Source organism: Peribacillus sp. NPDC096448 (genome assembly GCF_044762675.1).
Lineage (GTDB): Bacteria > Bacillota > Bacilli > Bacillales > DSM-1321 > Peribacillus > Peribacillus frigoritolerans_B.
In genome coordinates this window covers 218,210-275,880 of sequence record NZ_JBIWEU010000001.1, presented here as the reverse complement: position 1 = coordinate 275,880, position 57,671 = coordinate 218,210, and the positions used below count along the sequence as shown (strand labels likewise).

At 41.2% G+C, this 57,671-nt stretch carries 52 protein-coding genes, 1 other RNA gene, 2 pseudogenes and 1 other annotated feature (1 of these 56 cut by a window edge); of the genes and pseudogenes, 12 read left to right on the top strand and 43 right to left on the bottom strand.

Annotation, left to right across the window (positions count from 1 at the left end; translation table 11 throughout):
- A protein-coding gene (locus tag ACIQ0C_RS01335; RefSeq protein ID WP_403056194.1) for a YveK family protein crosses the window boundary here: on the bottom strand, window positions 1-526 show its 5' portion. The gene continues 164 nt to the left of window position 1, outside the view; the window shows 526 of its 690 coding nt (coding positions 1-526); its start codon is at window positions 524-526; its stop codon lies beyond the left edge, outside the window.
- 441 nt (window positions 527-967) lie between these two features.
- On the opposite strand from ACIQ0C_RS01335, the gene ACIQ0C_RS01330 reads away from it, so the two are divergent.
- The 5 genes from ACIQ0C_RS01330 to ACIQ0C_RS01310 all read left to right on the top strand — a co-directional run bounded on the left by ACIQ0C_RS01330 (window position 968) and on the right by ACIQ0C_RS01310 (window position 6,789).
- The gene (locus ACIQ0C_RS01330; protein WP_403056191.1) at window positions 968-1,279 is read left to right on the top strand and encodes a helix-turn-helix domain-containing protein; all 312 of its coding nucleotides are present in this window, start codon (window positions 968-970) and stop codon (window positions 1,277-1,279) included.
- 701 nt (window positions 1,280-1,980) lie between these two features.
- Complete coding sequence (locus ACIQ0C_RS01325; RefSeq protein WP_403056188.1) at window positions 1,981-3,246, top strand: right-handed parallel beta-helix repeat-containing protein; 1,266 nt, start codon at window positions 1,981-1,983, stop codon at window positions 3,244-3,246.
- A gap of 709 nt (window positions 3,247-3,955) precedes the next feature.
- Window positions 3,956-4,249: a hypothetical protein gene (locus ACIQ0C_RS27240; protein ID WP_483878356.1), complete on the top strand. Its 294-nt coding sequence runs from the start codon at window positions 3,956-3,958 to the stop codon at window positions 4,247-4,249.
- Window positions 4,250-5,003: 754 nt separating this feature from the next.
- Complete coding sequence (locus tag ACIQ0C_RS01315; protein ID WP_403056185.1) at window positions 5,004-6,182, top strand: MFS transporter; 1,179 nt, start codon at window positions 5,004-5,006, stop codon at window positions 6,180-6,182.
- A gap of 415 nt (window positions 6,183-6,597) precedes the next feature.
- Window positions 6,598-6,789 carry a hypothetical protein gene (locus ACIQ0C_RS01310; RefSeq protein WP_048681418.1) on the top strand — a complete coding sequence of 64 codons (192 nt, stop codon included), beginning with the start codon at window positions 6,598-6,600 and terminating at the stop codon, window positions 6,787-6,789.
- A gap of 208 nt (window positions 6,790-6,997) precedes the next feature.
- Here ACIQ0C_RS01310 and ACIQ0C_RS01305 read toward each other — a convergent pair whose 3' ends face one another.
- Both ACIQ0C_RS01305 and ACIQ0C_RS01300 read right to left on the bottom strand, forming a co-directional pair.
- Window positions 6,998-8,995, bottom strand: a complete 1,998-nt coding sequence (locus ACIQ0C_RS01305) for a CDP-glycerol glycerophosphotransferase family protein (protein WP_403056182.1) — start codon at window positions 8,993-8,995, stop codon at window positions 6,998-7,000.
- Between the two features lie 250 nt (window positions 8,996-9,245).
- Window positions 9,246-11,129 (bottom strand): S8 family serine peptidase, encoded by a 1,884-nt coding sequence (locus tag ACIQ0C_RS01300; RefSeq protein WP_403056179.1) that lies wholly within the window; start codon window positions 11,127-11,129, stop codon window positions 9,246-9,248.
- A 447-nt stretch (window positions 11,130-11,576) separates the two neighbouring features.
- Here ACIQ0C_RS01300 and ACIQ0C_RS01295 point away from each other — a divergent pair, with 447 nt between their 5' ends.
- A complete protein-coding gene (locus ACIQ0C_RS01295; RefSeq protein ID WP_403056176.1) occupies window positions 11,577-11,714 on the top strand; it encodes a hypothetical protein in 138 nt (45 codons plus the stop codon).
- A 152-nt stretch (window positions 11,715-11,866) separates the two neighbouring features.
- Here ACIQ0C_RS01295 and ACIQ0C_RS01290 read toward each other — a convergent pair whose 3' ends face one another.
- Complete coding sequence (locus tag ACIQ0C_RS01290) at window positions 11,867-12,361, bottom strand: DinB family protein (RefSeq protein ID WP_403056173.1); 495 nt, start codon at window positions 12,359-12,361, stop codon at window positions 11,867-11,869.
- Window positions 12,362-12,511: 150 nt separating this feature from the next.
- Window positions 12,512-12,709 (bottom strand): annotated as a pseudogene (locus tag ACIQ0C_RS01285) (IS1595 family transposase); the annotation flags it as partial.
- 284 nt (window positions 12,710-12,993) lie between these two features.
- Between ACIQ0C_RS01285 and ACIQ0C_RS01280 the strand changes: the two are divergent.
- Entirely contained in the window at window positions 12,994-14,001 is a 1,008-nt protein-coding gene (locus ACIQ0C_RS01280; RefSeq protein WP_403056170.1) for an IS1595 family transposase, read from the top strand.
- A 552-nt stretch (window positions 14,002-14,553) separates the two neighbouring features.
- Here the strand turns inward: ACIQ0C_RS01280 and ACIQ0C_RS01275 are convergent.
- The 16 genes from ACIQ0C_RS01275 to ACIQ0C_RS01200 form a co-directional block, all read right to left on the bottom strand.
- Window positions 14,554-14,799, bottom strand: a complete 246-nt coding sequence (locus ACIQ0C_RS01275; RefSeq protein ID WP_403056167.1) for a hypothetical protein — start codon at window positions 14,797-14,799, stop codon at window positions 14,554-14,556.
- A gap of 155 nt (window positions 14,800-14,954) precedes the next feature.
- Window positions 14,955-15,125 (bottom strand): hypothetical protein, encoded by a 171-nt coding sequence (locus tag ACIQ0C_RS01270; protein ID WP_403056164.1) that lies wholly within the window; start codon window positions 15,123-15,125, stop codon window positions 14,955-14,957.
- 136 nt (window positions 15,126-15,261) lie between these two features.
- Window positions 15,262-16,203, bottom strand: a complete 942-nt coding sequence (locus ACIQ0C_RS01265; protein ID WP_403056161.1) for a hypothetical protein — start codon at window positions 16,201-16,203, stop codon at window positions 15,262-15,264.
- A gap of 79 nt (window positions 16,204-16,282) precedes the next feature.
- Complete coding sequence (locus tag ACIQ0C_RS01260) at window positions 16,283-16,825, bottom strand: hypothetical protein (protein ID WP_403056158.1); 543 nt, start codon at window positions 16,823-16,825, stop codon at window positions 16,283-16,285.
- A gap of 1,899 nt (window positions 16,826-18,724) precedes the next feature.
- Window positions 18,725-19,432 (bottom strand): ABC transporter ATP-binding protein, encoded by a 708-nt coding sequence (locus ACIQ0C_RS01255; RefSeq protein ID WP_402835178.1) that lies wholly within the window; start codon window positions 19,430-19,432, stop codon window positions 18,725-18,727.
- A complete protein-coding gene (locus ACIQ0C_RS01250) occupies window positions 19,432-20,214 on the bottom strand; it encodes an ABC transporter ATP-binding protein (RefSeq protein ID WP_034308746.1) in 783 nt (260 codons plus the stop codon). The genes ACIQ0C_RS01255 and ACIQ0C_RS01250 overlap by 1 nt, the downstream gene beginning before the upstream one ends.
- Window positions 20,186-21,151, bottom strand: a complete 966-nt coding sequence (locus ACIQ0C_RS01245; protein WP_034308749.1) for a branched-chain amino acid ABC transporter permease — start codon at window positions 21,149-21,151, stop codon at window positions 20,186-20,188. The genes ACIQ0C_RS01250 and ACIQ0C_RS01245 overlap by 29 nt, the downstream gene beginning before the upstream one ends.
- Window positions 21,152-21,164: 13 nt before the next feature.
- Entirely contained in the window at window positions 21,165-22,043 is an 879-nt protein-coding gene (locus ACIQ0C_RS01240) for a branched-chain amino acid ABC transporter permease (RefSeq protein WP_063232912.1), read from the bottom strand.
- A gap of 139 nt (window positions 22,044-22,182) precedes the next feature.
- Window positions 22,183-23,361, bottom strand: coding sequence for an ABC transporter substrate-binding protein (locus ACIQ0C_RS01235; protein ID WP_402835179.1), 1,179 nt, complete (start codon window positions 23,359-23,361; stop codon window positions 22,183-22,185).
- A gap of 547 nt (window positions 23,362-23,908) precedes the next feature.
- Window positions 23,909-24,616, bottom strand: a complete 708-nt coding sequence (locus tag ACIQ0C_RS01230; protein WP_403056155.1) for an ABC transporter ATP-binding protein — start codon at window positions 24,614-24,616, stop codon at window positions 23,909-23,911.
- Window positions 24,616-25,395 carry an ABC transporter ATP-binding protein gene (locus ACIQ0C_RS01225; protein ID WP_403056152.1) on the bottom strand — a complete coding sequence of 260 codons (780 nt, stop codon included), beginning with the start codon at window positions 25,393-25,395 and terminating at the stop codon, window positions 24,616-24,618. Before ACIQ0C_RS01225 ends, ACIQ0C_RS01230 begins: the two co-directional genes overlap by 1 nt.
- Complete coding sequence (locus ACIQ0C_RS01220; protein WP_403056149.1) at window positions 25,370-26,341, bottom strand: branched-chain amino acid ABC transporter permease; 972 nt, start codon at window positions 26,339-26,341, stop codon at window positions 25,370-25,372. The genes ACIQ0C_RS01225 and ACIQ0C_RS01220 overlap by 26 nt, the downstream gene beginning before the upstream one ends.
- 13 nt (window positions 26,342-26,354) lie before the next feature.
- Window positions 26,355-27,233 carry a branched-chain amino acid ABC transporter permease gene (locus ACIQ0C_RS01215; RefSeq protein WP_403056146.1) on the bottom strand — a complete coding sequence of 293 codons (879 nt, stop codon included), beginning with the start codon at window positions 27,231-27,233 and terminating at the stop codon, window positions 26,355-26,357.
- Between the two features lie 75 nt (window positions 27,234-27,308).
- Window positions 27,309-28,496 (bottom strand): ABC transporter substrate-binding protein, encoded by a 1,188-nt coding sequence (locus ACIQ0C_RS01210; RefSeq protein WP_402835184.1) that lies wholly within the window; start codon window positions 28,494-28,496, stop codon window positions 27,309-27,311.
- 188 nt (window positions 28,497-28,684) lie between these two features.
- Window positions 28,685-29,446 (bottom strand): tRNA threonylcarbamoyladenosine dehydratase, encoded by a 762-nt coding sequence (locus tag ACIQ0C_RS01205; protein WP_403056143.1) that lies wholly within the window; start codon window positions 29,444-29,446, stop codon window positions 28,685-28,687.
- Window positions 29,447-29,557: 111 nt separating this feature from the next.
- Entirely contained in the window at window positions 29,558-30,706 is a 1,149-nt protein-coding gene (locus ACIQ0C_RS01200) for a M20 family metallopeptidase (protein ID WP_402835185.1), read from the bottom strand.
- A gap of 139 nt (window positions 30,707-30,845) precedes the next feature.
- Here ACIQ0C_RS01200 and ACIQ0C_RS01195 point away from each other — a divergent pair, with 139 nt between their 5' ends.
- Window positions 30,846-30,980: a hypothetical protein gene (locus tag ACIQ0C_RS01195; protein WP_403056140.1), complete on the top strand. Its 135-nt coding sequence runs from the start codon at window positions 30,846-30,848 to the stop codon at window positions 30,978-30,980.
- Here the strand turns inward: ACIQ0C_RS01195 and ACIQ0C_RS01190 are convergent.
- A complete protein-coding gene (locus tag ACIQ0C_RS01190) occupies window positions 30,966-31,937 on the bottom strand; it encodes a nuclease-related domain-containing protein (RefSeq protein ID WP_403056137.1) in 972 nt (323 codons plus the stop codon). The genes ACIQ0C_RS01195 and ACIQ0C_RS01190 overlap by 15 nt on opposite strands.
- A gap of 122 nt (window positions 31,938-32,059) precedes the next feature.
- On the opposite strand from ACIQ0C_RS01190, the gene ACIQ0C_RS01185 reads away from it, so the two are divergent.
- Window positions 32,060-32,467: a hypothetical protein gene (locus tag ACIQ0C_RS01185; RefSeq protein ID WP_403056134.1), complete on the top strand. Its 408-nt coding sequence runs from the start codon at window positions 32,060-32,062 to the stop codon at window positions 32,465-32,467.
- Between the two features lie 56 nt (window positions 32,468-32,523).
- Here ACIQ0C_RS01185 and ssrS read toward each other — a convergent pair.
- The 4 genes from ssrS to ACIQ0C_RS01165 form a co-directional block, all read right to left on the bottom strand.
- Window positions 32,524-32,709, bottom strand: a non-coding RNA gene (ssrS, locus tag ACIQ0C_RS01180) — 6S RNA.
- 86 nt (window positions 32,710-32,795) lie between these two features.
- A complete protein-coding gene (aspS, locus tag ACIQ0C_RS01175) occupies window positions 32,796-34,565 on the bottom strand; it encodes an aspartate--tRNA ligase (RefSeq protein WP_403056131.1) in 1,770 nt (589 codons plus the stop codon).
- A 12-nt stretch (window positions 34,566-34,577) separates the two neighbouring features.
- Window positions 34,578-35,849, bottom strand: a complete 1,272-nt coding sequence (gene hisS, locus ACIQ0C_RS01170) for a histidine--tRNA ligase (RefSeq protein WP_034308774.1) — start codon at window positions 35,847-35,849, stop codon at window positions 34,578-34,580.
- Between the two features lie 100 nt (window positions 35,850-35,949).
- Window positions 35,950-36,186, bottom strand: a binding site (T-box leader).
- A gap of 78 nt (window positions 36,187-36,264) precedes the next feature.
- A complete protein-coding gene (locus ACIQ0C_RS01165) occupies window positions 36,265-36,438 on the bottom strand; it encodes a hypothetical protein (RefSeq protein WP_251428958.1) in 174 nt (57 codons plus the stop codon).
- Between the two features lie 129 nt (window positions 36,439-36,567).
- Between ACIQ0C_RS01165 and ACIQ0C_RS01160 the strand changes: the two genes are divergently transcribed.
- Window positions 36,568-38,337 (top strand): N-acetylmuramoyl-L-alanine amidase family protein, encoded by a 1,770-nt coding sequence (locus ACIQ0C_RS01160; protein ID WP_403056128.1) that lies wholly within the window; start codon window positions 36,568-36,570, stop codon window positions 38,335-38,337.
- 64 nt (window positions 38,338-38,401) lie between these two features.
- Here the strand turns inward: ACIQ0C_RS01160 and dtd are convergent, their stop codons facing one another.
- From dtd to ACIQ0C_RS01130, 6 genes are all read right to left on the bottom strand, one after another.
- A complete protein-coding gene (dtd, locus tag ACIQ0C_RS01155) occupies window positions 38,402-38,845 on the bottom strand; it encodes a D-aminoacyl-tRNA deacylase (RefSeq protein WP_403056125.1) in 444 nt (147 codons plus the stop codon).
- A gap of 15 nt (window positions 38,846-38,860) precedes the next feature.
- The gene (locus ACIQ0C_RS01150) at window positions 38,861-41,059 is read right to left on the bottom strand and encodes a RelA/SpoT family protein (RefSeq protein WP_402835190.1); all 2,199 of its coding nucleotides are present in this window, start codon (window positions 41,057-41,059) and stop codon (window positions 38,861-38,863) included.
- Between the two features lie 318 nt (window positions 41,060-41,377).
- Complete coding sequence (locus ACIQ0C_RS01145) at window positions 41,378-41,890, bottom strand: adenine phosphoribosyltransferase (RefSeq protein WP_034308789.1); 513 nt, start codon at window positions 41,888-41,890, stop codon at window positions 41,378-41,380.
- Window positions 41,881-44,256: a single-stranded-DNA-specific exonuclease RecJ gene (gene recJ, locus ACIQ0C_RS01140; RefSeq protein WP_403056122.1), complete on the bottom strand. Its 2,376-nt coding sequence runs from the start codon at window positions 44,254-44,256 to the stop codon at window positions 41,881-41,883. The genes ACIQ0C_RS01145 and recJ overlap by 10 nt, the downstream gene beginning before the upstream one ends.
- 148 nt (window positions 44,257-44,404) lie before the next feature.
- Window positions 44,405-46,666: a protein translocase subunit SecDF gene (secDF, locus tag ACIQ0C_RS01135; protein ID WP_403056119.1), complete on the bottom strand. Its 2,262-nt coding sequence runs from the start codon at window positions 46,664-46,666 to the stop codon at window positions 44,405-44,407.
- A 197-nt stretch (window positions 46,667-46,863) separates the two neighbouring features.
- A complete protein-coding gene (locus ACIQ0C_RS01130) occupies window positions 46,864-47,169 on the bottom strand; it encodes a post-transcriptional regulator (protein ID WP_034308797.1) in 306 nt (101 codons plus the stop codon).
- Between the two features lie 170 nt (window positions 47,170-47,339).
- On the opposite strand from ACIQ0C_RS01130, the gene spoVB reads away from it, so the two are divergent.
- Window positions 47,340-48,902, top strand: a complete 1,563-nt coding sequence (spoVB, locus tag ACIQ0C_RS01125; protein ID WP_403056116.1) for a stage V sporulation protein B — start codon at window positions 47,340-47,342, stop codon at window positions 48,900-48,902.
- Window positions 48,903-48,930: 28 nt separating this feature from the next.
- Here the strand turns inward: spoVB and ACIQ0C_RS01120 are convergent, their stop codons facing one another.
- The gene (locus tag ACIQ0C_RS01120) at window positions 48,931-49,611 is read right to left on the bottom strand and encodes a DUF421 domain-containing protein (protein ID WP_483878357.1); all 681 of its coding nucleotides are present in this window, start codon (window positions 49,609-49,611) and stop codon (window positions 48,931-48,933) included.
- A 162-nt stretch (window positions 49,612-49,773) separates the two neighbouring features.
- Between ACIQ0C_RS01120 and ACIQ0C_RS01115 the strand changes: the two genes are divergently transcribed.
- Window positions 49,774-50,145: a TIGR04086 family membrane protein gene (locus ACIQ0C_RS01115; RefSeq protein ID WP_096337820.1), complete on the top strand. Its 372-nt coding sequence runs from the start codon at window positions 49,774-49,776 to the stop codon at window positions 50,143-50,145.
- Window positions 50,146-50,190: 45 nt separating this feature from the next.
- Here the strand turns inward: ACIQ0C_RS01115 and yajC are convergent, their stop codons facing one another.
- From yajC to ACIQ0C_RS01065, 10 genes and pseudogenes are all read right to left on the bottom strand, one after another.
- The gene (yajC, locus tag ACIQ0C_RS01110; RefSeq protein ID WP_402835195.1) at window positions 50,191-50,475 is read right to left on the bottom strand and encodes a preprotein translocase subunit YajC; all 285 of its coding nucleotides are present in this window, start codon (window positions 50,473-50,475) and stop codon (window positions 50,191-50,193) included.
- Between the two features lie 43 nt (window positions 50,476-50,518).
- Window positions 50,519-51,658, bottom strand: coding sequence for a tRNA guanosine(34) transglycosylase Tgt (gene tgt, locus ACIQ0C_RS01105; protein WP_403056110.1), 1,140 nt, complete (start codon window positions 51,656-51,658; stop codon window positions 50,519-50,521).
- 36 nt (window positions 51,659-51,694) lie between these two features.
- Entirely contained in the window at window positions 51,695-52,723 is a 1,029-nt protein-coding gene (gene queA / locus ACIQ0C_RS01100) for a tRNA preQ1(34) S-adenosylmethionine ribosyltransferase-isomerase QueA (protein ID WP_402835196.1), read from the bottom strand.
- 38 nt (window positions 52,724-52,761) lie between these two features.
- Entirely contained in the window at window positions 52,762-52,968 is a 207-nt protein-coding gene (locus ACIQ0C_RS01095) for a DUF2905 domain-containing protein (protein ID WP_034308809.1), read from the bottom strand.
- Window positions 52,965-53,963, bottom strand: a complete 999-nt coding sequence (gene ruvB / locus ACIQ0C_RS01090) for a Holliday junction branch migration DNA helicase RuvB (RefSeq protein WP_403056106.1) — start codon at window positions 53,961-53,963, stop codon at window positions 52,965-52,967. Before ruvB ends, ACIQ0C_RS01095 begins: the two co-directional genes overlap by 4 nt.
- 11 nt (window positions 53,964-53,974) lie before the next feature.
- Window positions 53,975-54,589, bottom strand: a complete 615-nt coding sequence (gene ruvA / locus ACIQ0C_RS01085) for a Holliday junction branch migration protein RuvA (RefSeq protein WP_402835197.1) — start codon at window positions 54,587-54,589, stop codon at window positions 53,975-53,977.
- Window positions 54,590-54,933: 344 nt separating this feature from the next.
- Entirely contained in the window at window positions 54,934-55,443 is a 510-nt protein-coding gene (locus ACIQ0C_RS01080) for a BofC C-terminal domain-containing protein (RefSeq protein WP_402835198.1), read from the bottom strand.
- Between the two features lie 100 nt (window positions 55,444-55,543).
- On the bottom strand, window positions 55,544-56,143 hold the full coding sequence (locus ACIQ0C_RS01075) for a YhcN/YlaJ family sporulation lipoprotein (protein ID WP_403056103.1): 600 nt from the start codon (window positions 56,141-56,143) through the stop codon (window positions 55,544-55,546).
- 102 nt (window positions 56,144-56,245) lie between these two features.
- Window positions 56,246-57,193 carry a phosphotransferase gene (locus ACIQ0C_RS01070; protein WP_403056100.1) on the bottom strand — a complete coding sequence of 316 codons (948 nt, stop codon included), beginning with the start codon at window positions 57,191-57,193 and terminating at the stop codon, window positions 56,246-56,248.
- Window positions 57,183-57,671, bottom strand: a pseudogene (locus tag ACIQ0C_RS01065) (translation initiation factor IF-2); the annotation flags it as partial. The pseudogene ACIQ0C_RS01065 and the gene ACIQ0C_RS01070, both read right to left, overlap by 11 nt.

Here is a 57,671-nt window from a genome sequence, read left to right as displayed (position 1 = left end):
TATTTAATAATGGAGATGGTTTAATGGGTGTAGGATTTTCCTTTACTTCTGCCTCAGCAAGTATGCTAACATTGTCGACATTCATTATATCTTTGATTTCCTTTTGGAATGTTCCAGACACTGCGTTTGCAATTTCGACTGCCTTCGAGGGATTACTATCTTGTACCGTTAAAGAGAAGACTTGAGAATTTTCTTGGCTATTAATAGTAATTTTTTGACTAAGTTGATCCAAGCTTTGTTCTAGTTCAAGATCATCAATGACCTTCTCTAATATAGCAGGACTTTTTATGATCACACTGTATGTATTGATCATGTCAATATTAGATCGTATTTGAGTAGAGTCCAATTGGTTCTCCGATTGTTTCTGATTAACCAGGATCTGTGTTGAAGATTGGTACACGGGTGTTAAAAAGAAATAAGAAATTAATCCACTAATCAAAGCAGCAATTAATGTCAGTAGCATGATTAGCTTCCAACGTTTCTTTAATGTTTTAAAAATATCTTTAATACTAATAGTTTCTTCCATTTTATCCTCCTGATATGTTAAAAATGACCTATTGCATTATACCATAATATTACCTATATTTATGTATTTTCAAGGAAATTTACATGAAACTTACAATGAAAGAATACTTTTCAAATGCCAAAGTAAATTTACAAAAAAGAAAATGGCAATACAAAGGAAATAATTTCTAATTTTTAAATATATATAAATAACGCATATTCCAGAATATTTCTGACTTACACACCATTCCTAATTTTGTTAGGTTGTTGATGGATTTTATAATATTTTCCAGAATAAACCTAACTAAATGCCTAACAAAACAGAAAAGTCCGATTATACATAAAATTACGTTAAGTTTTTTAGTGCCTAGTTATCATTAAAAATAACAGGAAAATGTGTAAACTGAAAGTGATAGATTAAATCACTATATAATTTTCATATTAATGGTTAGGTGTGGTCAAAATGATAGGTTACCGAGTTAAGTCGCTTAGAGAAGAAAGGAAAATGTCAATTAGTGAACTCTCCGCAAAATCCGGCGTTGCCAAATCCTATATAAGCTCACTGGAAAGAAACCTTCAAAAAAACCCTACTATTTTAGTTTTAGAAAAGATTTCCAGAATCCTGTGTATTAAGGTCGATGCTCTGTTGAAAGAACAACCAGACAAGGTCATGGATGAAGAATGGATGGAAATCATGCAGGATGTTATGGGATCTGGAATATCGAAAGAGGAAATGAGGGAATATATTCTAGATAGAAAAAATCACTCTTTTTAAGTTAACTTAGTATTGATTTTTTTGCTTATATTATTACTATGCTTATTTTTAGATTACTAATGTAAGCATAAAACCCAAAACACATCTTCAGGAACATTTTTCCTATTTTCCCGAAGTACTTCAACTGTTCTCTTATCTTTTATCACCAAAATGGCAATAAAAATACACACTATTTCTTAGTTAAGGTAAAAACAAAGACAGGGTCAAAAGCGCTTTTTTGTATATCTTTCATAATATTCTTAGAAATCCATTGTTTCCCTGCAACTCGAACCCACTCCTTTATCTTCTTCTTTTTTAAATCTGTTTGTCTATGTTCCTATACTTTCATAAGGTAATTTACAGGAACAAATCACCTTGGCTAGACTTGTCATAGAAAAAGTTGCAATAAATTGATTCATTACGTTTTTCTTTTTGGAATAGATTTATTTTAAAAAAAGTGTGGCATAGGTTCAGATTAGAAACCACGTCACTATAAATATATCTTTTATAACTCAATTTGAAATTAATCCCCATATTAATCACTTTTTTGCCTGAAACCAAAATATAGGTAATTGCACGTTTGATCTCATTCCGTCATATACTATAAGTATAGAAATGGAATCACTTAATAAATCTCCTCAATAACCTAGAATGTTAATGTCTTTCAGCATTTAAACATTAACATTTATTAAGGGGAAAATACTTTATAGGTAGGGATCGAAATGGGACAAGGTTGGTATGATTTAGAGATGGATTTCGGGGCAAAAAAAGATAATACCATTAACGATTTACAGTTATTTTTCAATTCTTTGCAAGATGAAGATACAGTTTTTATACCAAGAGGTGTATTTACTCTAAAGCCATTCAGTTTAAAAAACAAAAGGAACATACGATTCGAGGGGAACGGCACATTAAAAAGAAGTGTTTTAACATCAGGGAATTTCATATCTATAGATGGATGTGAAGGAATAACTCTAGGAATAAATATTGATAATTCAGATATGAATAACGCAGCTATTTACATGAAGGACTGTGCCAATTTCTCATTCAAAAAAACGAAAATAAAAAACCTTTATTCAAAAGATGCTATAAATGTGTATGCAGTTCAAATTACAAGGGGATGCTCATTTGGTAAATTTGAAGATTGTGAATTTGAAAATATCCGCTGTCAAAATGAAAGCAAGGCTTCTGCCAGAGCTATATTTATATCAAATTATAATGTAACTGAAAATCACACAATTGGAATAGAAGTAGATAATTGTAAATTTATTAATATGATAAGTGGGTCTGATACAGATGCCATTGTAATAGACCAACTTAATTTTTATGGATATCATCGTATTGCTAGAAATCATTTTATTGACATAGTGAAAAGACCAATAAAATTATTGGGGCACGGAAATATAGTAAAAGAGAATCGAATCTTTCACAGTGGTATGATAGGTACAAGTTTTGCTGGATTTTCTTCCTATGGAAATGATAATTTAATTGAGGGTAATGAAATTTACGGTATCGGTAAAAATGGAATTTGGGCTAACTTTGTAGATTGTAAAGGCGCAACTACTATCAGACGAAACAAATTTTACAATTCAGATTTAGCAGATACGAGTCTAACAAATGGAATTTATGTATATGATAATAATAATGGTATATATAACATTGAGGTTGAAGGAAACGAATTTAGGAATATTCGGCACGGACTATATTTAAATATAGGTACCCCTGTAGATAACCTGAAAATTAACAATAATAAATTTAGTGGGACTTTAAGTAAACATATCATTTATTTACGAAGTTTGGTTACTAAATTGGAGATTAATCAAAATAGTAGTACTACAAGTCCACAATTTTTTTTAACGTATGATATAAATCCCATTTTAATAACTATGAACGATAATAACATTAACGCATCTTGGGGTATTGTTTCTCCTACTACACATTCAAACTTAAATGCTAATAGAAATATTAATAATGGCATAGTTTTTTAAGCCATGGTAAACCGATAAAATCAGAATACTAACTTAGTTCCAAATTAATCAAATCACATCCTCATTAATACACATTTTGATGTAACTGCACTATTAATCTCCAACAATAACCGTCTTCAGGTGCCTTCAGTTAATATAAACCTTCCTCCCTTATAAGAGTATATTATTATCAGTCGTGATACACATGACAGCGATTAATAGTGGACTAACTTAACTAATTTGGAGGCTGCAATTAGTTATACAAGTTGGTATTAGAATTCAAATTATTGGCGGTTCCCTTTTCGCTTGTAGCAAGTATCTTTATGGATGTTCTTTTTTATGAAGAGAAATGAGCTTGTAGTACTGAGTAGTTAACGCATCAAGGAATATACTCACCTGCTACTGAAATATGTATCCCTATAGCAAATTTTTAACCCCATGTAAACTATGTTATGGTTTCATTTGTTTTAAGTAATGTTATTGTATCCCCTTTTTCCTTCTCACTTTTTCGTTTTATGATAAAAAAAAAGGAGTTTTTGGGAATGATTATTCTGCAGTATTGCAGTATACTGGAGAACTTTTTTCATTCATGCATAAGGATATATCGGAAACTCAGGTTAAATGCCATGTTTGTGCAGGTACAGGTGCTACGATATTTATACCGATTGTCTTACCTGTAATACAAAGGGATTAATATTTAAAGTTGAGTATAATAGGAGGCTTGAAGAAGGTGAAATTTAAAGAATTTCATGAGGTCGATATATGTAAACGAGAAGCAATATTGGCTATTGCTTCTTTTTTTGTTCAATACGGTGCCATTTGTCCTCCATCTTTAAAGGGTATTTTAATTATCAGGGGGAAACATATGACAGCAATTACTCATACGGAGTGGCTGATCCTGATGCTGCGATTAAGTGGTATGAGCAGGTGTTGGGTTTCAGGTTATTGGCGGGTTCCTTCATTTGATGCTAGTATGAAGAATGAACATTATATGACGATTGTGCTTTTTGAGTTTCTGGAGTAAAAGACGCGATTATTCCGCTTTGCCATTTACTTTTGTCGTTTTGTACCGCCTCCTTTTACTGTCGGTTTCACAAATTCTATTCTATATTCTTCATCATTCAACTTTGATACGCACTAAATCTCATTAAGATTTTTTAAGATCAAAAAAATCCAGCATTTATGCTGGATACTCCAAAGTACCAATCACTTAACCAAATTCAATACTTCTAGAAGTCTGCCATCTGAATTATAGTTAAAAGTGACTGCCTTATCATGAATGTGATATCTTAAACAAAAAATCTCTGCGTCATTAGGGATTTTTAGTATATAATCATCAAATTGTTCGGAATTTAGTTTAACAACCATAGGTTTCTTCCTAGTATGTAGAGAATCTTCAGTCTCTATAAATCTACCCATAATTAACTCCTTTAATCTCTCATTTCCCAAATATCCAGCAGTTTGACCCTAATTACCATACGGATTAATTATTTTCCATTGGAACTGCACGGTTGTTTCACTCAAAGTTAATCCCGCTCTACATTAGGGTTCTGTATAAGCAGGAACATGGTTTAATGGAAAATCCGCTATAAGGCCCTTTGTGTTATGTTTCCTGAATATAAAGTGACCTCCATCCCGATTTTTATAAAATTTTTACTGTCTAACCAGTAGTCAATATTACTTAGATTTATAGTGATCTCTTAATTTTTATAGATTGTTCTCTATAACTTTAGTAAAATGAGAATGATAATTACTATCAATTAAGGAGAATAACTATTATGGGTGTACCTTTGTTAAAAGAAGAGCTTCCGGTTGTTGATAAAATCTGGTCGCGTGATTTTATGATGATTTTCTTGGCTAACTTTTTTGTTTTTTTATCCTTTCAGATGACTTCCCCGACCCTTCCGCTGTTTGTAAAGGAGCTTGGCGGAAATGAACGGTATATTGGGTTAGTTGCTGGGATGTTTTTATTTTCTGCCCTGATTGTCCGTCCTTTTGCTGGACAGGCCTTGGAAACAAAAGGCAGGCGTTTTGTTTTCCTGTTCGGACTAGCCCTTTTGGCTGTAGCGATTGGTTCGTTTGGATTTATGATGAGTATTTTCCTTCTATGTGCCATAAGGATTTTACAAGGGATTGGCTGGGGATATACGACCACGGCATCAGGTACGATTGCCTCCGATCTTATCCCAGCAAAGCGTCGGGGTGAGGGAATGGGATACTTCACTTTATCGGGGAATTTGGCGATGGCTATTGGTCCTTCATTCGGGCTTTTCTTAGCGGATGTTTTAACCTTTCAACATTTGTTTTTATTTTGCGGAGTATTAATTCTTGCAGCTTGGATCATGGCTTCAACGATTACGTATAAAAAAGCGGAACATGCTTCTGCCCCAGTTAAAACTAATAGGTTTGACATTTATGAAAAAAGCGCTGTCGCTCCGTCCGTTCTTGTTTTTTTCATTACGGTAACTTTTGGCGGGACTGCTACCTTCTTACCGCTTTATACAATCGAAAAAGGTCTGACAGGTATTCAGGGATACTTTTTTCTTTACGCCTTGGCCCTTATTTTCACACGTATGTTCGCTGGAAAGATCTATGATCAAAAAGGACATCAAGCTGTCTTCATTCCATCCACTCTTTTTATCGTAGCGGCGATGCTATTGCTAGCCTGGATGCCAAGTAACATGATTCTGTATCTGGCATCCATTTTATATGGCATTGGATTCGGTGCTGTCCAGCCGGCTCTTCAAGCATGGTCTCTTGAACACGCTGCCCGAAATCGAAAAGGCATGGCCAATGCCACTTTCTATTCCTTCTTTGATCTTGGAATCGGTTTCGGTGCCATCCTATTCGGACAAATCGGCTATTTGTTTGGGTATATAAGCATTTACATAATGGCAGCAGTCTCTGTGGGGATTTCAATAGTGGCCTACCTATGGATTTTAAGAAAAATGAAGTAATTACACATTAAAGGACATCTTTGTGGATGTTCTTTTTTTTGAAAGGCTCTTTTAGTAAAGATTGTTGTTATTAAAACGAAACTATTTAAGGTTGATTGTAGCGGAAGTGCCAGACTCCTGCGGGAGCAGCGGGACAGGTGAGACCCCACAGGAGTTTACGCCGTGGAGGCTCACCGCCCGCCCCGCGGAAAGCGAGCATCTGGAGGGGAAATCAACCACACCACATTACTTGGTAAATGGCAACAAAGTATTCGAAAACAGCGTGATTTTGTAGAACAGTTTATCGCATTTGCAGCACATTTTTTAACCCCATGTAAACTATGTTATGGTTTTATTTGTTTTAAGTAATGTTATTGTATTTCCTGTTTCCTTCTCTCTTTTTCGTTGTATGATAGAAAAAAAAGGAGTTTTGGGAATGATTATTCTGCAGTATATTGGAAAAGTCTTTTCATTCATGCATAAGGATATACCGGAAACTCATGTTAAATGCCATGTTTGTGCAGGTACAGGTGCCTACGATATTTATACAGATTGTCTTACCTGTAATGCAAAGGGATTGATCAGTAAAGTTGAGTATAATAGGAGGCTTGAAGAGGGTGAGATTTAAAGAATTTCATGAAGTCGATATGTGTAATCAAAGAAGCAATATTGGCTATTGCTTCTTTTTTGTGTCCCAATAACGTTGCCGTTTGTCCCTTGGAAGATATATTACTCTAGTTTGAATGCATGATTTAATTATCGCATATTCAAAAGACCACCATTTGGTGGCCTTCTGCAAATATATCCTTTTTTGTTCCAGGTTCCATTCAGAACAATCAAGAAGCAGAAGATTGCTTTTCAGAAATAGAAAATGCACTCTCTTCCTCTAATGGGTCATGTTCATTTTGGAAAATGATGTTTTGGATGTAGTCATAGGTATTTTCTGTATTGTGACCGCTTGTGCACTCCATTAATTTTGAGAATTGTGCAATATGGAAAGGTGATTGCGGGTTATTGTAATTGTAAACAATTTCAGAGTGCAAATCTTTGAATCTCTCTACTATGCCGCCAAAAGCAATTTCTTTCTGGAGAATGTTTGGTGCACCATATTCCACCTCTGCCAGAGCCTTGTCTTCCCAATAGAAAATTACATTACTTCCACCTGCAAACGCATAGAAAGTAATAGAAGAATAATCGGATATGACAACTTTACTGTTTAATAGAGCATCCTTTATGTCCCCTACATAAAAAGATTCTTCGTATTTATCATATATATCCGGGAACTGTTCTTGAAGTATGATTCTTGATTTAGGATGGAGAATGACATTGATTTTTTTATCTTTGTAGAACTTCTCTTTTCGGATCAATTCTAAGAATGAGAAATACCGGTCTAAATAGCTTCCAACTTCAATGCTTCCTGTGAGGTCCCATGGCCTCCATGTAAGCATAAATGTAATTTGATTTTTTTCATTTTGTTGTTCCTTGACATATAAATCAATATTAGGCAGCCCTGTTACCATCAGTTCTTTTTCCGTATAACCTGTATTTTTAAGGAATAAGTTTTTCTCAAAATTGGAATTTACGAGCATGTAATCCGGTGCAATCGGCACTTTACGGTTAAAGTAACCGCGTTCGAAAATATTGGTTGCCATACATGGTCCATGCTGCAACATTATTTTTTTATCAGTTGAAAGAACCTTTTTCTTAATTAAGTAATCGTTATCGTACAATCGGCGTTGTATATGGCCCACAAGATCGGAAGATTGAAAGCTTCTGGCTAAAAAGATGTGATAGAAAGCAAGAAAACTATTTTTCCCAACAAGGGCCCTGCCGTATTGTTGCTTAAGATTTTGGAATTCGGGGTGGCCTTTTTCTAAGATATAAACGCAGGAATCCCCCATCTTGAATGCATATTTAAACAGTTCAAAGGCAGATTCCGAAGCCCCTGCACTGAATTTTTCAAAATAGATATCGTATTTTTTTTTGTTTAGTGAAAAAAGGCTGATCAGATAAGCAAATCTTTCTTTAATGATAATGCTTTTGCTCATTATACTTGTTAATACGATAACGTATTGACCTGTTATAGACTTTCGAATAAAAAGTTCACTATTCATCTGCCCCAAACGATAGGAACGGGTGTTGTACAGATAATGATTTTTATTGTATTTGTGCTTAGAGTCTGATTTAAAATTATACCAATAATCATGATCAGCGTGACTGAGCTTGATAAAAATAGGCGTATTAATCTCGCTAGTGTTTACATAATGTTTATAAATTTCCTTCATTGGTATGAAAGACCAGTAGGTATGAATGAATATGGATATCTTCCCTGTCTTCATTGCAAATTTCTCTCTTATTTTGACTGGAAAGAGAAAATGCACTTTAAAATTTATGCTTTTATCGTAACCGAAAGATAAATATACGTCTTTAAACGAATAATTTCTGCTGCGCATGACCCCAACAAATAGGAAGTGAAAAAATAAAAGGAATACTAAACTTTTGAAAAACGGGCTTTTCTCTATCTTATCCAATGTTTTGTCGATCTGCAGATTTTTTTGATTTGTTTTAACGAAAGAAAGTTTGCAGTTTGTATCAACGAAGAAAATAATTCTTTCCTTAACATTTCCTTTCTTTGAAGTGATCGTTTGCAGGATAGTCATTGGTTCATATCCTGAAAGAGTAACCGTATTGTTCGTTTTTTGACTATAGACGAAATACTTCATATTATATTTTCTTTTTTTACTAATACTCTTAGTGCCATTGAAAAGGCAATAGTCATCTGCTAAAACGGGATTTCCATTTTCAAGATGACCATAAACAGTTTCTTGTTTCAAAGCTTTCCCCCCATGTTTTCCGGTACTTGTAACCCTACGGCATATTTTGCCGGTACCTTTGTCACAGCCTATATTTTGAAAAAAAGACAATATACCTATGATATTATACTAGTTATACACTTCATTGTAATTATAATTTAAAAAAACTTTTAACTTTTGTTTTTTCATGCCGTCGTGTAACTTTCCCTTATTGTAGCCATAATCATAAACAGCCCCCAATTAGTTATTGGGGGCTGCTCCTGTTTTTCTATCACTTTTTAACTGTTACTTTTCTTGATTCGCTTACGTTTTTCGCTTTATCTTTGGCATGAATATATAGGTTCTTCCCGGCTTTTTGCTTGGGGATTCTAACCGAGAATGTACCTTTGGTCGTTGCTGTTGCAGAGCCGATCACTTTTTTTGATGCTTTGATGAACACTGTGGAGTTAGCCTCTGCTTTGCCCGTTACTATTGTCGTTTTTGTCGTGACTGTGTTGACCGTCGGTTTACTTGGTGCTGTTTTGTCTGCAACGGTCACGGTTTTGATCGAGCTAATATTTCCCGCTTTATCGGTTGCTGTAACGGATAGGACTTTTCCGGCCTTTTGTTTTTTTGACATCGTTACGGTGAAATTCCCTGCGCTGTTGGAATTTGCTTTGCCTAGAACCGTACTGCCGGTTTTGACGGTGACGGAAGAGCTAGCTTCCGCTTTGCCGGTTACTTTTACGGTATTGTCACCCACCGCATTTACGGACGGTCTTGCAGGAGCCGTTTTATCTGCCACTTTAAATGAAACGGGGATACTTTTATTTCCCGCTTCATCGATGAGCCTAGTAGAGATGGTCGTGCCGGCTATCTGTTTTGCGATAATCGCTGTAAACGTTTTTTCTCCATTGATCTTCACTGTCGCGAGTTGTTTTTTATCGGTATAAATGGAGACGGTCCCCGTTTTGAAATCTGCCGGGATTTTTCCATTGATCTTGGTGTCCTTATCGGATATCGCGGTCACGGCCGGTTTGGTCAGCGTCTTCATTTCCAGTGCTTTTTTGGCATTGACCCGCCCGTTTCCATAGTAAATGTCTTTCCCTTTTGTACCTAGGTCCACGGCTGAATCATAGAGGCGGTATTCGACCTCCGTTTTGTTGAGCTTGGGCTCATGGGACCAAATAAGTGCCGCTACACCCGCCACCATCGGCGTGGCCATCGATGTTCCGCTCATCCAGCCGTATTTACCATTTGGCAAGGTTGAAAGGATATCATCTCCAGGGGCCGCAATATCGACTGATGAATGATAGTTGGAATAACTGGGACGCTTGTCACTTGAGTTAGTGGCAGCAACGGAAATGACGTGGCTGAATGCAGCTGGGTACACACGCTGGACATTTTTCCCCATATCCCCTTCATTCCCGGCAGCCGCGACGATCAGTACGCCTTTTTTATAGGCTTCCTGGACGGCCTTGTTCAAGGATTCCGAATAACTGGTGTCACCTAAACTCATATTGATGATGTTTGCCTTTTGCTGAACGGCATAATGTATTGCGTCAATGATATCGGCAGTATCGGCATACTTTCCATCAAAGACGTTAATTGGCATAAGTTTAACGTTCGGAGCAAGACCCGTTCCGCCTATGCCATTGTTCGCAGAACCGGCAATGATGCCGGCGATATGCGTTCCATGCGTCCCTTTTGGTACGATATGCTTCCGATTGCGTATCGTATCATAGGCATTGACGATCCTTCCTTTTAAATCTTCGTGGTTGCGATCGATGCCGTCGTCAATGATGGCCACGATCAATTCCTTCGATCCCATTGATTTTGTCCATGCTGCACCCGTACCAAGCTTTTTATGGTGCCACTGGTCTATGTAGGCTGGATCGTTCGGGCTTTCCATCTTCTTGAAAAGATAGTTTGGTTCTGCATATTCCACATTCTTCTGTTCTTCAAGCTCCTCGATCAGGTTGTCGGTCGTTTCCCCTTTAGGAACATCCACCTTTTCTATCAACTCGTTGATCGGCTCATCGTCCGTCTCTTTATACTTGACGATGACACCATCAGATTGCGGCGTTTCTTCTGCAGATGCAGCATCTGGCTGGTAGATTGGCAGAATCATAAACAGTAATAATACCGGCAGTATGGCCTGAATAAGTTTGTGCATACAATCACTCCAAAAAATTTGATTAAGAATAGCTATCGATGAGGTTATATCATGAACCATTTCTACTATTATTCCTAACTAGATTGTATACCGACTGATTTGGTTTTACTAACCTTTTTATCTAGTTAAATTAACTTATTTACACAACAAAAAAACCACTATAAAGCAATCTCAGATTGTCGACAATACAGCGTTCTAACAAAGCGGTTGACTGTAGACAAACTTGATAATAATTGATTACTATAAAATTTGCACTTTGATTTCCACTCCAGGCACTCGCTTTCCGCGGGCGGTCCGGGAGACTCGCTTTTCCCGCAGGAGTCTCGTGCCTTCCGTTCCAATCAACTTCGTTTGAAAAATTCAGATAGAAGCACTTTTGTCTAATAAAGGGAGTTCCGATTGGTCTAATCCTAAACCATGATTTTAAATCAAGACTAAATTCACTTAATGTTTTTTAATGTAATCCTTATTGGATTGAAGAAATTTGCGGCACCCCTGCCGAATAAATGGCTAGCCGAGACACCGCAGCCGCTTGCTTTTATGCGGCTTGGCAGACAGTCGGCGGAAAAGGTAGCGGATTTCTGAAATCAACTGGATCTTTTTTTATAATAAGGCTTTGTTAAGTAGTATTGTTGTTTTTCAGGTATAAAATATGGGAACGTCCGATCTGGACGTTCCCGTTCTTATTCCATTAAAGCCCCCTATAATGGAATAACTGTAAAGCTAATGAAGCTTTTTTAAAAGCTGCGTTTCTCTGGCCAAGCTCCTTGCATTTTACTTAGGAATACAATTTGCCCAATATGATATGCGTCGTGCATTGCTAAACTCTTCAGTTCAAGCACTAATGAATTATCTTCTCTTGGGACCTGTCTATACAAATCTTCATGTTCTGATTTTGCTAGTATTTTTCCAAGTTCACGATGAACATAAAAGTATTCTTGTTTTGTTTCTGTCCAATTTTCTATCGTCTCAGTTGGTAATCGAAATGTAGATTCATTATTTTCCGCCTGTGGTTCATTCGCTGTTTCACCAAGAAATCGCATCAGAAATCTCTTTTCATAGAAAAGTAAATGACAAACTAATTCCCAAATGGAATTCATTGCCCCATCAGCTGGTTTCCAAATTGCCTGTTCAAAAGTAATATCCTCTAGCACTTTTTCAAGCGGTGGAAACCAGTCTTCTTCATCTAAGCAGCTTGCCCATTGTTGTAACAAAAGTGTCTTTACATCCATTTTCTCTTCCCTCCAATTTAATCCCTTTAATAGATAATCCCTTTGGTCAAAATTCATTTGCGGCGTGTTGTAGATAGATCATTAATTAAGGTGTCATGCCAATTCCTTGTTCAATTAAACTGGCCCTTTAACGGAACAATGAACACTCCATTATTTGGAATATTCTGATAACCTTAGTTTATCATAAGTTGTGTTAACTGAGAAAGAACAACTTTCTAAAACCATTTTGTTTATCGTAAAGTTATCTTTTATATGTTTGCTGTTATCTAAGAATTGGAATCAGCTCAAATAATGGTCTAGATATTTAGTCGCTACACCATTAAAACGCTCCATATTACCGGCTAGCTGTTACTAAAACCATAAAACAGCAAAAAAATAACCCATATAATGCCAACCCTTATATTTCAACGTTTTTCAAGTTTCAAAGTCTAATTTTGTATATTTAATTTTTTAATACCCATTAAAAAAGTTGTTTAATACATACTGTTTTTGAACTAAAGGCCACTTTATGATATGTTTTTTAACTTTTTGCCGTTTTATACTTTTAAAAAAAGGCTGTTTTCGCATAGATTGTGGTTTTTCCACATACTAATTCAACCTTGATATAATCCGATTTAAGGAGGGCGAATAGTGTGTGGGAAAATGTATATGAAGAGTTCAGTGAATTGAATAGGTCGCAACAAATTGCTTTATTTGAAGCTATAAAACAAGATTTGTTTCCAGAAGATCCTAAGAAAGTCGATAAATTGCTTGATTCTATCCGTGAAGTTCGTTTTGCTTCTGGTATAGGGTGCGTTCATTGCGGAAGCAAATCTGTTAGACGAAATGGTAAATATCGTTCAAGACAACGCTATTTGTGTAAGGACTGCAATAAAACTTTCAATGATATGACGAATACTCCATTTGCAGGTTCGAAATATCCCGAAAAATGGGTGAGATATATTGAACTAATGGTGGAGGGTTATACATTACCCAAGATCGCTAAACGCCTGAAAATCCATATTTCTACTGCGTTCTATTGGAGACATAAAATCCTGAATGCATTGGTTAGTCTAGGTTATAAACAATTAGAAGGTATCGTCGAAAGTGACGAAACCTTCTTTCGCGAGTCATTAAAAGGTCGTCGCGATATTACCCATAGAAAAGCAAAGAAACGTGGAGAAAAGGATACAAAAAGAGGAATTTCCAATCAAAAAATAGCCGTAGTAGTTGCACAAGACCGTAATGGGAATATGATTGCTCGTAAAGCAGGTACGGGTCGGGTTAAAGCCGAAGAAATTGACGCAGTGATAGGTGGATTTATTCATACATCTGCTTTGCTGTGCACTGATACTGCAACGAATTATAAAAAATTTACGAAGATAAAGGGCTTGCTGCACGAAACCATTAATGAACGCCAAAACCAAAGAGTAAAAAAAGGAATATATCATATACAGCACGTCAATAACTTCCACAATCGCTTAAAGGGTTGGATGGAACGTTTTCAGGGCGTTGGAACATATTATTTGGACCATTACCTCAATTGGTTTCGCTGGCTTGAATTAGGAAAGCACTTAGCAATAGATAAAAGGGTGGAACATATGTTGATTTCAGCGTGTCAAAGATCTAACTATAATACGGTCAAGATGTTAAGAAGCTGATGGAAAGTTAGATGATAAAAAAACGCCCAGAATTTTAACTCTAAGCGTTGTAAATTTAATTGGAACGGTATTCCATTAAAGCACTTGTTAGTTCAACAAGTATACGTTAATTCTTTCTATTGAGATGTCAAAAACATTTGCAACAGTAAACTAAAGATTATGGAAAAAATTTTAATCCAAAGATAATCTTTCTTTGATAAAATTGTCTGGGACCTTTCGATATATCCAACCACAAGAACCAAGCCCAAAGCACCTATATATGGCTTGATATAATTCAATGTCTCATTACTCCAATTTGTATCAATAAAACTGTAAAAGAACAGTAGAAGAAAAGTATAAGTTCCAATTGCGAATATAGTTTCTTTAAACTTTTCAATTCTTGTATTTATCCAAATTACATCTACAAAACCCCGTCTTATTAAACTAAAATGCCCTTTAACGTAATAAGACCTTTGTATATATAATACCATAAAAAGTAAATTATCCCTCACTTACTTAAAAACAACAATCTTTACGAAAAGAGCCTAAATTAAAGTACACTCTTTAGTTCAATTATTTTTTTGAAATACTAAATTTCTTTTGAGAGAGAAAATAAGCTAATGTAGCAGTTAGCAAAGTTAACAGTAATGGAGTTAATGAAGTCGACCCAAACACTACTTTTTGACTTAAGTTACCCTCCATTGAAGAAAAATCAGGAATATAAGAAGCAGTAAGAATCATACCTGATACTATTTGAAATACCATATTTATCATTACAAAACTAATTATAAACACAAAATACTTTTTCAATATTGTCACCTCCTTACTTCAATTTACCACACTTCTTTTTACGAGTACTAGGCCGCATTTATAAACACAAACACCGTTCAGAGTAGAACGGTGTAAAAAAATAATCCTTGTTGAACTAACGTTACCCATCACGACATTTGGCCGAGGTCTTACGTTAATATTTATCAATCTTCTTTTATTGGTTTATATCCCAAAGCTCCTAAAGCCCAATTAAATTCGTACCGAAACTCATCATTTCCGGGATACGATAAAAGCATCTGTTGATAGTCTCTTATTAAAGATTCCTTTTGATCATTAGTTAAAAAGTCATCGTCTGACTTAGGGATTAACTTCATAACTTATTCCTCCTTTAAGATTTTTATTGTGAAACTTAAATTAAAATGGATTTTTCTTAATAAGGGTTTATAGTAGATTATTGCGAAACTGACGTAGAAAGTTAATATAATATTCCATTCCCTAGCAGGGAACAACTTATTTTATTAAATAAGCCGGTGAAGAAAATATCAATCTGGGTGCCATATTTGAATTCTCTATTTTTACAGAGTTTGGCGGAATATAGGTTGAAAAAATTCGAAAGAAACCTTTGTTTGTTTCGGGTGTTATTTTATATATATGTTTAGTCAAAGGTTCAATAACAAAGTTATTTGTCGGTTCATTGTTCAATTCTAGATTTTTATATTCACCATTTATATAATAATAAAGATAACCTGTAATTTGATATCCTGTAGGGTTCACAATATTTAAGAACAATTCATTATGGTTATTTTTTTCAACATCCCGAATTTTATTTCCTTCCTTGTCACTTATATATATCTTATAAGTTTCTTCTTCAGCTGATATTTTTTTTATTTTAAGAGGTTTTATTTCCTTTGTTTTTTCGAATTTAACTGTATTTTCATTTTCATTATTTCCCACTTTAATTTTAAAATAATATGGAGAAAAATAATCTTTGTCAGAGTACTTTTCTTTAAAGTCGACTTTATCGTATTGAGTTATGATATAAGCAATATGTTCTCCGTTTACCAGATTTGGTATATTTATATTTACTGTTTCACTTGTATTTGGCTCAACCTTAATATTTTCTTGATGAATAGGTGTACCACTGCCTTCTATAAAGATAGATATATCAATTAAATCTAGATTTTCGGTTTTATTAGTATATGTATAATTCGCTTTAAAATTTCCTTGTATATCTGTTTTATATTCTAAAGAATCTTTATCAATCATATATTCATCTTCTGCTAGAAATTCAGTATATCTAATGATATCAGGGTTATTTTCCATTTTATTTTTGTAGACCTCTCTTTTTTCTTTAATTGGTTTTTCAACACTTGTAGTCGTTTCTTTGTTATTACAAGAGCTTGTTATTAATAATAAGAATAGAATTATAAATAAATAAAGATGTTTTCTCATTATAATTAGAACCATTCCTTTATTTAAAGAACCCTCTCCTCTGTGAGTGAAAGGGTTTTAATATTTTTTTATTAACTGATTAAGGTTTTAAAGTATCGCCTGTTCTTGCAGAGTAAGTTCCAGATGCTACACTTACAGTGTGTTTAGCATCAACTACTATAGAATCTCCAACTCTTGCTCCCAGCTTTACATTTTCACCTAAATATACTGAAGTACTACCTCTTGTCCACCAATTGTCATTGTAATCATCATCATACCATTTAATTTTTGCTTTTCCTTTCGGATCTTTACCAAGATACCCGTGTACTGTTATGCTAACAACTAATGATGTTGCATCTGTAGAGGATGTCCCATAATACCTTAAACCATCTTGAATAGCGTTACTTCTACCTATAGCATTAGGAAATGCCTTTCTACCCAAGGTTTGAAATTCATCTGTAGATTGAGTTTCCTGAGTAAACCCAAACTTCTTTGATGATGATTTTGGTATTTCTTCAGCTGTTTGAGCCGAAGGATAATAGTCAGAAGAAGTTTGCTTTGTACGCTCAGCAGCTAGAGCCCCTGGTTGAGCAAGACCTATGGTAAAACATACTGCAATAAATCCACTAATAACTTTTTTCATAAATGTTCCTCCTTATTACATATAATGAACTAGTTCACCTTGGATTATATCACCTATTAATTGGAAAAAATTACATAAATATGTCGATTTTTTGAAAAAAATTAAAAAATATGTAAAATACAAATTCCTCATATATCTTTTAATGAGATATTTATTTTTATACAAATTCAGTTAACATAGGGGTACCGCCAACATTTAAAAGTGAGGTCTCCCTTTCCTGTTACCAAAAGGAACGCACCTGTTTATATAGTGCGTTCCCTTTTTTATACCGTTCCACTCCGGGATGCTAAAGGGTCCAAATTTGGTCCTTTTTTTAAAAAACCGGCTCTAACAATGCTATTTTTTTCAATGGCAATTTTGTAATGATTGGTTATGATACTCATCCAAATGCAAAAATAATTAAAGAAATATTTGAATCGTTTAATGGAGGAAAATAGAAAAAGCCTATTCTAACCCGAAGCTATCTATATCATCTAGAAAAAATAAATAAGTGCCTACCAGCCTTTTAAGGGATCAAACCCCGGTTGGTAGGCACTTTAAATTGTTTTCAAAATGATATTTGCCTGGGTTGCTACTTGAGCAGCAACCTTTAAATGGGATTTTCCGGGAATACTTTCGCAAAGATTATAATCATCCATTAGACAAAAACACAGATGATTTAAACTGGGTAAATCAAATTTTAAAGGCTTGTCTTTTTTAATAAACAACATCCCCATTTTTTATGTGAATTATTAATTTGGTAAATAAAATAAAAAGCCAGTCATTTAATTGACCGGCTTTTTTTCTTTTCAAAACTAAAGTTTCTCTTTTTATGCCTTCATTACTAATCCAATAACAAATGAATCTTTAATAATTTATGATTCTGCAATTCCTGTTGTCTAGTAGCATTTTGTCTTCCTTTGTATTCCCACCCGTTCGGTCTATTCCGTACTCATAATCACCCTCAGGTTCTCATAAATGTCGGATTCCTAACCAAATTGTAAGTAGATAAATTAAAGACCCGAATTAATTTCAGGTCTTATTTTTTATTAAAAAACAACAACCTATACGAAAAGAGCCATTTTTAATGAACTTCTACTGCACCAAAAGCCGGAAGTTATAATAATTAACACTGTTACAGCTATTTGAACAAGGGTCTATAGAAGGGACTTCATTCTTGATTTGCTACATCTCCCAGTCCGTAAATTCTTTTTCTGCAACTAATATGGATTGAACAAAGCCACCCGATAATGACCAGTCAGAATTAGATTTACAACAATGTCACATTACAAATGTTTTTATCGGCCGCATCATTTTGTTCTTTGAACCATTCGTAAATGGTTCTTGGATCCCTCTCTCTTCCTTGATATGTGCATATTCACCGAGCGAGTGTAGAGTGCGACTATTTTAATGGCAAAATCTATACGATAACCAGAAGCATACTCAATAGTCACAGCAATCGATTTAGCCTTTGGCGAGGCCTTAGCTGAGTGTATTTTCTTTGCAATACAATATATCTTATATCTTACTAGGAATGCCTTTACGCCCCTACAAAAGGTCGATAAGGATCTGTACGATACATAAAGTCCTTCTTCATATAAGTAACTGATTAATAACAACCTTTATTTTCAAAACCGAAATATTGTGGTGAATGGATTCAACGAAAGCCATAAAGGGTTTTAATCATTCATTAATTGGCAAATAGTTAATCAACCATATAATAGCAGTGACTGCCATTTTATGCATTAAGTCTCACCCTAGCCAAGACCCCACAGCCGCCTACGGTGAGGAGGCTTGGCAGACAGTCGGCGGAAAGGGAGCGATTTCTGAAATCAACTGGAACTTTTTAAAAACAAAAAACTGCAGGCAAACTCGCTTTTCCTCGAGTTCATCTGCAGTCTGTAACCGCTATAAAACGGTTTAATGCCCTCCTAAATAGGCATTCTTGATTTCTTCGCTTGCTGTCAGTTCCTCTGATTTGCCTGATAGGACGATTCGGCCGGTCTCGACAACATAGGCCCTGTCCGCGATGGATAGTGCTAAGTTGGCATTTTGTTCAACCAGCAGAATCGTTGTACCTGTTTTGTTGATTTCTTCGATGATATTAAAGATTTGCTTCACCAATAATGGGGCAAGTCCCATCGATGGCTCGTCCAATAACAGAAGCCGTGGCTTGGCCATGAGGGCCCTGCCCATCGCGAGCATTTGCTGTTCCCCGCCGGAAAGGGTTCCGGATTGCTGTTTCAGACGCTCTAGCAAACGCGGGAATAATTCATAGACTTTCTCCATATCCTGCTTGATGCCTGCCTTATCTTTACGTAGATAAGCACCAAGCTGAAGGTTTTCTTCGACGGTCATGTTAGCAAAGACCCGCCGGCCTTCAGGGACATGGGAGATGCCCATTTTCACGATGGATTGTGCTGCCTTTCCGCCGATGGATTGCCCCTCGTATATGATCTGCCCTTGTTTTGGTTTTAATAGGCCGGAAATGCTTTTCAGCAACGTGCTTTTCCCGGCTCCGTTCGCCCCGATCAGGGTTACGATTTCGCCTTCGTTAATAGAAAGCGAGATTCCTTTCAAGGCTTGAATGTTTCCGTAATAGACGTTGATGTCCTCGATTTTTAACATTATGAAACCTCCTCGCCCAGATAGGCCTCGATGACTTTTGGATTGTTACGGATTTCCTCTGGCTTTCCTTGAGCGATCAGTTGACCGTGATCGAGTACATATATGCGTTCGCAAACACCCATCACGAGCGGCATATCATGTTCTATCAATAATACGGTCAAATCGAATTTCTCACGGATGAGGGCAATCAGGTTCATGAGTTCGTGCGTTTCCTGGGGGTTCATCCCCGCTGCCGGTTCATCGAGCAAAAGCAGTTTCGGGTTGGCGGCAAGTGCACGGGCGATTTCCAAACGTCTTTGTTTACCATATGGCAGGTTCTTTGCCTTTTCATCCTTATATTGATCAAGGTTGAAGATCTTCAGGAACTCAATCGCTTTTTCATCCATTTCCTTTTCGCCTTTAAAATGGATCGGCATGCGGAAGATCGAACTTAAGATGCCATGCTTCGAAAGCGAATGGTAAGCCACTTTAACATTATCGATCACGGATAGTTCACTGAATAAGCGAATGTTCTGGAATGTCCGGCTGATCCCTTTTTGCGTGATTTTATATGGAGGCAGTTTTCTTAAGTTCTCACCTTCCAAGGAAATAGTGCCCTCCGTCGGGACGTAAACTCCTGTCAGCAAGTTAAAGAAAGTTGTTTTTCCAGCGCCGTTCGGTCCGATCAAGCCAATTAGTTCTCCTGGATATAACTCGACGTTAACATCAGAAACGGCTTTAAGCCCTCCGAATTGGATGCCGACCGAATCGACTTTAAGCAGCGGTGTTTTTATTTTTTTCATGGCTGCTTCCTCCTTTACGTTTGAACATGGATGTTATTTCTTTTGTCCCCATTAAACCTTGCGGGCGATAGAGCATCATCACGATAAGCACAAGACTGTAGATGATCATTCGTGTTTCCGGATAATCCTGCAGGAAAGTCGTGACTACCGTCAGTAATATCGCAGCCAATACGGCACCGGAAAGACTTCCTAGACCGCCAAGTACGACAAGGATCAAAATATCAAATGATTTCAGGAATCCGAAGTTAGATGGCTGGATGATATAGAAGTTATGAGCGTAAAGCCCCCCAGCGATACCGGCAAAAAAAGCACCGATCGCAAAGGCGACAACTTTGTAATAGGTCGTGTTGATTCCCATCGAATCGGCAGCCGTTTCGTCCTCGCGGATCGATATGCAGGCTCTTCCGTGGGTCGAGCTAGTAAAGTTTCGGATGACGATGATCGTTACGATGACGGAAGCGAATACCCACGGCCAAGTGGTCAAATGGGAAACCTGCATGCCGCTCGCCCCGCCGACATAATCGATATTCAAAAGCATGATCCGGACGATTTCCCCAAAACCCAGGGTTGCAATCGCCAGGTAGTCACCTTTTAAGCGTAAGCTTGGAATTCCGATGATCAATCCTGCCAGCGCTGACGCCAAACCGCCGACTATCAATGCCGCATAAAATGGCATTTCCAGCTTCATCGTCATGACGGCTGAAGCATAGGCACCGACTGCCAGGAATCCGGCATGTCCGATGGAGAACTGCCCGGTTATCCCGATGATCAAGTGCAGGCTCGCTGCCAGAATGATATTGATCCCGATGAACATGAGCGTATTTTGATAAAAAGGATTTAGCGATCCGCCGCCGATTAACACTTGAACTACGGCGAAAAAGATCAATGATAGTGAAATCGAGAGCCAAAAACCTTTTGCTCGCTTAATTGTAGTCATTGCTTTGTCTCCCCTATACTTTTTCTTTTTTGTTTTTACCGAATAAGCCTTGTGGCATGAAAATCAAGATAAGAATCAGTACGACGAAGGCTACAGCATCACGCCATAATGAGTAACCGGCGGCACTGACCAAAGCTTCGATGACACCTAGCAATAGGCCACCGACCATCGCGCCCGGTATAATCCCGATCCCTCCAAGTACGGCGGCAACGAATGCCTTCAATCCCGGAAGCACACCCATGAGCGGCTCGATCTTAATATAGTAAATACCGAAAATGACCCCTGCTGCCCCAGCCAATGCGGAACCGATTGCAAAGGTGGCAGAAATCGTATTATCGACATTTATTCCCATCAGCTTAGCTGCATCCGCATCGAAGGAAACGGCACGCATCGCTTTTCCTATTTTTGATTTATGAACGATGATTTGAAGGATGATCATCAAGACTACAGCCACTCCAAAAATCAAAACCGATTGACTATTGATGGAAACCCCAAAAATATTGAACTTGTCTGTCGGCAATACATCATTCGGATAAGCTTCCGGCTGTGCACCGCGGACGTAGATGAATCCGTATTCGATCAAAAGGGAAACACCGATGGCAGTGATAAGTGCCGCGATACGTGTTGCGTTACGCAATGGCTTGTACGCGATACGCTCGATCAATACCCCAAACAGCGCACAGACTGTCATCGAGATTAATAGGGCTGGCACGAATGACAGATCCAGAACCGTTATCGAATAAAACCCAACGAATGAGCCGACCATGAATACATCGCCATGTGCGAAGTTTATCAATTTAACAATCCCGTAAACCATCGTATATCCGAGAGCGATAAGGGCATAAATACTTCCTAGTGAAACCCCGTTTATTAACTGTTGTATCAATTCCATGTTCGACTCTCCTTGAAAATCTAATTTTATGAGTGATTAGTCCAGACTCTAACGACCTGGCATGCCTGAAAAATGAGAATTCGCCAGCACCTTCTTATTACTGAAGGGCCGGCGAAAGGTTTGGAGTTGTTCTCCGAAATTAAGGATTGATTTTTGTGTTGAATACTTGTTTTCCTTCTTTAAATTCAAGGATGGTAGCAGATTTGATTGGATTATGTTTTTCATCCAATGTGAATGTACCCGTAACAAGCTCAAGGTCGGCCGTTTTTTCCAGCGCTTCTTTGATTTTTTCCGAATCCGCTGAACCAGCACGTTTAATCGCGTCTGCAAGGAAGTATCCTGTGTCATATCCTAGGGCATTGAATGCATCCGGGGACTTATCTTTGTACTTCGCTTTAAACGCTGACACAAAATTCTGAATTTTCTCATCAGGATCACCTGAAGAATAATGGTTCGTGATGAACGTATTATTTAGAGCTTTTGCACCGGCAATTTCAACTAGCTTAGGAGAATCCCAGCCGTCGCCGCCCATGAATGGAACGTCAAGTCCAGTTTCCCGTGCCTGCTTCACGATCAGACCAGCTTCCTCATAGTAACCAGGAAGGAAAATGAAATCAGGTTTTGCCGATTTCAAACGAGTCAATGTGGAACGGAAATCAGTATCCTTCGCAATGTAAGCTTCCTCAGCAACAATCTTTCCGCCATTTTTTTCGAATTGTTCTTTAAAGGCTGCGGCTAATCCTTTTGAATAATCACTTGCGCTGTCAATATAGATGGCTGCACTTTTCGCTTTGATTTCTTTAGTGGCGAAATTCGCAGCTACCGTCCCTTGGAACGGATCGATGAAGCTTGTCCTGAAAACGTAATCGTTCAATTTATCCTTGCTGAAAGTGATTTCAGGGCTTGTACCAGAAGGTGAGATGACCGGCACTTTATTATCTTGGGCAATCTGTACTTGTGCAATCGAGTTCGTGCTTGTCGCTGCACCTACGATCGCTGCAACCTGATCTTGTGATGTCAGCTTGATCGCTCCGCTTGTCGCTTCGGACGCTTCAGATTTATTATCGACTTTAATTAGTTTGATTTTTTTACCGTCAATGCCTTCTTTATTGATTTCTGCAGTTGCAAGCTCCAAACCTTCTGCAATCGATTGTCCATATGAAGCGACACCGCCCGATAATTCAAGGTTGACACCGATCTTGATCGTATCTCCATCCCCGCTTGATTTTTCGGATGAACCAGAGCCGGAACAACCCGCTAGCACTCCCGCAGCAAGTGATAGAGAAAGGAATGCACTTGCTAATTTTTTCTTTTTCATAAATAATCCCCCCATTTTGTAATCAAGCTCTGATGCATGAATATTTATTCATGATGCTTCAGAAAAAAATTGATTAGATGAAATGTTTCAAATTAAATTAATATTTCGAAAAATAGTTTACCGCATAATTTTCATTCCGTCTATACAATAATTGCGAGAAGATTTCGGTAAATAGGATATTCTTTACAGGTAGTGCTATATCATTTTTATCTTTATATATTTTAAATATTGCGAAAACAGGCGATATAATCAGAAAAAAAAGATAATTAAATTATATCGATATTGAAAACTCCTTATTTTCGGATCAAAAAATTTTATTCATTCGCTTATTTTTTTCATCCTATTAATTACATTTTTACCAAAATACAAGTATAATGATAGGGAATTAAACCCAGTTTTTTCGTACTTTTTTAGTCTTAATTCCTATATCAAAATTGAATAATACTATATTGGATGTATAAAATCATGCATGAAACCCTGTGAATTTTTATCTTCCTGCATATTTTGCATAATAGATCAACAAACAAAAAAACCGCCAAACGGCGGTTCAGTGGCCTCCTAAATAGGCCATTTTTATTTCTTCACTTGATGTTAGTTCCTCGGCATTGCCCGAAAGGACGATTCGGCCCGTTTCAACGACATACGCCCGATCTGCAATGGATAAGGCGAGGTTGGCGTTTTGCTCGACCAAAAGGATCGTTGTGCCGGACGTACTGATTTCTTGGATGATGTTGAATATTTGCTTTACCAGAAGCGGTGCAAGGCCCATCGAAGGTTCATCGAGCAGTAATAATCTTGGTTTCGCCATTAAAGCCCGGCCCATTGCAAGCATCTGCTGTTCGCCGCCTGAAAGCGTGCCAGCCTGCTGTTTGATTCTCTCCAGGAGCCTCGGAAATAGCTCATATACCTTTTCCATATCCTTATTGATGCCCTCTTTGTCTTTTCGCAAATAAGCCCCAAGCTCCAGGTTTTCGGCCACCGTCATGTTGGCGAAGACACGTCGTCCTTCAGGTACATGGGATATGCCCATTTTCACGATGGACTGTGCAGCTTTTCCTCCAATCGATTCGCCTTCGAACAGAACTTCTCCTTGCTTTGGTTTTAACAGACCGGAAATCGTTTTGAGCAGCGTGCTTTTTCCCGCTCCGTTCGCCCCGATCAAAGTCACGATTTCCCCCTCATTTATCTCCATGGAAACCCCTTTTAGCGCTTGGATATTGCCGTAAAAAACATTGATGTCCTCTATTTTCAGCATCAGGAAACCTCCTCCCCTAGATATGCCTCGATAACCTTTGGATCGTTGCGGATTTCTTCCGGCTTTCCGTGAGCAATAAGCTGTCCATGATCAAGGACATAAATCCGTTCGCATACCCCCATGACCAGTGACATATCATGTTCGATGAGCAAAACGGTAAGGTTGAATTCCTTCCGGATAAAAGCGATGAGGTTCATTAATTCTTTTGTTTCATGAGGGTTCATCCCGGCTGCTGGTTCGTCCAGTAAAAGAAGTTTCGGATTGGCGGCAAGGGCACGGGCGATTTCCAGCCGCCTTTGCTGTCCATATGGAAGATTCTTCGCTTTTTCATCCTTAAAATGGTCAAGATTGAAAATCCGTAAAAATTCGAGCGCCTTTTCATCCATTTCCTTTTCCCCTGAAAAATGTCCGGACAACCGGAATATGGAGCTTGGAATTCCATGCTTGGCAAGCGAGTGGTATGCAACCTTCACATTATCGATCACGGATAACTCACTGAAGAGGCGAATGTTTTGAAAGGTCCTCGAGATCCCTTTTCGGGTAATTTTATAAGGCGGCTGCTTATTTAGATTTTCCCCGTTCAAGGCAATCGTTCCTTCTGTAGGGACATACACACCCGTCAATAAATTGAAGAAGGTCGTTTTCCCAGCTCCATTCGGCCCAATCAGGCCTACAAGTTCCCCTGGAAATAATTCCACGTTCACATCGGACACCGCTTTCAATCCGCCAAAACGGATTCCCACCGATTCTACTTTAAGCAATGGTATTGTGGCTTCCATCCTTTGGGCCCCCTTTCGTTTTTTTATGTGTGAACAATGATGTGATTTCTCTTGTTCCCATTAAACCCTGCGGGCGGAAAATCATCATCAGGATCAGGACAAGACTGTAGATGATCATCCTCGTTTCCGGATAATCCTGAAGGAATGTCGTCACGATCGTCAGTAAAATGGCGGCCAAAACCGAACCTGAAAGACTTCCAAGCCCGCCAAGTACGACGAAAATCAGTATATCGAAGGATTTCAGGAAACCGAAATTCGATGGCTGGATAATATAAAAATTATGGGCATAGAGCGAACCGGCAATTCCGGCAAAAAAAGCTCCGATGACGAATGCCGCCACTTTATAATAGGTCGTATTGATTCCCATCGCATCAGCCGCCGTTTCATCTTCCCTTACGGATATGCATGCACGCCCGTGAGTCGAATTGGTGAAATTCCTGATGACTAAGACGGTGATCATCACAAAGGCAAAAACCCATGGCCAAGTGGTCAGGTGGGATACCTGCATCCCGCTTGCCCCGCCTACATATTCAATATTCAAAAGGACGATCCGGACAATTTCCCCAAAACCGAGGGTAGCTATCGCCAGGTAATCCCCCTTCAGGCGCAAGCTGGGTATCCCGATCACCATGCCCGCAACAGCGGCGATGACGCCCCCAGTCAATACAGCTATGATGAAAGGAAGTTCCAGCTTCATTGTCATGACTGCCGAAGCATAGGCCCCAACCGCTAAAAAACCTGCATGCCCGATCGAGAACTGCCCGGTTATTCCAATGATTAAATGAAGGCTCGTCGCCAGCATGATATTGATGCCGATGAACATGAGCGTGTTGATATAAAATGGATTGAGGATACCGTTTGAAATGAGGTACTGCATGATTCCGAAAAAAATAAGTGCGAGCACGATCGAGAGCCAAAAACCCTTTGAATTCTTTAAAGTAGTCATCGCCATGTCTCCCCTATACTTTTTCTCTTTTATTTTTACCGAACAGTCCCTGCGGCAAGAAAATCAAAATCAAGATAAGTACGACGAAAGCCACGCCATCGCGCCATAATGAATAACCGGCTGCACTGACCAAAGCCTCGATCACTCCAAGCAGCAGACCGCCGACCATCGCTCCCGGAATGATGCCGATGCCGCCCAAGACGGCTGCAACAAATGCTTTAAGGCCAGGAAGGACACCCATCAACGGTTCGATTTTAATATAGTAGATGCCAAAAATGACACCAGCCGCACCTGCCAGGGCCGAACCTATGGCGAACGTAGCTGAAATCGTATTGTTCACATTGATTCCCATCAGCTTAGCCGCCTCGGAATCGAATGAAACGGCACGCATCGCTTTGCCGATTTTGGTTTTATGGACAACGAATTGTAGGATGATCATTAAAAAGATGGATACAGATAAGATCAAAATCGATTGACTGCTGATGGAAACTCCCAATATATCGAGTTTATCCATCGGAAGGACATTATTTGGATAGGCTTCCGGCTGGGCGCCCCGGATGTAAATCAGCCCATTTTCAATCAGAAGGGAAACACCTATGGCCGTTATCAAAGCCGCAATCCGTGTTGCATTACGAAGGGGTTTATAAGCAATGCGTTCAATTAAAACGCCAAAGATGGCACAAGCGACCATCGAAATCAATAAAGCCGGGATGAAGGATAAGTCCATTACGGTAATGGCGTAAAACCCTACAAATGAACCAACCATGAATACGTCGCCATGGGCGAAGTTTATGAGCTTGACGATTCCGTATACCATCGTATAGCCAAGCGCGATCAAAGCATAAATGCTTCCGAGTGAAATGCCATTTACCAATTGCTGAATCAGTTCCATATCGCACTCTCCCCGTTAAGGTGTTTTTTAAGTGAATATAGAATAGGGGGACTTGCCCCCTATCCACGTAAGTTATTATGGATTGATTTTTGTCTTGAATGTTTGTTTGCCATCCACATATTCCAAGATTGTCGCCGATTTGATCGGATCATGATTTTCATCAAGGTTCAGTGTTCCGGAAACTAATTGAAGATCTTTGACATCTTCCAACGCTTGTCTTATTTTTTCGGGCGAAGCATCTCCAGATCTCTTGATGGCATCTGCCAGGTAGTAGCCAGTATCATAGCCTAGTGCGGCAAAGGCATCCGGTGTTTTATCGTATTCTTTTTCGAAGGCTGCAACGAAATCCTGGATTTTTGCATCTTCATCTTCAGGGGAATAGTGATTCGTGATATACGTATTTTTTAAAGCATCCGCTCCGGCAATTTCAACGACCTTCGGGGAATCCCAGCCGTCCCCACCCATGAATGGAAGGTCTATGCCGTCTTCACGTGCTTGTTTTAAGATCAATCCGACTTCTTCATAATAGCCAGGGAGGAAAACGAACTCAGGTTTTGCGGATTTGATACGTGTCAATGTAGAGCGGAAATCAGTATCTTTCGTTACATAAGCCTCTTCCGCCACGATTTTACCGCCCTTGGCAGTGAACGCTTCTTTAAATGCTGCGGCCAATCCTTTAGAATAATCACTTGCGCTGTCCACATAGATCGCAGCCGTCTTTGCCCCAATTTCGTCAGATGCGAAATTGGCTGCCACCGTACCTTGGAATGGGTCGATAAAGCAAGTTCTGAACACATAATCATTTAATTTTCCAGCTTTGTTGGTAATGTCGGGATTTGTTGCAGTTGGTGTGAGTAGAGGAACTTTATTATCTTGTGCGACTTGAACCTGTGCCAATGTATTCGTACTTGTTGCAGATCCGACTACAGCCACAACCTTGTCCTGGCTGACCAGTTTGATCGAACCGCTTGTAGCTTCTGCTGCATCTGATTTATTATCAACCTTAATGATTTCCAGTTTTTTACCATCGATACCTTCTTTATTAATCTCATCGATGGCCAGTTTCAAACCATCGGCAGCCGATTGGCCGAATGATGCCGTACCTCCGGACAATTCAAGGTTGGCCCCAATTTTAATTGTGTCACCTGATTTTGATGAACCCCCGCCTGAACTGCTAGTTTTCGAGTCGCCGCTACATCCTGCCAGCGCCCCTGCAACCAATGAAAGTGATAGAAACACTCCTGCTAGCTTTTTCTTCTTCATTTGAAACCCCCTTGTTTTGTGTGTTCTTTAAAAAAAATAGAATATCTGAATAAAAATAATATTCTGAAAATAGTTTATCTCATTCTTTCGACCCCGTCTATATGATATGGATAAAAAAGTTATTAAAAGAAATATCTACTATTCGACACAAAAAAAACTGACCCATTATAGAGTCAGTTGATTTTTTATCAATCATTTACACGGCGAACTTCAATGTCCTTTAATATATCATTGATCACCCAGCTTGCTGCAATTAAACCCGCTACGGATGGTACGAAAGCATTCGAAGACGGAGGCATTTGGGCTTTACGGATTTTTGCCTCATCATTGCCGACTTCTTTCCGCACATCCTCACGAATGACAATAGGGCTCTCGTCGGAGAAGACAACGGGAATTCCCTTTGTTATGCCCTCTTTACGCAATCTAGTGCGAATGACCTTGGCAAGCGGATCGGTATGCGTTTTGGAGATATCGGCAATTTGAAAACGCGTTGGGTCCATCTTATTAGCGGCTCCCATGCTTGAAATCACCTTGATATTCCGTTTCAGGCATTCCTTCATCACATGCATCTTATAAATGACCGTATCCGATGCATCAATGACATAGTCCAGACCATAGCTGAAGAATTCCTCAAACGTCTCTTCTGTATAGAACATTTTAAGGGCGATGACTTCGCAGTCGGGATTGATGTCTTGAATGCGATTTTTCATCAATTCCGCTTTCGGTTGACCGACTGTTGATAATAGAGCATGGATCTGCCTGTTAACATTTGTGATGTCGACATCGTCTTTATCCACAAGAATAATACGGCCTACCCCGGTGCGTGCCAATGCTTCGGCTGAAAATGAACCAACGCCCCCTATACCCAGGACAGCAACGGTCGTATTTTTCAGAATATCGATTCCTTCCTTGCCAATTGCCAATTCATTACGTGAAAACTGATGCAGCATATATATTCAACTCCAATAAATTCTGTTCTTATTTAGCTTCCCAATTAACAATATATCATAAACATCATTTATGACAAGCGAAATATGAGCAGTCTAATCGGAATTAGTGCGCTAGGTCATTTTTGATAATTTTTGAATGACGGTTGCCAATAGCAGCGCCCTTTCCGTCAGGCTGGGAATTTCCAAATACTCCTCTTCACTATGTGCATTCCCTCCAATGGGCCCGAGTCCATCCACTGTCGCGATTCCCAAATCAGAAGTGATGGAAGCATCCGAACCTCCACCCGTGGCCGTATCCGTAATTTCGATGCCGATTTCCTTCCCAGCCTGACGAATCGTCTCTAAAAGCAAGTTCGTTTTCTCATTCTTTTCCATGGGAGAGCGGTCCATTTTCCCGCTCAATGTCGTTTTCGTTCCTGGAATATAGGTTTCAGCACAGATTTTTTTCAGCTGCTTGAGGATGATGCCTTCCTGCCTTTTTTCCGAAATCCGCACATCCACAAAAGCAGCAGCATGGGAAGCGATCGTATTGACAGCGGAACCTCCTTCAATCATGCCGACATTAACGCTGATTCCATTCTGTTGATCATTCAACCGGTGTAAGGCGATGATCTTATGGGCCAATTCTTCAATTGCACTTCGTCCCTTTTCCGGCTCGATCCCTGAATGGGCGGCCACCCCAACGATATCCACCTTAAACTGACCGCAGCCCCTTCTTGCCGTGACAAGCGAACCGTCCGTCCTTGCCGGTTCAAGAATTAACGCGAACTTCTTATTGGCTGCTTTTTCCGATATGAGTGAAGCGGACGACGGAGACCCGATCTCCTCATCACTATTAAGAATGATTTGGATATGCTTATAGCCTGTCTGCCCCGTCTGTTTCAGGCAAAGGATCGCATAAAAAAGTTCAACCAAACTAGACTTCATATCCGCTACACCAGGGCCGTATGCCCGATTTCCTTTCACTTTAAAAGGACGTTTTTGCGCTGTGCCCTCCGGAAAAACCGTATCCATATGGGCAACGACCAGAATATGCGGTTGATGCGCATCACGATGCTGGATGACCAGCTGATTGCCATAATTCTGTTGCTCAACGGTATTCACAATAAAATCCAGGCTTTCAAATTTCGTTTTTAAAATCGAACCAATTTCATCAATACCCTTTTTCGTATGAGAACCACTATCTATATTCACTAGCCGCTCCACTAATTGAAGCATTTCCATCCTCTTTGCATACAATAAATCTTTCAAAGCCCTCACTACTTTCTATCCTTGGCTGACTATAGCTCAACCTTACTATAATTTACGAATCTATATTGCGGAATGTTACTTAAAAGAGAATATTTGAAGTTTATTCGATGATTTTTTGGTTTTTTTTTTGAGTTTGGGGTCTTTACCCGTGAATTGGGGCCGTTTACTCGTGAGTTTGGCTCTTTTACTCGTGAGTTTACGCCGTTTACTCGTGAATTTACGCCATTTACTCGTGAATTTACGCCGTTTACTCGTGAATTTGCACGATTTACTCGTGAATTAATCCATCAAGTCTATAAGCTCTATTTTTAAATTGCCCCGAATAAGGCAATTCAAGTCCAGACAACATCCGTTGCATGATATCAATTGAATCTATTTGTAAAAAGAGCCGTGCTTGTTTATTCGTAATATTGGGTTTTATGAGGAGAGCAAAATCGCGAAGAGTTTGAATGTGGGCATCTTTGGAGGCGTAAGAACATTGACTGCATGACCATTTTCCCCAGTGATAGTGCATATGTAGAGCAGAGCATTCAGGACATTGAACGCTTTTTAATAGATCTTGCTCATCGATTTGATATAAATTGAGTATATCAGGATTATGCGGAGTGTTTTTTTGCAGAATCGTGTTTGAAAGTCTATTGCTTTGCCTTTGGGTTAATTGCTCAGAAGGATACTTTTCTTCAAGGGTATGAATTTTGGTGATCAGGGTTTCTTTTCCCGTGATTTTTTTGAAAATGGGGGTAAAGCCCGGGGTAGTCCTGATGATGGTATTCGAGTTTGCATTGGCAATTAACGTTTCAATCGGCAGCGAGGGGAATTTGTGGAAAGTAAGCCAATCATTTAATCGGGATTTTTGCACGTCGACCTGGATTAGCGGATCCAGATATGCCTGTTCCTGTCCGTCCTTTGAACGAATCAATTGGGGATAGGTGCGGTCAAAATAAAGCGTTCCCGCAAAGTTTTTCACTTCAATGATGATACAGTAATTCCGGGTGATTATTAGGAAATCCATTTGAAAATAACGGCTCCCATCGTAGTCTAACCTCAAATCATGAAATACTCGATATTCTTTCGGAAGATCCTTCAACTCCTTTCCGATACTCCACTCCCCGTTAAATCCTGTACGGATTTTCCGAAAATCGTTCTTTATTCTTTCCTGTTTTGGATGATTTGCTGATAGTCTCCTGCTTAATGCCTCCAGTTTGAGCATTTTCATAGGCCTTTCACACGGTTTTAGCATCCATACATCAACTCCTTCTCCTTTAGCTTCTTTATTAATGCCCTTTTTTCCTGCCAGGATCTGAAATCAGACGTTTTACCGTAAGTTTGCTCTGTTTATTTCATGAGATTTGTAGCTTACTCGTGAGTTTGGCTCTTTTACTCGTGAATTTGCGCCATTTACTCGTGAGTTTTCACTATTTACTCGTGAATTGGGGCCGTTTACTCGTGAATTGGGCTCTTTTACTCGTAAGTTTACGCCGTTTACTCGTGAGTTTTCACCATTTACTCGTGAATTGGGCTCTTTTACTCGTGAGTTTACGCCATTTACTCGTGAGTTTTCACCATTTACTCGTAAGTTTACGCCATTTACTCGTGAATTTAGATCATTTACTCGTGAGTTTTCACCATTTACTCGTGAATTGGGCTCTTTTACTCGTGAGTTTACGCCATTTACTCGTGAGTTTTCACCATTTACTCGTGAGTTTGGCTCTTTTACTCGTAAGTTTACGCCATTTACTCGTGAATTTAGATCATTTACTCGTGAGTTAACTATTTTAACGCACAAAAAAACCCATGTTATTTAACATGAGTTGCTTTGTAAGGGTAAGAGTCCCAATTGTGCCGTTTACGCCTTTGTTTTGAACCCGCTCTCCGCAGGTGGGTGCTCGGTTCCTCGCGTTTGTAAGTCCTCTTCGAGGGAGGCTTTTACGCGGCCAGGAAACTAGTGCTCCCGGTAACTATAAGTGTTCGGTCAAAACTTATAGGTTAAAGAACGAACACATCAGGACTCTTACTTATTGAAAACATCATAGCATAATGCTTAACTCTGTTTCAAGAAAAAACACCTAGGTATTTTTTCATATTTTTGCCAAATGAATTATTTTTTAAGTGCAGCAAGTCTTAGGTTAAGTTCGGCCAATTGCTTGTCACTTACAGTACTCGGTGCGTCAACGAGCAGGTCGCTTGCGCTTGCCGTTTTCGGGAACGCGATGGTGTCGCGAAGGTTCGTGCGGCCTGCAAGCAGCATGACCATGCGGTCCAGTCCAAGGGCAATTCCGCCGTGTGGTGGCGTTCCGTATTCGAATGCATCCATTAGGAAGCCGAATTGTGCGTTTGCTTCTTCTTCGGAGAATCCAAGAACTTTGAACATTTTTTCCTGAACGTCGCGTTCGAATATCCGCAGTGATCCACCGCCAAGTTCGTAGCCGTTCAGTACAAGGTCATATGCTTGTGCACGGACGCTTGCTGGGTCTGATTCCAATTTGTCCATGTCTTCACGGAATGGCATTGTGAATGGATGGTGTGCTGCATAGTAGCGTCCTTCTTCTTCGTCATATTCAAGTAATGGCCAGTCCGTCACCCATAGGAAGTTGAATTTGCTTTGATCGATCAAGCCTCTTTCTTTACCTAGCTTGTTGCGAAGTGCTCCAAGTGCATCTGCGACTATGCCTTTCTTATCCGCCACGAATAAGATTAGATCGCCCACTTCAGCTTCCACTGCGGATACTAATTGCTCTTGGTCTTCTGCGAAGAATTTGGCGATCGGCCCTTTTACTCCGTCTTCTTCAACTTTCAGCCATGCAAGGCCTTTAGCACCGTAAATCGCTGCAAATTCAGCCAAGCCATCAATGTCTTTACGGGAATAATCCGCATTTCCGTCCTTAACGACGATCGCCTTGACTTGTCCGCCGTTTCCAACAGCACCGGTGAACACTTTGAAATCACTGTCTTTGACGATTTCGGAAACATCTTTAAGTTCCATTCCAAAGCGTGTATCCGGTTTGTCGGAACCGTAACGGCCCATCGCTTCATTGTATGTCATTCTTGGGAATGGCAGTGTTACGTCCAATCCTTTTACATCTTTCATCACTTTAGCCATCATGTTTTCCGCAGTGTTAATGATATCTTCTTGGCTCATGAAGCTTGTTTCAATATCGATTTGCGTGAATTCAGGCTGTCTGTCAGCACGTAAGTCTTCATCACGGAAACAGCGGGCAATTTGATAATAACGTTCGAAACCGGATACCATCAATAGCTGCTTGAAGATTTGCGGTGATTGCGGAAGTGCATAGAACTCCCCTTCGTGTACACGGCTAGGCACTAAATAATCACGTGCTCCTTCAGGTGTACTTTTTGTCAAGATAGGTGTTTCGATATCAAGGAAGCCTTCACCGTCCAAGTAATCACGGATCGCTTTTGTTGTTTTGTTACGCATTTTCAACGTTTCGAACATCGCTGGACGACGCAGGTCCAAATAACGATATTTCAAGCGGATGTCTTCTGATACATCCGTTCTTTCATCAATGATGAATGGAGGGGTCTTTGCTTCGTTTAAAATAGTAACGTTTTCGGCTTGAACTTCGACGGTCCCTGTTGTTACGTTCGGATTGAAGTTGGCTTCATCACGTTTGATGACTGTCCCTTGGATATCAAGGACGTATTCATTACGGATTTTTTCGGCTGTAGCCAGCGCGTCTGCCGAAATGTCCGGATTGAAAACGACTTGGACGACCCCGCTTCTGTCACGTAGGTCGATGAAGATGACCCCGCCCAAATCGCGGCGTTTTTGTACCCATCCTTTTAATGTTACTTTTTCACCAATAGCTGCTTCTGTCACTTCACCATTGAAGTATGTTCTGCCAAACATGGTATTTCCCCCTTAAGCCTGTAGCTTTTTGAATTGTTCAACGAATGTAGCAAGATCCATTTGGACTTGTTCACCGGTTTCCATGAACTTCACATTGATTTTATTATTTGCCAATTCATCATCCCCGAGTGTCGCCACATATCTTGCTTCGAGGCGGTCGGCTGATTTGAATTGTGCTTTCACTTTCCGGTCTTGATAGTCTTTTTCGACGGTAAAACCGGCATTCCGCAGTTGATGGGCAAGTTTGACGGTATAATCCTTGGCTGTTTCACCTAATGAAACAAGATAGCAGTCAATTCCCTTTTTGATCGGAAGCTCGATGTTTTCTGCTTGAAGGGCAGCAATCAGCCGTTCGATGCTAAGTGCAAAGCCGATTCCAGGTGTTTCCGGTCCGCCAAGTTCTTCAGCCAGCCCGTTATAACGGCCGCCGCCGCAAAGTGTAGTGATGGCGCCAAAGCCTTCTGCATCACTCATGATTTCAAATGCGGTATGATTATAGTAATCCAAGCCCCGCACTAGGGTCGGATCTTCGACGAAATCGATTTCCAAATCGGTTAAGTGCTGTTTCACCTTTTCGAAATAAGTACGGGATTCATCATTTAAATATTCAATGATGGAAGGAGCCGTGTTCATCAATTCGTGATCGTGATCCTTTTTGCAATCCAGGATACGCAAAGGATTTTTTTCGAGGCGGTTTTGACAATCGCCGCAAAACTCGCCGATGCGGGGTTCGAAATGTTTGATTAACGCATTGCGATGCGCTGTCCGGCTTTCCTTATCACCAAGGCTGTTGATGACAAGTTTCAGCTTTTTCAAACCCAGTTCCTTGTACAGGTTCATCGCAAGTGACAAAACCTCTGCATCGATTCCGGGATCCTTACTTCCTAAAGCTTCGATGCCGAATTGAACGAACTGGCGGAATCGACCTGCTTGCGGACGTTCGTAACGGAACATGGGCCCGATATAATAAAGCTTGACCGGTTGATTGGCCCACCCGAACATTTTGTTCTCGATATATGACCGTACAACCGATGCGGTGCCTTCCGGACGAAGGGTTAAGTTCCTTTCACCGCGATCTTGAAATGAATACATCTCTTTTTGAACGATATCGGTTGTATCCCCTACACCACGCAGAAATAATTCCGTGTGCTCAAAAATCGGTGTGCGGATTTCTTTATATTGGTAACGGTGACAAATATCACGCGCTGTGTTTTCGATATACTGCCAAATTTCCGTTTGGCCAGGCAATAAATCCTGGGTTCCTCTTGGGATCTGAATAGACATTTTGTGTTTCCTCCTTTAAAGCAAAGCGCCCTTTCTGATATGGCACGCTATACTGATTTTTTCCAAACAAAAAACTCCCGCCCCTTGTAACTTATATGTTACAAGGGACGAGAGTTTGGATATCCCGTGGTGCCACCCTAGTTGAAGCACAAAAAAAGTGCTCCCGCTCAAAAACAGTTAACGCCTGTTTTACGTCCATCTCCTATTAAGTGAATCCGTTCGGAGTGAAGCCTACGGAGGGTTCTTTCATTAAGTCATCATGTGGAATGCTTTCAGCCTCGGCATTTCCTCTCTTTTCATGTGTTTCTTAATTACTCTTCTCCATCATTGGTTATTGCAGTAATAAGTCTGATATTTTATAATCATACGGACGTTAACATCAAATGTCAAGGCAGACTGAGGATTTTGTCGCATTTTATTGGTTTAAATGTTTTTTCAGATTTTTGATCGTCCGGACATTGACTCCGAATTCGGATGCCATTTCAACAAGGTTTGCGCTTTGTTCCTTTTGGATGAAATCGTGAAAATCGACACCAAGTACTTGATTGCCTCCGCTTAAGCTCGTTTGATCTTTTTCGCTGAATTTCATGTGGTTTCCCTCCTACAGTTATATAAGCTCTATTCTTTCCTAAAAAAAATGTTTTTTGCACAGGGAAAGAGGGAAATTTTCATGGAACGAGAATACATACATATAGACATTAAAAGGGAGAGACAACTTATGAAGAAGAAATCGGGTTTATTCGGCCTGACACTGATGCTGATATTCTCAGCGATTTTCCCCGTACATCACGCTTTTGGAAAAGATGGAGGGAAAAAAATCGTGACGAACCAAGTGGTCAATGTCCGTGAAGGTGCAGGTCTCAGTTTCCCTATCGTAAAAAAACTGGAAAAAGGGGAATCGTATCCCATTCTGAATGAAGATGGCGACTGGATCGAAATCAGGATCGGCACCGGCAAAACAGGATGGGTTGCCAATTGGTTAGTGGAGAGACAAACGGGGTCTGATACCAATCAGGTCAAAAAGGAATCCGGACAAGGAATGATATCAGGCAGCTCCGTCCGCGTCCGTACAGGTCCCGGCACCACTTTTCAAACGGTTGGGTCCTTGAGTAAAGGAACTTTTGTTGACATCATTGAAAAGAATGAGAATTGGATAAAGGTCAAAACGGGGGATATCGAAGGCTGGGTATCATCGGACTACTTGGAGCTTCCTGCCGCATCAGGAAATGCAGCGAAGAAAGATTCAACTAAAGAAAAAGAAACGAATCAATCCGTAAAAACCGGGGTAACTTTGGTGGACCGGCTCAATGTCCGTTCGGAACCATCGACAAGCAGTGCCTCGCTCGGAAAGCTGAATAAAAATACGTCAGTGACCGTTTACCGGGTTGAAAATGATTGGGCTGAAATTGATTTCCAAGGAGTCCGCGGTTGGGTGGCTGAACCTTACATACAAGTAAGCGAAGATAATGTTGATATGAAAAATGATACGGCAGGCGCCACTGCCAGGGTGACCGCCACGGGTTTAAATGTCAGGAAAGAAGCCTCGCTCTCAAGCAAGGTCATCGGTTCGGTGAACAAGGATGAGACTTACGCCGTGCTGCAAACAAAGGGAAATATGACACAGATCCGGCTCACTGGTTCAAAAAAGGGCTGGGTCGTGAGTTGGTACCTGGAAAAAGAGAATGTTGAGCAAACTGCGAAGGAAAAAAAGGTTGATGTAAAAGGAAATAAGATTACCATCATTCATGATGGCACGATACTTAGAAGTGAGCCTGATGGCAACTCGAAGATTGTAGAGCAGGCCAATGCAGGTGAAACGTTCTCCGCATCAGGTATGGAAGGCGACTGGTATTCCATTAAACTAAAGGGCGGAAAAACAGCTTATGTGGCCGGATGGATCGTGACGATCGAAGGGAATTCCGAGCAGATCCAACGACCTGGCGTTGAGAAATACCTAAAGGATAAAATCATCGTGATCGATCCCGGTCATGGCGGCAGGGATAGCGGTACAATCGGGGTCGGCGGGACACTTGAGAAAAACCTGACGATTCGAACGGCAGAATTGCTGCGTGACAAACTTCAGGCTGCAGGAGCTAAAGTGATCCTGACCAGGAGCGGAAATACCTATGTTCCACTCCCTTCCCGGGTCAGCACTTCTCATATACATAACGCGGATGCTTTCATCAGCCTCCATTATGATAGCACCAAGGACCAGATCACCAGCGGGATAACCACGTACTACTATCATGACTACCAGCGTGCGTTGGCGGCTACACTGGCCAATTCACTCGGTTCCACCATGCAGGTGCCCAACCGCGGATCACGATACGGGAATTTTCATGTTACCCGTGAAAATAAACGGGTAGCTACACTCATTGAACTAGGTTATTTAAGTAATCCAGTGGAAGAATTGACATTAACATCGAATGAGTATCAAGAAAAAATCACATCGGCCATTTATAATGGCTTGGCGCGGTATTTTAAATAAGAACTAGTAAAGCCAGCTTCGAATCGAAGCTGGCTTTTCTACAAAAAAAACCTGCCGCAGCAGGTCATTTTTTGCTTTCAAGTATTAATGTGACGGGGCCGTCATTAGTAAGCTGAACATCCATCATGGCACCAAATTCACCTGTTTCCGTATGGACGCCTTTTTTACGCAGTTCCTCGTTGAATGCTTCATATATTTCATTCGCTTCTTCAGGACGGGCGGCGTCCATGAAGTTCGGTCGACGGCCTTTACGGCAATCGCCGTATAAGGTGAATTGTGAAACTGATAAAATCGAACCTCCCACATCCAATAGTGAGTGGTTCATCTTTTCATTTTCATCTTCAAATATTCTGAGATTGACAATCTTATCGGCCAAATACGCGGCATCATCGATGGTATCTCCATGGGTGACACCAACCAACAAGACTAGACCGCTGTCGATTTGACCGATTATTTGGTCTGCGACGATTACTTTTGCCGCTTTGGAACGTTGTAAAACAACAAGCATGGCAATAAAAACTCCTTAGTTCATGATCCTTCTAACGGAATAAACATCTGAAATTTGTTTAATACGGTCGACAACCTTTTGCAAATGGGCAATGTTATGAATATAAATCGACATGTGAATGGTCGCCACTTTATTTCTGTCGGATTTACCTGAGACCGCTGAAATGTTGGTCTTGGTTTCATTTACGGCTTGAAGAACTTCATTCAATAAGCCCCGACGGTCATAGCCGCTGATTTCAATTTCAACGATGTATTCCTTGCGTTCGTTAATCGTACTTTCCCATTCAACCGGTACAAGGCGATGATCGGCATCCCCGCTATCCAGGTTCGGGCAATCCTGTCTATGAACTGAAACTCCCCGACCTTTGGTAATATAACCAACGATTTCGTCCCCTGGTACTGGGTTGCAACAGCGTGATAAACGGATAAGCAGGTTATCAATACCCGGTACCTGGACACCTGAGTCACGTTTTTTCGATGTATTGGAGAAGGTTTTCAGATCGGCCACCGCTTCAGAAATATCCGCTTCTTGCTCGACCATTTTCTGCTTACGCCATTTTTCGGTGAGGCGGTTTGCTACCTGTAGGGCCGTTATTCCGTTATATCCGACCGCTGCATACATATCTTCTTCATTCAGGAAGTTGAACTTATCTGCAACACGCCTGATATTCTCGGCAGTCAGGATTTCCTTCAGGTCGAACTCCATATCCTTGATTTCCTTTTCAACAAGCTCTTTGCCTTTTTCGATATTTTCTTCCCGGCGCTGCTTCTTGAAAAATTGGCGGATCTTATTTTTCGCTTGAGATGTTTGCGTTAGTTTAAGCCAATCCTGACTCGGACCATATGAATGCTTCGATGTTAAGATTTCTATGATGTCGCCAGTTTTCAGTTTATAATCCAGCGGTACCATTTTCCCGTTCACTTTGGCACCAATCGTTTTGTTTCCGATTTCCGAGTGAATCCGGTAAGCGAAATCAATCGGGTTGGATCCTGATGGCAGTTCGATGACATCGCCTTTTGGCGTGAAAATGAATACCATATCAGAAAAAAGGTCTATTTTAAGGGATTCCATGAATTCCTCGGCATTAGTCGCATCATCCTGGAATTCAAGAATTTCCCGGAACCATGTCAATTTTTCTTCCAGTGAAGGCTGTTCGCCGACATCTTTTCCCTCTTTATAAGCCCAGTGCGCGGCAACCCCGAACTCGGCAATGCGATGCATATCCGAGGTGCGGATCTGCACTTCCAGCGGATCGCCTTTCGGTCCGATCACCGTCGTATGAAGCGATTGATACATATTCGGCTTCGGCATCGCGATATAGTCTTTGAATCGGCCAGGCATCGGCTTCCAGCATGTATGGATGATCCCCAAAACGGCATAGCAATCTTTTATGCTATTGACGACGATCCGAACTGCAAGCAAATCATAAATTTCGCTGAACTGCTTATTCTGCAATGCCATTTTGCGATAAATGCTGTATATATGTTTCGGTCTGCCGGAAAGGTCAGCCTTAATGTTGACTTCCTCAACGTTTTTACGCACTTCATCAATGACTTCTTCCAGATACTTTTCACGTTCTGCACGCTTTTTCTTCATCAAGTTGACGATTCGGTAATACTGCTGAGGATTCAAATACCTTAGTGCAGTATCTTCAAGTTCCCATTTAATCGTGCTGATACCAAGACGATGGGCAAGCGGTGCGAAGATTTCCAACGTCTCGTTCGATATCCTTCGCTGCTTTTCCTGCGGCAAATGCTTCAATGTCCGCATATTATGCAGTCTGTCCGCAAGCTTGATCAAGATGACCCGTATATCCTGGGCCATCGCCACGAACATTTTCCGGTGGTTTTCCGCCTGTTGCTCCTGCTGTGATTTGTACTTGATTTTCCCTAACTTAGTCACGCCATCCACAAGCATGGCGACTTCAGGACTGAAATTTTCTTCAATATCCTTCAAAGTGATCTCCGTGTCTTCAACAACATCATGTAAAAAACCTGCCGCAATGGTTGCAGGGTCCATTTCAAGCTCAGCCAGAATGCCCGCCACTTGAATCGGATGAATAATATACGGCTCCCCCGATTTACGGAATTGTTCTCGGTGAGCATACTCTGCATACTTAAACGCTCTATGGATAAATTCAGCTTCTTCCGGCTGAAGATATAAGCTGGCCCGTTCTACAACCTGCTCGGCAGTCAATATTTGATCATTAGCCATTTAATCACCTTAACCCCACTTTAACTGCCACCGGATATGATCCGGATTGAGTATGATTGGTAGCACTTCCCTTTATTCTGCAAAACGTGACAATTTTTGCGAAAAAAAATAAATCCGCTTAAACGGATAAAAGTGCAAATAAACTTATTAGCAGAAAAACTCTTTATTATTACTATTATCGAAAAAAAAGGCAAGGATGTAAAGAGTTAAACGTGTATTTTATTAAGAATAGTGCATTTTTTCACTGGAAATTCGACAAAATCCAGCTAAAATGAGGAAAACAGAAAGAGAGCACCCTAATCAGAGTGCTCTCCTTTATTAAAAGCTCATTAAAGTCAAGACATCATAGCCATCTAATTTATCTTTTCCATCCAAGTCGGTCAATTCAATAAGGAAGGCAATCCCGGCTACAATTCCGCCAAGCTGTTCAACCAGTTTGATCGTCGCTTCGATTGTTCCCCCGGTAGCAAGCAAATCATCCGTAATCAGGACACGCTGTCCCGGTTTAATGGCATCTTTATGGATTGTCAATACATCCTTGCCGTATTCTAATCCATATTCGACTTTTATCGTTTCACGTGGAAGTTTTCCTTCTTTTCTCACTGGCGCAAAGCCCACTTCCAATGAGTATGCGACTGGACATCCGATAATGAATCCGCGTGCTTCCGGCCCGACCACCAAGTCGATATTTTTATCGCGAGCATACTCGACGATTTGGTCTGTTGCGTATTTATAAGCTGCGCCGTTATCCATTAATGTTGTAATATCTTTGAAGACGATACCCGGTTTTGGCCAGTCTTGCACAATTGTTACATATTGCTTTAAATCCATTGCTTTGTTTCCTCCTCAAGGTCTGTTGCCTCATGACCTAAATAATGATTGAACCAATCGAATAATTGCTGATAGGAAGAATATACAAGCTCTTGTTCAAGCTCAAATTGCTCTTTCTTTCTTGTATACGATTCAGATTCACTGAGATCGCGTTTTTTCGCATTGGTTGTGAGCATAATTAACCCATTCTCTATTGTAACAAAATCAAGCTCAAAAAACACCTTCGAAATGAAATCCACTGTATCTCTAGACCAGCCCCGATATTTGGCTAGGTCATCACCATATCTTTTCACGTCTAGCGGACCCTTTTTGGCAAGGAAGGCATAAAACCATTTAAAATGATCCCTTGTCGGCATCGTACTTAAGAAATGGTCCTGTTCATGTGAAAGGTGAGCGTAGATACGAGAAGGGTTCTTATTGGCAATCGCCCGTTTCAAATATTCCCTGGACGGCGGCATGTCCATGAATACCAAATGACCTTCGAAGCAGTCGAGCTGCTCAGCATCCAGTTCATTCTTGATAGTAACGAGATCTGGATGGTTTTGCAAAAATGGATATCTGCCATAAATATCTTCCGAGAAAATGACGATCTTCCGGTTTTGTACAGGAATGTCAGCAAGCCACTTCTCAGCCTGTCCCTTTCCGCGGTAATCGAATAACTGCCAATGGTTCACAGAGACATCCTGGACAAAGATCTGGGGCTTTTTCACATTATTCCACTCATTGATGGAGAGCTCTCCAATAACCGAAACTTCAGCGTGCGGAGCTATTTCATCGACAAAATGACCGAGACCGAAGCCAACACCGTCAAGTTTGTGTTTTCCATCATCCTCCAGCTGAACCTTCAAGTGATTTTGGTTGGCACCAATTTTGCGGACACTTGAAAGCTGTACGGAATCTATCAAAATCTTCGGCTTAGGATTCGTAACCCCAAATGGTGCCAGCAAGCTCATTTCCTGAATCGTTTGAATGGAAACTTCAGCTAAAGTCGTAGCCCCGTCCAAGTTTGTAATCGGTGTGAAGTCCTCTTCGTTCAGTTGTTCCTTCGCAATCAAGTTCATGCGGTCCCTAAGCTCCTGAACATCTTCAATTTTCAATGTCATTCCAGCAGCCATCGGATGTCCACCGAAATGAGGCAGCATTTCACGGCATTCGGAAAGACTTTGAAAAAGATCAAAACCAACGATGCTCCGAGCAGAACCTTTAGCTAATCCCTTTTCCCGGTCATAGCTCAATACGATCGTGGGCCGGTAAAAGCGTTCAACAAGTTTAGAGGCCACAATCCCCACAACTCCGGCGTTCCAGCCTTCCCTGCCGATGATGAGCACGCCATTGGACTCCGGCGGGAAGTTTTCCTCTACTTCAGCAATCGCTTCCTCCGCCATTGCTGCAACCATTTCCTGCCGCTCTTTATTGATCTCATTGATTTCATTGGCAAGTTCCATTGCTTCTTCCAGACTTTCGGACATCAATAAATCAACAGCGGGATCGGCATCTCCAAGCCGCCCGACAGCATTAATCCTCGGTGCCATTGCAAAGCCGATCGATTCCTCATTCAATGCTTCCTGCTGGACATTCGCCACTTTCATTAACGCAACAAGTCCCGGGCGGCGAGTCAATCTTAACTGCTCGATGCCTTTCGCGGCAATGACTCGGTTTTCCCCTTGTAAAGGCACTAAATCCGCTATCGTGCCGATTGCCGCTATTTCAAGCAAATCCTCAGGCAATTCCCCAAGCAAGGCGTGTGCCAGCTTAAATGCGACCCCTACTCCGGCAAGGTCTTTAAATGGATAGGAACTGTCCTCAAGTTTAGGATGGATGATCGCCAATGCCTCAGGAAGTTGCGGCCCCGGTTCATGGTGGTCGGTCAAAATATAATCCATACCCAGCTCTGCGGCAAGTTTCGCTTCATCGACTGCGGATATTCCGGTATCGACGGTTATTAATACCTTCACACCTTGCTCAGCTGCAAGGCGGAATGCCATCGGATTCGGACCATATCCTTCTGTAAACCGATTCGGGATATAAAAATCAACATCGGCCCCCAATCTCGTCAACGCCGTCATCATCACTGTGGTTGATGTCACGCCATCCGCATCATAATCACCGAATATACGTATTTTTTCTCCATTTTGAATGGCTTCTCTTATTCTATATACTGCTTTATCCATATCCTTCAATAAAAATGGATCATGAAAAGTTTGATTTTTTACAAATAAAAACGATCGGGCGTTTTCAATCGTATCCAGGCCTCGATTCACAAGCAGGGCTGCAACCAAAGGTGTGATATGAAGCTCTTCAGCTAGTACAGCAACTTTGTTTTCATCGGCAGTTCGCAAGTTCCACCGGGTTTTTGGCTTTAACATTTATTCACCCCTCAACCTACTCATTATACAAAACGGATATACCAGTTTCAATTTTATTTTAAACTCATAATTGGCTGTAATTCCCTATACAATAAGCTTGGTTCAACAAAAAAAGAAGGCTGGCATCATGCCAGCCCCCTCTCACCTATTAAACTTGTCCTTCAAGACTTTGTTTCTTTTCTTTTGCGGTATTCAGCGGACCTTTCTTCTTCAATTCCCTGATTTTCAAATCAAGCCAGAATTGGGAAGCGATCAATAGCGATGAATACACGCCGCATATTAAACCGATAAACAGGGCAATGGAGAAGTTGCGTATAGCTTCACTGCCGAAGATCATCAACCCGATGACCGTAATGAGAACGGTCAGAACCGTGTTAATGGATCTCGTCAAAGTTTGCCTGATACTGATGTTCACAATGTTCTCAAGTTCTTCGACGGTTTTGATTTTACGGCTGAAGCGCAGGTTTTCACGAATACGGTCAAAGGTTACGATCGTATCATTGATCGAATAACCGACGATCGTCAGAACCGCAGCAATGAAGGTGATATCCACTTCGAGCCGAGATACACTAAATATCGTGATGATGAAGAATGCGTCATGTATAAGTGCGACGACGGCCGGTACAGCCATCCGCCATTCGAATCGTATCGATACATACAAAATGATTCCGATTGATGCAATCGCTAACGCAATCATGGCATTTTTCGCAAGTTCTTTCCCTACTGTCGGCGAAACGGTGCTGACATTCGGTTCTGCCCCATAATCTTCCTTGAAATGGTCCTTCAATTCAGCGATTTCCTGTTTATCAAGGACACCGACTGTCCGAACGACAGCGTTTTTATTGTCTTTTCCAGCGAGCCTGACATCCTTGATATCCTTCTCATCAATACCGACCTTGCCCATTTCGGTTTTAACTTGCTGAGTCGTCAAGACGTCTTTGGAGGCAATCTCGATTCGGGTACCGCTCGTGAAATCAATCCCAAGATTCAATCTGAAGACGAGCAGGAAAATGATCCCGATAATGGTGACACCGATTGAAATGCCATAAAAAACTTTCCGATGTTTGACGAAATCGATTTTATCAAAGCGTGTTGGCAATGACATTAAATCCATTTTCTCGGATAAATCGTGAATGTATTTCTTCTTCACTCCAAACCATGATGTACGTTTGTCCAAGAACCCGCTATTCACCCACAGGCTCATGAAGAGGCGTGTGCCATAGACGGCTGTAATGAAACTCATTAAAATCGAAATGATCAAAGTGGTAGCAAACCCTTTAACCGAGCTTGTTCCATAATAGAACAGAACGGCAGCAGCAAGTAAGGTCGTTAAGTTCGCATCCGTGATCGTAGCAAGTGAGTTTTTCGTACCTTCTTTATAAGCCGCTTTAACGGATCTGCCAAGTTTCAATTCATCCCTGATTCGTTCATACGTTATGATATTGGCATCGACAGCCATCCCGACCCCGAGTACCAGTGCCGCAATACCAGGCAGCGTAAGGACTGCATTCATCCAATCAAACACTAATAGCGTCAAGAAAATGTAGATGCTTAAAGTGACGACTGCAATGAATCCCGGGAAGCGGTAATACACAAGCATGAAGATAAAAACAAGTGCAATTCCGATGATTCCTGCAAAAATAGTATCATTCAGTGCACCTGCACCAAATTGGGCACCTACAGAAGTGGAGTACTTTTCTTTTAAATCTACAGGCAGGGCACCAGCATCCAGAAGATCTGCCAGCTCTTTTGCTTCTTCCACCGTAAATTGACCGGTGATATACACCTTCTTCGTATTGAAAACTTCACTGACAGCTGGAGCTGAAATCATATTGTCCTGAGAAGCTGTATCTTTAATGGAATCTTTTCCTTCCTCGAAATCCAACCAGATTGCAAGGACATTAGTCGGACTTTCCATCGAGGATATTTTTTGAGTGATTTCTTTAAACTTTTTCTCATCTTTCAGCGTGACTTCGACAACCGGTTGATTATCTTGGAACGTTTGTTTCGCGCCGCCTTCTTTCAGGTCGGCACCGGTCATCATTTCCTTATCGTTGTAGTCACGGAAGGATAATTTAGCTTGTGTCGAAAGGATTTCCCGAGCGTTGTTTTGGTCTTTGACTCCGGCCAATTGAACGCGAATCCGGTCTTTCCCTTCAATTTGAATGTTAGGTTCATTAACGCCCAAAACATCGACACGCTTCAAAAGTGAGCTTACTGTAGCCTTCAAAACATCGGGGGTGATCTTTTCCCCATTCAGCGGTTTTACTTCATATAACACTTCAAAACCGCCTTGAAGATCAAGACCCAGCTTGATATCCTTTAGGATTCCTTTTGAAGTCGTCCCCATCGCTGCGAAAATCAAAAGTGCGATTAGAAAAAACGCAACGATCCTGCTTCTTTTTACCATTATGTAGTAGGCCCCTTTCTATAATACGCCTGTTCCTGAAGTTAAAAAAACTTTCATTTTTTGTTTATATGATAACTGCATACCCTTTGCTTCTTGAGAAAAAAGACACAGCTTCCCATGCTTTTTCCAAAAAAAAGCATAACCATATCTATTATGAGTCATATACAAACAGCTGTCAATTTAAGTATATCTTTGCGTTATTCCTTCAAAAGCTCCTTCAGTTCCTCTTCGGAAAGCGGCTCGAATAGGTTCGGTGATTTATAAGCTTCGACCATTTGGAAGGTCATGAACTGATTGCTCGAAAATGTCACGATATCTGCGACAAGTTCATGAAGGTGAATGTTTTCCTGCGGGCGCTTCCATTTATTTTTGGTTAAGGTTCCCCATATGTCTTCCTCTGTTACGGCATTCAATCCGACCATTTGGAATTCCTCACGCTTGCTCTTCAAAAAAGGACGCACCTTAAGATAATACCTTTGATAGGGATGATTCTTTTTTGCCATCACTTTGCCTCCAGTAAAATGATTCTCATATGAATGCGCATTTTCTTAGAAGGGTTTCTTATCATTTGTTAGAACGCAAACAAACACTTTTGTCATGCTTTGTCCAAGTACAAGCATATAGATAATTGTATAGCATAACCGCTTTTTTGAGAAGGCAGGGAGGGAGTTCAATGTCCAAATTTTTAAAAGGGACGCTGATTTTATTAATCGCAAGCCTGATTACAAGGGTTCTTGGTTTCATTAACCGTATTGTCATCGCCCGCTTCATCGGCGAAGAAGGCGTTGGTTTATATATGATGGCTTTACCGACACTCTTTCTCGTCGTGAACATAACCCAGTTAGGCCTGCCAATCGCCATTTCGAAATACGTGGCCGAGGCCAATGCCAGAGGTGATGAACGAAAAATCAAGAAAATCCTTGTCGTCTCTTTGGCCTGCACCTTTACTTTATCGATGGTTTTCACTCCCGCGATGCTGCTTTTCGCGCCGGTACTATCAGAATACCTATTCACTGACGAACGGACGATATGGCCGCTCATGGCGATTGCCCCAATCGTACCGATCATTGCCATTTCATCCGTACTGCGCGGTTATTTCCAAGGCAAGCAAAATATGAAGCCCTTCGCTTTCTCACAAGTTATCGAACAGGTGGCCCGAATCACTTTCATAGCCGTCCTGACCAAGGCCTTTTTGCCATATGGAATCGAATATGCGGCAGCCGGGGCAATGTTTGCATCGATTATCGGTGAGCTTGTATCTCTCATCTACTTATTGACCAGCTTTAAAATAAAGAAACATTTCAAGTTCAGAAAGGGTTTCTTCAAGAATGTCAAATCCGGAAAAGGAACGTTCACCGAATTGATGGGGATCGCCCTTCCTACCACCGGAAGCAGGATGATCGGATCGGTATCGTGGTTTTTCGAACCAATAGTGGTCGCCCAGAGTTTGGCACTTGCCGGAGTCACCGCGGCCGCAGCCACAAGTCAATACGGGGAGTTAACAGGGTACGCTCTGCCTTTACTCATGCTTCCTTCCTTCGTTACATCATCATTGGCGACGGCACTTGTCCCGGCAGTGAGCGAAGCCCGTACGACCGGAAACTTTTTACTCGTTGAACACAGGCTTCAACAAGCCCTGAAAATCACCTTTATCACAGGCTGTTTAGCTATCGTCATTCTGTTCATCTTTGCCGAACCGATATTACAAGTCATGTATGGGTCTTCGCATGCTGCTGTTTTCATTAAATTCCTGGCACCTTTTTTCATCCTATATTACTTTCAATATCCGCTGCAATCCATGCTGCAAGCACTGGATCTTGCAAAGGCCGCAATGTTCAACAGCCTGGCTGGGAACATCCTTAAAATCGGTGTGATCTGGCTGCTGGCTTCAAAGGAAAGTTTCGGGATCATGGGAGCCGCAATCGGGATAGCTGTCGGTACGATGCTCGTTACTTTCCTGCATTTCTCAACCGTGCTGAAGGTCGTCCCTTTCACGCTTCATTTCCGCAGCTATATTTCAGCTTTGGTCCTTGCTTTAATTTCAGGATGGGGCGGTTATTATCTTTATCAATTCCCGCTCTCCTCACAGCCTATCGGTACACGGCTTTTGCTTTCCGTAACCGTCGTTATCCTGCTGTTCACATTTTTCCTGCTCATGACCGGCAGCATAAAAAAGGCCGATCTGATCAGGATTCCTGTAGTTGGCGACTTTTTGTCAAAATTGGCTTGGAAATAAAATGAACCGAAGCACTCAAAGGCTTCGGTCATTTCTTCATTTCATTTTTATCAATGTAAAATTGTCCATCTATGTACCCGCAAATCGAAATCTCTTTAACCTTCGTTTCTCCATGTTCTTTTAACTGATTCAGAAGCCAAAAATGGTTTTTCCCAATTTTATCAAGATTTTTTTCCTGTATCTCTCCGTCGACAATCAGCGGGAATGGTACCTGACTTTCCGACCCTTCTTCGTCGCTTTTTTTAATCACCGAGAGCCTTCCTGAAGTTTCAAGGATGGCAAATTGCACTTCGTTTATATCAATAATTCCTTGTTCACGAAGTTGGGTCAATAAGTCATCAAAATTATATCGTTGTCTGCGCATCGCTTTTTCATCTATTTTCCCTTGATTAATGATGATCTGCGGCTTACCGTCCATGAAATAGCGAAATTTAACACTTTTCAATGAGGCAAATGCCAATGTAATTTGGAGGATCGCGAGGACAAACATTGGGATAGTCTGTCGGATAAACGGTTTTTCCAAATCTTCAAAGGATAGCACAGCAATGTCCCCTATCATGATGGATACCACTAAATCGAGAACACTCAGTTCCCCAACTTCCCGCTTACCCATCATTCGAAAAAGGAACCAGATGACCAGATAGATTACCGTCGTTCGAAAAATAATCCCTAGATAGATATCCACTTCAACAACACTTCCTTCATCCATAGCATGGCTTGGGAACTGAAAAATTACTCCATAATCTTTTCTAATTTTACGGGAAGCTGCTGGTCTAAAGGTTCGATATCGGGAATATGCTTGTACAAACACATAAACAGGCTATACGTACCAGCCTTTTAAAAAGGAGGAATACCCATCGAAACTAAAAAAATGAGTGTCGCCGTAATTTATGGCGTAGGCTCCATCTTTGCCATAGCGATGATTGCTAGTTTAATCGTTTCCATCCTTCTTCGTTTTACTTCACTGACGGAATCATCCCTGACATACGTGGTCATGATCGTATCCTTTTTATCGCTGTTCATTGGTGGATTCATTTCAGGAGGCAAAGGGAAGAAGCAAGGACTATTCTTGGGCGGAAGCACTGGGCTGCTTTATCTGTTGGTCGTGTTCCTTTTTCAATATTTAGGTCACGATGCCCTTTTCACCATCAAGCAATGGATATACTATGGCTGTTTTGTGATTACGGCCATGATGGGCGGCGTTCTTGGGGTCAACATGAGTTCCGACTCACGCTCCGATTAAAAAAGACAGCAAAAAACCGGGCACATGGCCCGGTTTTCGTTTGTTTTATAGGGATGTTTCTTTATTCGGTGCGCTTTCCGTAATTTCACGGATTGCCGCACGGTCAAAAGTCAGTTTTGTACCGTCTGGTGATTTAATGACGATTTGCTGTTCATCGATTGCATCGATTGTTCCGTGCATGCCGCCGATAGTAGCAACTTTATCACCTTTTTTCAAACTGCTTTGCATGTTTTGCGTAGCCTTTTGGCGTTTTTGCTGCGGGCGGATCAATAAGAAATAGAACAATACGAACATTAAAATCAACGGAAGTATTTGTGTTAAATTACCCATTTAAGTATATTCACTCCTTTCGTTCATTAAAATATTTATGGAATTAGAAGTTTCTCGCATTTGGTTCATTGAAACCATACTGCTCAAAAAACTCTTCCCTAAAGTCTCCAAGGCGATCTTCTCGAATAGCTTGTCTGACCTGTTCCATCAAGTTTAACAGAAAATGAAGATTATGGTAAGTCGTAAGACGAATCCCAAAGGTTTCTTCACATTTAATTAAATGGCGGATATATGCCCGGCTATAATTCTTGCAAACATGGCAATCGCAATTTTCATCGATAGGACCGAAATCGCGTGCATACTTCGCATTTTTCACAACCAGCCGCCCCTTGCTCGTCATGAGCGTACCATTACGCGCGATTCGCGTCGGCAGAACACAGTCAAACATATCAACACCGCGGAGTGCACCATCGATCAATGAGTCCGGTGAACCGACACCCATAAGATAACGTGGTTTGTCAGATGGCAGCAGCGGAGTTGTAAACTCAAGGACGCGGTTCATGATATCCTTCGGTTCCCCTACGGATAGTCCTCCAATAGCATAACCCGGAAAGTCAAGGGAGACAAGGTCTTTTGCACTTTGTTTGCGAAGATTTTCAAACTCCCCGCCTTGAACGATACCGAACAGCCCTTGGTCATTTGGACGCTCATGTGCATTCAAACAGCGTTCCGCCCAGCGTGATGTCCGTTCAACCGACTTCTTCATATACTCTTCTGTAGCCGGAAATGGCGGACATTCATCAAATGCCATCATGATATCGGAGCCAAGCGCATTTTGTATTTCCATCGCTTTTTCCGGAGATAAAAATAATTTATCGCCATTCAGATGGTTCCTGAAATGCACACCCTCTTCTTCAATTTTGCGGAACTCGCTTAAACTGAAGACTTGAAAGCCGCCTGAGTCGGTCAAAATCGCCCGATCCCAATTCATGAACTTATGCAATCCGCCAGCTTCCTTGATGATTTCATGCCCCGGACGCAGCCATAGGTGGTACGTATTGCTCAGGATGATGCCTGCCCCCATCTGTTTCAAATCTTCCGGTGACATCGTTTTGACAGTAGCCATCGTTCCAACCGGCATAAATGCCGGCGTTTCAAAAGAACCATGCGGCGTATGGACCCGGCCTAGCCGTGCCCCTGTCTGTTTACATGTTTTGATTAACTCATATCGTATTGCAGTCAACGCAATAACTCCCTTCAAGAGCTTCTCACTCTTATATTACTTAATTAACATTGCATCTCCAAAACTAAAGAACCTGTATTTTTCTTCCACAGCCGTTTCATAGGCATGAAGGACATTCTCCCTGCCTGCAAGTGCTGAAATAAGCATGATTAACGTCGATTTGGGCAAATGGAAGTTCGTTATCATCGCATCGATCCCTTTGAACTCATAACCAGGATAAATGAAGATGCTCGTCCAGCCATTCTCTTCCTTGAAAACCCCATCATTGCGGGACGCAATCGTTTCCAATGTCCTTGTGGACGTAGTGCCTACCGTAATGATTTTCCCGCCTTTTTCCTTCACGTCATTCAGTAATCTTGCTGTGCCTTCCGTCATTTGATAAAATTCCGAATGCATTTCGTGGCTGTCAATATCGTCGACACTTACCGGGCGGAATGTACCAAGCCCAACATGCAGCGTTATGAAGGCGATGTGGACACCCATCCCTTTAAGTTTCTCAAGCAAATCCTCCGTAAAATGCAGTCCAGCGGTAGGTGCCGCTGCAGATCCCCGTTCCCGCGCATATACGGTTTGATAGCGGTCCTGGTCGTCGAGTTGTTCCTTGATGTATGGAGGTAACGGCATTTCGCCAAGCTGCTCCAGTATTTCATAAAATATGCCTTCATATTTAAATTCAAGGATTCGGCCGCCATGCTCGAGTACACCTGTACAGACGGCACTTAGCTTACCATCGCCGAAAACGATCGTCGAGCCTTCTTTAATCCGTTTGGCCGGCTTCACAAGCGTTTCCCATACATCATCATGATCTTGCTTAAGCAGCAATACTTCGATTTTTGCACCCGTCCCTTCTTTACTGCCGTATAGTCGGGCCGGAAGCACTTTTGTATCATTCAACACCAGGCAATCTCCCGGTTTGATATATTCCGTGATATGGCTGAATACATCATGCTGGAGCTTACCGGTTTCTTTGTCCAGTACCATCAATCTACTTGCTTCCCTATCCTCCAAAGGAACTTGGGCAATCAGTTCCTCCGGTAAATGAAAATCAAACATATCCAATTTCATCTGTTCCACTTCCTTACGTGTCTATCAAGCTGTAATCATTATTTAAAACGGCCGATCAAATAAAAAATCGCGGACAACACAACACTGACGATGATTGATGTAACGATAGGAAAGTAAAACGTCGTATTCCCCTTTTTCAGAAAAATATCCCCCGGCAGCCTGCCAAGATGGATATATTTCATCGCAAAACCAATCACGAATATAATCACACCCAGAATCATGACCATCTTTGGAATATTCATCATTCAGGCATCTCCATGCCGAAATGTTCATAAACAAGCTGTGTTGCCATCCGGCCTCTTGGGGTACGCTGAAGAAAACCGACTTGCAAGAGATATGGTTCATACACATCTTCGATCGTATGTGCCTCTTCGCCAATCGTTGCAGCAATCGTTTCCAGACCCACGGGCCCGCCACGGAATTTTTCAATGATCCCTTTAAGTAATTTATGGTCAATATGATCGAGTCCTAAACGGTCGACCTGCATTAATTCAAGTGCATAATCGGAAAGCTCGGCCGTTATCGTCCCATCACCGCGTACCTGGGCGAAATCCCTGACCCTCCGTAAAAGCCGATTGGCAATTCTCGGGGTTCCCCTTGACCTTCTTGCAAGTTCTGCCGCTGCTTGATCATCCATTTCCGTATCCATGATTCTTGCTGTACGGATGATGATATCAGTCAAATGGTTTTCCGTATAATATTCAAGACGGCTCAAAACGCCAAATCGGTCCCTGAGCGGTGCAGACAGTGAGCCTGCCCGTGTCGTGGCCCCTACGAGTGTGAACGGCGGCAAGTCGATCCTGATCGAACGGGCTTCCGGTCCCTTACCGACTACAATATCCAGACAGAAGTCCTCCATAGCCGGATATAGCACTTCTTCAACGACACGGGGAAGACGGTGAATCTCATCAATGAACAATACATCACCTGGTTCAAGTGCACTCAGAATGGCCGCCAGATCTCCCGGCCGTTCAATGGCGGGACCGGAAGTCGTGCGGATATTCACACCCATTTCATTGGCGATGATGACGGCAAGCGTCGTCTTTCCAAGTCCAGGCGGTCCATATAGAAGTACATGGTCGAGCGTTTCTTCACGCATCCTTGCAGCCTCGATATATACACTCAAATTCGCTTTCACTTTATCCTGTCCGATATATTGCTTTAAGTTTTGCGGCCGCAGGCTTTGTTCAAAGGACAGTTCGTTCAAATCGGCTTCCTGATTGAATATTCTCTCCTCCATTGCGCCACTCCTTATCTTAACATCATTTGCAATGCTTTCTTAATATATTGCTCGGTCGTCATATCTTCAGCTTGCAATTTCTTGGCTACCTTTTGGACTTCCTTTTCAGAATAACCAAGAGCCTTCAATGCAAGAACGGCTTCATCCAATTCCTCCGTATAACCATTTGAACTGATTGCAGCCGTGACGCCTTCGTTAAACAAGTTGGGAAACGCATCCGGAATAATGTTCTCAAGTTTCCCTTTTAAATCGAGAATCATCTGCCGTGCCGTTTTCTTTCCGACTCCCGGGAATTTCACCAAAAACGATTCATCTTCATTTTCGATCGCCTGCACCACCTGATCAACCTGGCCTGAAGCCAATATCGCTAGAGCACCTTTCGGCCCGATTCCGGTTACATTCAATAATTTTGTGAATAACGCCTTTTCTTGACGAGTCTGGAATCCGTATAACGCCACCATATCCTCACGAACATAATGATATAAGAAAACTTGGATTTCTCTCTGGTATTGAGCGGAAAAAATAAAAGGATTCGGCGTCATCACTTGATATCCGATCCCCCCATTTTCCACAACTATGTATTCAGGCCCAATATAATCGACCTTGCCTTTTATATAATCATACAAATTAATTCTCTCCCTGATTTTGCTGTACCTCTCATTTTATCATAAAAAAGGGGTGTTGTTCATTAAAAGTTATTTCATACTCGGCAAAGACTTTTCACAAGGAATTCCGGGTTTTACTATCATCCTTAAAAACAAAGGTGATTGGAACGGGGTGCAAGGTTCCTGCGGGATATACGCGTCAAAGGGAGACATTACAGGCGCAAAAGCGCCGAGGGCGGACCGCCCGCTGAAAGCCAGTGCCTTCAGTGGAAGTCAACGGTCAAATGGGAATACTAAAAAAACTGTAGACAAACTCCATCATTATCGAGTTAGTCTACAGCCTGGAGGATGGGAGATCATCCCCCCTAGTTTACCGAATATGGCTCATATTCTTTAATGAGCTGTTTATATTGGTCTTTATTCATGATCGGAATCCCTTTTTGCAGTTCCTCCTGCTTGTATGCTTCAAGTTTACCAACGTCTATTTGGTAGAATGTATGAATGATCTTGGCGTGCTCAGGCCTTCCGATAAAAATGGATAATGTACCATCTTCCCTCATCCCAAGGTAACCATTCGCTTTTAAAAGCGGAGATATGTCATTCTCAATTTTCTTCATGACAATCTGCTCTTCATTTTGATCGACTACTTTCCATCCTTCATATTTTGCCCAAAAGTCTTCCATCGACCAAATCGTTTCTGTCAATTTCTCTTCACTTAACTCGCCATCCAGATACATACGCTGAAGAATGACCTTCCTTTCAATTGGATCATTTTCCTTTTGAACGGTTTCTTCGGCAAAAACGGTTAAGCAAAATGGCAATATGAAGAGTGTCATGAAAAATTGGATTCTAAGTTGATTAAACAATATACTCACCTCTTAAGGCGTTTACTTTTTATGTAGTTTGACCCAAATAAGGATTATTAACCAGAAAAAAATCAAAAAGAGCTGACTCCACATCGGGTCAGCCCACAAATTATTTTAAGTGATTTTCGTGAATGTTAAGGTTATCGAACAGGTCATTGGCATCCAAAATGATCATTTCCCTCGTATCGCCATCCCGAAGATTGTTATCAAGAGTCATCGTCCTGAAATAGACACCTTCATCGGTGGTTACATATAGGGTACGGCCATTGGTAAGCGGTCCGATTTCCTTCTTGATTCTTTCTTTAACATCTTTTGCTTGGCTGTAGTCATCAAGCAGCAAGGCTACCAGCATTTCATCTTTCATGATGATTGTCCTGGCATCGATAACCGGCTCCACTTTATTAGCGACACCATTTACTTTGTCGGCTAAAGAGCCTTCATAAGAATTATAATAAGATGATTTTGCCTTAAGCGGCTTACTTTCATGTCCATGGTAGTTACGGTCACTCTTACTGTACGCATCATCTTTATTGTATAAACCTTGCACCATATTCTCATAATTGATGTTCCGTACCAATGCATCTTTTTCATGGTAACCTGTATCATTCGTGATATTTTCATTTTCCGCTGTATCATTATTAGCACATCCAACCAAACTGACGGCGGCCAATACCGTACATAGCGGCTGGGCCCATTTTATTTTCTGCACCAATAACCCTCCCATTGCAATAGAATGAGCTATATTCCGCTCATAATTAGCATGGGTGTCGAACGGGAAATGTACTCTGTAAGATACGGCCAAATACCCGTTTTAATTCCTATTAAGGGAAGAAATCCTTTTCGCCAATTTTTCATTCATCTCCATCCGCTCCGAAAAACCTTCCACGGACATTTTCCAGACCGAATGAAGCTGGGAAGAACTTTTATTAAGACGATTCCATTCACGGAAAATATCGGTAGGATAAGTTAAAGCATATAAAAAGGCCAGGTCTGACTGATACCTTTGCAATTGCGGCACTTCCCACAGCTCGTTGGCCGCATCTTCCAAATGCTGCGAAATTCGATTTGCATACTGTAAATAATCAATGCACCTCGGGGCATTTGCCATTAAGTCAAAATCGATTAAAGTCAAAGTGCCGTCCGCTCTACGCAAGAAATTATGGTGGGCACAATCACCATGAATGATGACTTTCTTTTCCTTATCCCATAAAGACTGATTTTTATCAAACCCCTCTAGCGACCATTCCCCCCATCTAATCCATTCCTTGATAATATCTTCGGAAACATATTGGCGAACATAAGAAAAATTCTTTTTAAAGAGTGATAAGCGTTCTTTCCACTTTTTAGATTGATTGAATACAGGCGCGTTAATGGAGAGATTTTCCGACACATCATGGAAGCTTTCCAGTAACTGAACGCCTTCTAAGCGGTCCTTATGATTGGAAAATCTGAATTTTTTCTTACTCGGCGGAAAATAGTCCATACTGCCATACCATTTCCCTTTAAATTGAAAGGGCATTAAATTCTGATGAATATAATACGTTTGATGAAATCCCTTTTGTTTTAACAAAGAAGTCAATTCTCTTTGGCGATCCCATTTTTCAAAACTGTCGAATCCTTTAAGAATCATTGAATGACCCTTTTCAAAAGTTATTAAATAGACACTGCTTTGAATATGGCGGACATTCTTTGGCTTACGATTTAAATAAGAGAGGAGACGAGTGTTAAAAACACTGTCTCCTTGATGATTAATAGTCATCGCTTTCATCTACATATGTCGGGATCCCAAATGTTTCAGGCGCACGAACGCCCCCGAATTGGCCTGGCTGGCCTCCCATTTGTCCAGGTAACATTGCTTCAGGTTGCCCCCCAAGCTGACCGCGCATCATGTCTGGCTGACCACCAAATTGTCCCGGCATCACCCCTGGCTGGCCTCCGTTTTGACTGCCCATCATCCACGGCTGACCTCCATTTTGACCGCCCATCATACTTGGCTGGCCACCGTTTTGGCCGCCCATCATCCACGGCTGACCTCCATTTTGACCGCCCATCATCATACCTGGCTGACCTCCGTTTTGGCCGCCCATCATCATACCTGGCTGACCTCCGTTTTGGACGCCCATCATCATACCTGGCTGACCTCCGTTTTGGACGCCCATCATCATACCTGGCTGGCCTCCGTTTTGGCCGCCCATCATCATACCTGGCTGGCCTCCGTTTTGGCCGCCCATCATCCA

Coding starts and splice junctions, on each gene's coding strand:
- ACIQ0C_RS01330 (WP_403056191.1), top strand. CDS start 968: ATGATAGGTTACCGAGTTAAGTCGCTTAGAGAAGAAAGGAAAATGTCA.
- ACIQ0C_RS01325 (WP_403056188.1), top strand. CDS start 1,981: ATGGGACAAGGTTGGTATGATTTAGAGATGGATTTCGGGGCAAAAAAA.
- ACIQ0C_RS01315 (WP_403056185.1), top strand. CDS start 5,004: ATGGGTGTACCTTTGTTAAAAGAAGAGCTTCCGGTTGTTGATAAAATC.
- ACIQ0C_RS01310 (WP_048681418.1), top strand. CDS start 6,598: ATGATTATTCTGCAGTATATTGGAAAAGTCTTTTCATTCATGCATAAG.
- ACIQ0C_RS01300 (WP_403056179.1), bottom strand. CDS start 11,129: ATGCACAAACTTATTCAGGCCATACTGCCGGTATTATTACTGTTTATG.
- ACIQ0C_RS01295 (WP_403056176.1), top strand. CDS start 11,577: ATGTTTTTTAATGTAATCCTTATTGGATTGAAGAAATTTGCGGCACCC.
- ACIQ0C_RS01290 (WP_403056173.1), bottom strand. CDS start 12,361: ATGGATGTAAAGACACTTTTGTTACAACAATGGGCAAGCTGCTTAGAT.
- ACIQ0C_RS01270 (WP_403056164.1), bottom strand. CDS start 15,125: ATGAAGTTAATCCCTAAGTCAGACGATGACTTTTTAACTAATGATCAA.
- ACIQ0C_RS01265 (WP_403056161.1), bottom strand. CDS start 16,203: ATGAGAAAACATCTTTATTTATTTATAATTCTATTCTTATTATTAATA.
- ACIQ0C_RS01260 (WP_403056158.1), bottom strand. CDS start 16,825: ATGAAAAAAGTTATTAGTGGATTTATTGCAGTATGTTTTACCATAGGT.
- ACIQ0C_RS01255 (WP_402835178.1), bottom strand. CDS start 19,432: ATGTTAAAAATCGAGGACATCAACGTCTATTACGGAAACATTCAAGCC.
- ACIQ0C_RS01250 (WP_034308746.1), bottom strand. CDS start 20,214: ATGAAAAAAATAAAAACACCGCTGCTTAAAGTCGATTCGGTCGGCATC.
- ACIQ0C_RS01245 (WP_034308749.1), bottom strand. CDS start 21,151: ATGACTACAATTAAGCGAGCAAAAGGTTTTTGGCTCTCGATTTCACTA.
- ACIQ0C_RS01240 (WP_063232912.1), bottom strand. CDS start 22,043: ATGGAATTGATACAACAGTTAATAAACGGGGTTTCACTAGGAAGTATT.
- ACIQ0C_RS01235 (WP_402835179.1), bottom strand. CDS start 23,361: ATGAAAAAGAAAAAATTAGCAAGTGCATTCCTTTCTCTATCACTTGCT.
- ACIQ0C_RS01230 (WP_403056155.1), bottom strand. CDS start 24,616: ATGCTGAAAATAGAGGACATCAATGTTTTTTACGGCAATATCCAAGCG.
- ACIQ0C_RS01225 (WP_403056152.1), bottom strand. CDS start 25,395: ATGGAAGCCACAATACCATTGCTTAAAGTAGAATCGGTGGGAATCCGT.
- ACIQ0C_RS01220 (WP_403056149.1), bottom strand. CDS start 26,341: ATGACTACTTTAAAGAATTCAAAGGGTTTTTGGCTCTCGATCGTGCTC.
- ACIQ0C_RS01215 (WP_403056146.1), bottom strand. CDS start 27,233: ATGGAACTGATTCAGCAATTGGTAAATGGCATTTCACTCGGAAGCATT.
- ACIQ0C_RS01210 (WP_402835184.1), bottom strand. CDS start 28,496: ATGAAGAAGAAAAAGCTAGCAGGAGTGTTTCTATCACTTTCATTGGTT.
- ACIQ0C_RS01205 (WP_403056143.1), bottom strand. CDS start 29,446: ATGCTGCATCAGTTTTCACGTAATGAATTGGCAATTGGCAAGGAAGGA.
- ACIQ0C_RS01190 (WP_403056137.1), bottom strand. CDS start 31,937: ATGCTAAAACCGTGTGAAAGGCCTATGAAAATGCTCAAACTGGAGGCA.
- aspS (WP_403056131.1), bottom strand. CDS start 34,565: ATGTTTGGCAGAACATACTTCAATGGTGAAGTGACAGAAGCAGCTATT.
- hisS (WP_034308774.1), bottom strand. CDS start 35,849: ATGTCTATTCAGATCCCAAGAGGAACCCAGGATTTATTGCCTGGCCAA.
- ACIQ0C_RS01165 (WP_251428958.1), bottom strand. CDS start 36,438: ATGAAATTCAGCGAAAAAGATCAAACGAGCTTAAGCGGAGGCAATCAA.
- ACIQ0C_RS01160 (WP_403056128.1), top strand. CDS start 36,568: ATGAAGAAGAAATCGGGTTTATTCGGCCTGACACTGATGCTGATATTC.
- dtd (WP_403056125.1), bottom strand. CDS start 38,845: ATGCTTGTTGTTTTACAACGTTCCAAAGCGGCAAAAGTAATCGTCGCA.
- ACIQ0C_RS01150 (WP_402835190.1), bottom strand. CDS start 41,059: ATGGCTAATGATCAAATATTGACTGCCGAGCAGGTTGTAGAACGGGCC.
- ACIQ0C_RS01145 (WP_034308789.1), bottom strand. CDS start 41,890: ATGGATTTAAAGCAATATGTAACAATTGTGCAAGACTGGCCAAAACCG.
- recJ (WP_403056122.1), bottom strand. CDS start 44,256: ATGTTAAAGCCAAAAACCCGGTGGAACTTGCGAACTGCCGATGAAAAC.
- secDF (WP_403056119.1), bottom strand. CDS start 46,666: ATGGTAAAAAGAAGCAGGATCGTTGCGTTTTTTCTAATCGCACTTTTG.
- ACIQ0C_RS01130 (WP_034308797.1), bottom strand. CDS start 47,169: ATGGCAAAAAAGAATCATCCCTATCAAAGGTATTATCTTAAGGTGCGT.
- spoVB (WP_403056116.1), top strand. CDS start 47,340: ATGTCCAAATTTTTAAAAGGGACGCTGATTTTATTAATCGCAAGCCTG.
- ACIQ0C_RS01120 (WP_483878357.1), bottom strand. CDS start 49,611: ATGGATGAAGGAAGTGTTGTTGAAGTGGATATCTATCTAGGGATTATT.
- ACIQ0C_RS01115 (WP_096337820.1), top strand. CDS start 49,774: ATGAGTGTCGCCGTAATTTATGGCGTAGGCTCCATCTTTGCCATAGCG.
- yajC (WP_402835195.1), bottom strand. CDS start 50,475: ATGGGTAATTTAACACAAATACTTCCGTTGATTTTAATGTTCGTATTG.
- queA (WP_402835196.1), bottom strand. CDS start 52,723: ATGAAATTGGATATGTTTGATTTTCATTTACCGGAGGAACTGATTGCC.
- ACIQ0C_RS01095 (WP_034308809.1), bottom strand. CDS start 52,968: ATGATGAATATTCCAAAGATGGTCATGATTCTGGGTGTGATTATATTC.
- ruvB (WP_403056106.1), bottom strand. CDS start 53,963: ATGGAGGAGAGAATATTCAATCAGGAAGCCGATTTGAACGAACTGTCC.
- ACIQ0C_RS01070 (WP_403056100.1), bottom strand. CDS start 57,193: ATGACTATTAATCATCAAGGAGACAGTGTTTTTAACACTCGTCTCCTC.